Source organism: Enterococcus sp. AZ104 (assembly GCF_050546705.1).
In the GTDB taxonomy this organism is placed as follows: Bacteria; Bacillota; Bacilli; order Lactobacillales; family Enterococcaceae; genus Enterococcus; species Enterococcus faecalis.
The window spans coordinates 1,654,900-1,712,570 of sequence record NZ_CP172952.1; the positions used below are offsets into that span (position 1 = coordinate 1,654,900).

Annotated in this window: 55 protein-coding genes and 1 other RNA gene; 6 read left to right on the forward strand and 50 right to left on the reverse strand. The window is 37.4% G+C overall.

Annotated features, from left to right (window positions below; genetic code table 11):
- The first annotated feature begins 54 nt into the window (after positions 1-54).
- A complete protein-coding gene (locus IGJ37_RS08010) occupies positions 55-405 on the forward strand; it encodes an iron chaperone (RefSeq protein WP_002387299.1) in 351 nt (116 codons plus the stop codon).
- Between the two features lie 10 nt (positions 406-415).
- On the opposite strand, the gene IGJ37_RS08015 is transcribed toward IGJ37_RS08010, so the two are convergent.
- The 29 genes from IGJ37_RS08015 to IGJ37_RS08155 form a co-directional block, all read right to left on the reverse strand.
- Positions 416-766 (reverse strand): DUF2200 domain-containing protein, encoded by a 351-nt coding sequence (locus IGJ37_RS08015; RefSeq protein WP_002360043.1) that lies wholly within the window; start codon positions 764-766, stop codon positions 416-418.
- A 73-nt stretch (positions 767-839) separates the two neighbouring features.
- The gene (locus IGJ37_RS08020) at positions 840-1,844 is read right to left on the reverse strand and encodes an SIS domain-containing protein (protein WP_002357110.1); all 1,005 of its coding nucleotides are present in this window, start codon (positions 1,842-1,844) and stop codon (positions 840-842) included.
- Complete coding sequence (locus IGJ37_RS08025; RefSeq protein ID WP_174119242.1) at positions 1,838-2,914, reverse strand: SIS domain-containing protein; 1,077 nt, start codon at positions 2,912-2,914, stop codon at positions 1,838-1,840. The genes IGJ37_RS08020 and IGJ37_RS08025 overlap by 7 nt, the downstream gene beginning before the upstream one ends.
- Positions 2,915-2,924: 10 nt before the next feature.
- The gene (locus tag IGJ37_RS08030; protein WP_002384383.1) at positions 2,925-3,758 is read right to left on the reverse strand and encodes a PTS system mannose/fructose/sorbose family transporter subunit IID; all 834 of its coding nucleotides are present in this window, start codon (positions 3,756-3,758) and stop codon (positions 2,925-2,927) included.
- Positions 3,739-4,530 (reverse strand): PTS mannose/fructose/sorbose/N-acetylgalactosamine transporter subunit IIC, encoded by a 792-nt coding sequence (locus tag IGJ37_RS08035; RefSeq protein WP_002357107.1) that lies wholly within the window; start codon positions 4,528-4,530, stop codon positions 3,739-3,741. The genes IGJ37_RS08030 and IGJ37_RS08035 overlap by 20 nt, the downstream gene beginning before the upstream one ends.
- Positions 4,531-4,545: 15 nt before the next feature.
- Positions 4,546-5,016 (reverse strand): PTS sugar transporter subunit IIB, encoded by a 471-nt coding sequence (locus IGJ37_RS08040; protein ID WP_002357106.1) that lies wholly within the window; start codon positions 5,014-5,016, stop codon positions 4,546-4,548.
- 11 nt (positions 5,017-5,027) lie between these two features.
- Positions 5,028-5,447 (reverse strand): PTS sugar transporter subunit IIA, encoded by a 420-nt coding sequence (locus tag IGJ37_RS08045; protein ID WP_002389037.1) that lies wholly within the window; start codon positions 5,445-5,447, stop codon positions 5,028-5,030.
- A 71-nt stretch (positions 5,448-5,518) separates the two neighbouring features.
- Positions 5,519-8,290, reverse strand: coding sequence for a sigma 54-interacting transcriptional regulator (locus tag IGJ37_RS08050; RefSeq protein WP_002381753.1), 2,772 nt, complete (start codon positions 8,288-8,290; stop codon positions 5,519-5,521).
- Positions 8,291-8,433: 143 nt separating this feature from the next.
- Positions 8,434-8,649, reverse strand: coding sequence for a hypothetical protein (locus tag IGJ37_RS08055; protein WP_002357102.1), 216 nt, complete (start codon positions 8,647-8,649; stop codon positions 8,434-8,436).
- Positions 8,650-8,860: 211 nt separating this feature from the next.
- Positions 8,861-10,222 (reverse strand): deoxyguanosinetriphosphate triphosphohydrolase, encoded by a 1,362-nt coding sequence (locus tag IGJ37_RS08060; protein WP_002381752.1) that lies wholly within the window; start codon positions 10,220-10,222, stop codon positions 8,861-8,863.
- Positions 10,223-10,238: 16 nt separating this feature from the next.
- On the reverse strand, positions 10,239-11,063 hold the full coding sequence (locus tag IGJ37_RS08065; RefSeq protein WP_002407499.1) for a toll/interleukin-1 receptor domain-containing protein: 825 nt from the start codon (positions 11,061-11,063) through the stop codon (positions 10,239-10,241).
- A gap of 353 nt (positions 11,064-11,416) precedes the next feature.
- Positions 11,417-12,715: a phosphopyruvate hydratase gene (gene eno / locus IGJ37_RS08070; protein ID WP_002357098.1), complete on the reverse strand. Its 1,299-nt coding sequence runs from the start codon at positions 12,713-12,715 to the stop codon at positions 11,417-11,419.
- A gap of 131 nt (positions 12,716-12,846) precedes the next feature.
- On the reverse strand, positions 12,847-13,602 hold the full coding sequence (tpiA, locus tag IGJ37_RS08075; RefSeq protein ID WP_002362045.1) for a triose-phosphate isomerase: 756 nt from the start codon (positions 13,600-13,602) through the stop codon (positions 12,847-12,849).
- A gap of 48 nt (positions 13,603-13,650) precedes the next feature.
- A complete protein-coding gene (locus tag IGJ37_RS08080; RefSeq protein ID WP_002357094.1) occupies positions 13,651-14,844 on the reverse strand; it encodes a phosphoglycerate kinase in 1,194 nt (397 codons plus the stop codon).
- Positions 14,845-14,970: 126 nt separating this feature from the next.
- Positions 14,971-15,972 carry a type I glyceraldehyde-3-phosphate dehydrogenase gene (gene gap, locus IGJ37_RS08085; protein ID WP_002357093.1) on the reverse strand — a complete coding sequence of 334 codons (1,002 nt, stop codon included), beginning with the start codon at positions 15,970-15,972 and terminating at the stop codon, positions 14,971-14,973.
- Between the two features lie 39 nt (positions 15,973-16,011).
- Positions 16,012-17,049, reverse strand: a complete 1,038-nt coding sequence (locus IGJ37_RS08090) for a sugar-binding transcriptional regulator (protein ID WP_002357092.1) — start codon at positions 17,047-17,049, stop codon at positions 16,012-16,014.
- 420 nt (positions 17,050-17,469) lie between these two features.
- Entirely contained in the window at positions 17,470-18,348 is an 879-nt protein-coding gene (locus tag IGJ37_RS08095) for a YitT family protein (protein ID WP_002357090.1), read from the reverse strand.
- 142 nt (positions 18,349-18,490) lie between these two features.
- Entirely contained in the window at positions 18,491-19,060 is a 570-nt protein-coding gene (locus tag IGJ37_RS08100; protein ID WP_002365825.1) for a TIGR01440 family protein, read from the reverse strand.
- Positions 19,057-19,563, reverse strand: coding sequence for an ECF transporter S component (locus tag IGJ37_RS08105; RefSeq protein WP_002357086.1), 507 nt, complete (start codon positions 19,561-19,563; stop codon positions 19,057-19,059). Before IGJ37_RS08105 ends, IGJ37_RS08100 begins: the two co-directional genes overlap by 4 nt.
- Positions 19,547-20,383 (reverse strand): bifunctional hydroxymethylpyrimidine kinase/phosphomethylpyrimidine kinase, encoded by an 837-nt coding sequence (locus IGJ37_RS08110; RefSeq protein WP_002383128.1) that lies wholly within the window; start codon positions 20,381-20,383, stop codon positions 19,547-19,549. Before IGJ37_RS08110 ends, IGJ37_RS08105 begins: the two co-directional genes overlap by 17 nt.
- 149 nt (positions 20,384-20,532) lie before the next feature.
- Positions 20,533-22,302, reverse strand: coding sequence for an aspartate--tRNA ligase (gene aspS, locus IGJ37_RS08115; protein WP_002360034.1), 1,770 nt, complete (start codon positions 22,300-22,302; stop codon positions 20,533-20,535).
- 17 nt (positions 22,303-22,319) lie between these two features.
- A complete protein-coding gene (gene hisS, locus IGJ37_RS08120) occupies positions 22,320-23,621 on the reverse strand; it encodes a histidine--tRNA ligase (protein ID WP_002362049.1) in 1,302 nt (433 codons plus the stop codon).
- Positions 23,618-23,839: a hypothetical protein gene (locus IGJ37_RS08125; RefSeq protein WP_002383130.1), complete on the reverse strand. Its 222-nt coding sequence runs from the start codon at positions 23,837-23,839 to the stop codon at positions 23,618-23,620. The genes hisS and IGJ37_RS08125 overlap by 4 nt, the downstream gene beginning before the upstream one ends.
- A gap of 139 nt (positions 23,840-23,978) precedes the next feature.
- Positions 23,979-24,425 (reverse strand): D-aminoacyl-tRNA deacylase, encoded by a 447-nt coding sequence (gene dtd, locus IGJ37_RS08130; RefSeq protein WP_002357080.1) that lies wholly within the window; start codon positions 24,423-24,425, stop codon positions 23,979-23,981.
- Positions 24,426-24,448: 23 nt separating this feature from the next.
- Positions 24,449-26,662: a RelA/SpoT family protein gene (locus tag IGJ37_RS08135; RefSeq protein WP_002357079.1), complete on the reverse strand. Its 2,214-nt coding sequence runs from the start codon at positions 26,660-26,662 to the stop codon at positions 24,449-24,451.
- A 214-nt stretch (positions 26,663-26,876) separates the two neighbouring features.
- Positions 26,877-27,629 (reverse strand): 16S rRNA (uracil(1498)-N(3))-methyltransferase, encoded by a 753-nt coding sequence (locus IGJ37_RS08140; protein ID WP_086280254.1) that lies wholly within the window; start codon positions 27,627-27,629, stop codon positions 26,877-26,879.
- 1 nt (position 27,630) lies between these two features.
- Entirely contained in the window at positions 27,631-28,578 is a 948-nt protein-coding gene (gene prmA, locus IGJ37_RS08145; protein WP_002357075.1) for a 50S ribosomal protein L11 methyltransferase, read from the reverse strand.
- Between the two features lie 15 nt (positions 28,579-28,593).
- A complete protein-coding gene (locus IGJ37_RS08150) occupies positions 28,594-29,079 on the reverse strand; it encodes a DUF3013 family protein (protein ID WP_010825346.1) in 486 nt (161 codons plus the stop codon).
- Positions 29,036-29,713 (reverse strand): DNA-3-methyladenine glycosylase, encoded by a 678-nt coding sequence (locus tag IGJ37_RS08155; RefSeq protein ID WP_010825347.1) that lies wholly within the window; start codon positions 29,711-29,713, stop codon positions 29,036-29,038. Before IGJ37_RS08155 ends, IGJ37_RS08150 begins: the two co-directional genes overlap by 44 nt.
- Before the next feature lie 128 nt (positions 29,714-29,841).
- On the opposite strand from IGJ37_RS08155, the gene IGJ37_RS08160 reads away from it, so the two are divergent.
- From IGJ37_RS08160 to IGJ37_RS08175, 4 genes are all read left to right on the forward strand, one after another.
- Positions 29,842-31,119 (forward strand): replication-associated recombination protein A, encoded by a 1,278-nt coding sequence (locus IGJ37_RS08160; protein ID WP_002360030.1) that lies wholly within the window; start codon positions 29,842-29,844, stop codon positions 31,117-31,119.
- 72 nt (positions 31,120-31,191) lie between these two features.
- Positions 31,192-31,385, forward strand: a non-coding RNA gene (ssrS, locus tag IGJ37_RS08165) — 6S RNA.
- Between the two features lie 7 nt (positions 31,386-31,392).
- The gene (locus tag IGJ37_RS08170) at positions 31,393-31,725 is read left to right on the forward strand and encodes a hypothetical protein (protein WP_002357068.1); all 333 of its coding nucleotides are present in this window, start codon (positions 31,393-31,395) and stop codon (positions 31,723-31,725) included.
- Between the two features lie 315 nt (positions 31,726-32,040).
- The gene (locus tag IGJ37_RS08175; RefSeq protein WP_002357065.1) at positions 32,041-32,514 is read left to right on the forward strand and encodes a universal stress protein; all 474 of its coding nucleotides are present in this window, start codon (positions 32,041-32,043) and stop codon (positions 32,512-32,514) included.
- A 104-nt stretch (positions 32,515-32,618) separates the two neighbouring features.
- On the opposite strand, the gene IGJ37_RS08180 is transcribed toward IGJ37_RS08175, so the two are convergent.
- From IGJ37_RS08180 to IGJ37_RS08260, 17 genes are all read right to left on the reverse strand, one after another.
- A complete protein-coding gene (locus tag IGJ37_RS08180; RefSeq protein WP_002357064.1) occupies positions 32,619-33,806 on the reverse strand; it encodes an acetate/propionate family kinase in 1,188 nt (395 codons plus the stop codon).
- Positions 33,807-33,830: 24 nt separating this feature from the next.
- Positions 33,831-34,838: a class I SAM-dependent methyltransferase gene (locus IGJ37_RS08185; protein WP_002380426.1), complete on the reverse strand. Its 1,008-nt coding sequence runs from the start codon at positions 34,836-34,838 to the stop codon at positions 33,831-33,833.
- Positions 34,839-34,966: 128 nt separating this feature from the next.
- Positions 34,967-35,320, reverse strand: coding sequence for a competence type IV pilus minor pilin ComGG (gene comGG / locus IGJ37_RS08190; protein WP_002362054.1), 354 nt, complete (start codon positions 35,318-35,320; stop codon positions 34,967-34,969).
- Entirely contained in the window at positions 35,320-35,754 is a 435-nt protein-coding gene (gene comGF, locus IGJ37_RS08195; protein WP_002357060.1) for a competence type IV pilus minor pilin ComGF, read from the reverse strand. The genes comGG and comGF overlap by 1 nt, the downstream gene beginning before the upstream one ends.
- Entirely contained in the window at positions 35,744-36,070 is a 327-nt protein-coding gene (locus tag IGJ37_RS08200) for a type II secretion system protein (RefSeq protein ID WP_010775953.1), read from the reverse strand. Before IGJ37_RS08200 ends, comGF begins: the two co-directional genes overlap by 11 nt.
- Positions 36,036-36,482: a competence type IV pilus minor pilin ComGD gene (gene comGD / locus IGJ37_RS08205; protein ID WP_016626571.1), complete on the reverse strand. Its 447-nt coding sequence runs from the start codon at positions 36,480-36,482 to the stop codon at positions 36,036-36,038. Before comGD ends, IGJ37_RS08200 begins: the two co-directional genes overlap by 35 nt.
- The gene (comGC, locus tag IGJ37_RS08210) at positions 36,479-36,754 is read right to left on the reverse strand and encodes a competence type IV pilus major pilin ComGC (RefSeq protein WP_002356991.1); all 276 of its coding nucleotides are present in this window, start codon (positions 36,752-36,754) and stop codon (positions 36,479-36,481) included. Before comGC ends, comGD begins: the two co-directional genes overlap by 4 nt.
- Entirely contained in the window at positions 36,754-37,800 is a 1,047-nt protein-coding gene (gene comGB / locus IGJ37_RS08215; protein WP_325814865.1) for a competence type IV pilus assembly protein ComGB, read from the reverse strand. Before comGB ends, comGC begins: the two co-directional genes overlap by 1 nt.
- Entirely contained in the window at positions 37,757-38,725 is a 969-nt protein-coding gene (comGA, locus tag IGJ37_RS08220; protein WP_104659306.1) for a competence type IV pilus ATPase ComGA, read from the reverse strand. Before comGA ends, comGB begins: the two co-directional genes overlap by 44 nt.
- A 240-nt stretch (positions 38,726-38,965) precedes the next feature.
- Entirely contained in the window at positions 38,966-40,294 is a 1,329-nt protein-coding gene (locus tag IGJ37_RS08225; RefSeq protein WP_325814866.1) for an APC family permease, read from the reverse strand.
- 290 nt (positions 40,295-40,584) lie between these two features.
- On the reverse strand, positions 40,585-41,658 hold the full coding sequence (gene rlmN, locus IGJ37_RS08230) for a 23S rRNA (adenine(2503)-C(2))-methyltransferase RlmN (RefSeq protein WP_002356987.1): 1,074 nt from the start codon (positions 41,656-41,658) through the stop codon (positions 40,585-40,587).
- A gap of 124 nt (positions 41,659-41,782) precedes the next feature.
- A complete protein-coding gene (locus IGJ37_RS08235; protein ID WP_002404260.1) occupies positions 41,783-43,612 on the reverse strand; it encodes an ABC transporter permease in 1,830 nt (609 codons plus the stop codon).
- The gene (locus IGJ37_RS08240; RefSeq protein ID WP_002381711.1) at positions 43,602-44,351 is read right to left on the reverse strand and encodes an ABC transporter ATP-binding protein; all 750 of its coding nucleotides are present in this window, start codon (positions 44,349-44,351) and stop codon (positions 43,602-43,604) included. Before IGJ37_RS08240 ends, IGJ37_RS08235 begins: the two co-directional genes overlap by 11 nt.
- Positions 44,352-44,468: 117 nt before the next feature.
- Positions 44,469-45,170: a GntR family transcriptional regulator gene (locus tag IGJ37_RS08245; protein ID WP_002364244.1), complete on the reverse strand. Its 702-nt coding sequence runs from the start codon at positions 45,168-45,170 to the stop codon at positions 44,469-44,471.
- 130 nt (positions 45,171-45,300) lie between these two features.
- Positions 45,301-47,724: a DNA translocase FtsK gene (locus IGJ37_RS08250; RefSeq protein WP_002369164.1), complete on the reverse strand. Its 2,424-nt coding sequence runs from the start codon at positions 47,722-47,724 to the stop codon at positions 45,301-45,303.
- A gap of 313 nt (positions 47,725-48,037) precedes the next feature.
- Positions 48,038-49,249: an NAD(P)/FAD-dependent oxidoreductase gene (locus tag IGJ37_RS08255; RefSeq protein WP_202564882.1), complete on the reverse strand. Its 1,212-nt coding sequence runs from the start codon at positions 49,247-49,249 to the stop codon at positions 48,038-48,040.
- A gap of 28 nt (positions 49,250-49,277) precedes the next feature.
- Positions 49,278-50,183: a prenyltransferase gene (locus IGJ37_RS08260; RefSeq protein ID WP_002360016.1), complete on the reverse strand. Its 906-nt coding sequence runs from the start codon at positions 50,181-50,183 to the stop codon at positions 49,278-49,280.
- 121 nt (positions 50,184-50,304) lie between these two features.
- Between IGJ37_RS08260 and IGJ37_RS08265 the strand changes: the two genes are divergently transcribed.
- Positions 50,305-51,285 (forward strand): polyprenyl synthetase family protein, encoded by a 981-nt coding sequence (locus IGJ37_RS08265; RefSeq protein WP_002409792.1) that lies wholly within the window; start codon positions 50,305-50,307, stop codon positions 51,283-51,285.
- 79 nt (positions 51,286-51,364) lie between these two features.
- Here the strand turns inward: IGJ37_RS08265 and cydC are convergent, their stop codons facing one another.
- Genes cydC through IGJ37_RS08285 form a run of 4 tightly spaced genes read right to left on the reverse strand, consistent with a single transcriptional unit; the run spans position 51,365 to position 57,294 of the window.
- Positions 51,365-53,131, reverse strand: coding sequence for a thiol reductant ABC exporter subunit CydC (gene cydC, locus IGJ37_RS08270; protein ID WP_252671322.1), 1,767 nt, complete (start codon positions 53,129-53,131; stop codon positions 51,365-51,367).
- On the reverse strand, positions 53,128-54,861 hold the full coding sequence (gene cydD, locus IGJ37_RS08275; RefSeq protein WP_142666569.1) for a thiol reductant ABC exporter subunit CydD: 1,734 nt from the start codon (positions 54,859-54,861) through the stop codon (positions 53,128-53,130). Before cydD ends, cydC begins: the two co-directional genes overlap by 4 nt.
- A 4-nt stretch (positions 54,862-54,865) precedes the next feature.
- A complete protein-coding gene (gene cydB, locus IGJ37_RS08280) occupies positions 54,866-55,879 on the reverse strand; it encodes a cytochrome d ubiquinol oxidase subunit II (protein ID WP_002356976.1) in 1,014 nt (337 codons plus the stop codon).
- Entirely contained in the window at positions 55,876-57,294 is a 1,419-nt protein-coding gene (locus tag IGJ37_RS08285; RefSeq protein WP_002356974.1) for a cytochrome ubiquinol oxidase subunit I, read from the reverse strand. Before IGJ37_RS08285 ends, cydB begins: the two co-directional genes overlap by 4 nt.
- Positions 57,295-57,671 lie beyond the last annotated feature (377 nt).

The window sequence follows — 57,671 nt, forward strand, 5'->3', positions numbered from 1 at the left end:
TCTTCGCCTTTTATTTTTTACATAGTATACTGAAACAAACGGAGGTGTTTTTATATGACCATCATTGCAAACTATATTCGCCAGCAACCCCAACATCAAACACAGTTAACAGAAATCTACCAAGCAATTTTAGCGGTTGTTCCTCAGGAGACTACTGAAAAAATCGCTTATGGAATGCCGACCTTTTACTTAAATGGCAATTTAGTGCATTTTGCGGCGGCCAAGCAACATTTAGGTTTCTATCCTACGCCATCAGCCATCCAACGTTTCAGCAAAGAATTACGCCCTTTTAAAACCTCGAAAGGTGCCATTCAATTTCCCTACACGCAAGAGTTACCTCTTTCATTAATACAGGAAATAGTTAAATTCCGTGTACAAGAGAACATGAAAACAGGGTCTCAATGAGACCCTGTTTTCATGTTCTTAAAATTTTTTCCATCGCTTTTCCCTTGGCCAACTCGTCGATTAACTTATCTAGGTAACGGATTTTTTGCATTAAAGGATCTTCAATTTCTTCCACGCGATAGCCACAAATTACGCCTTTGATCAATTGGGCATTTTCATTAAAATTGGGTGCTTCTTCAAAAAATGTTTCCATCGTTACTTTTTGAGCCAATTGTTGTTGCAAGCCTTTTTCATCATAACCAGTTAACCAGTAAATAATTTCGTCAACCTCCGCTTGCGTTCGATTTTTACGTTCTGCTTTTTGGATGTATAGCGGGTAAACACTGGCAAAGGTCATTGTATAGATTTTCGGTTTTGTCATTGGTTTTCCTACTTTCTGAAGTATTCTCTCTTCAGTCTACCACAGGCTTGCTGGAAAAAGAGGCTATTTTGTCTTAGTAATCAAATTGACGATAATAACGACGAATCTCTAATGGGTGACAATTCAATTTTTCTACATGCGCATCAATGCGTTGCGTTACCGCATGCATTAGGAGAAATGAAATAACTCGGCCACGATATTTTTCACTAATTCCTGGAAGTTCATACGCTTTCGAATCAATAATTGTATAATTGGCACAGATTTTCGGCAATAATTTTGCTACTCGTTCTGCCAACGGTCGCTGCTCGTCTTCTCCAATAAACAACGTTACTGGCGTAGTTTCATCTACAATTTCTAGCGTTCCATGTAAGAACTCTGCTGCATGAATTGATTTTGAGCGAAGCCAACTTTGCTCTTCCCAATAGCACATTGCATAAGAATAGACCGCTCCCCATTGGTTCCCTGCGCCAATAAAATAGTGAATGCTATCATGACGATGTTTTTCCGCAAAAGCTAAGCCAAACGCATCGGCACTTTTTTCGGCTTCAGCTAAACCTGTAGGCAAATATTCTTCCAATTCTTGGTAATAATTTTCGTAATCTGTAAATTCGTTGTTTTTTTGCATTAAACGATCAGCTACCATAAAGAACTTGATTTGCTCAGTTCCTGGAGCTGGATAAGTCACCACATAATCACATAAATCTGCTAAAAGACTGTCTTTTGCATCGATAAAACCAAATAACGTTGCGCCGACCTTTTTGATTTCTTGAACGGCTTGCACCACTTCTTGTGTTGTCCCAGTAACGGAAGACAAGATGACGAATGATTTTTCTGTTAAACGTTTATTGCCTGTTGTGTAATACTCAGCAGCATGTTGAACATAGATTGGTAAATTACTTTTTCCATTCGCATAAGTAACTGCTTGCATGGCTGAAGCATAAGTACCGCCGATTCCTAAATAATAAACCGCATCAAATCCTTTCGTCCAAACTTGATCAACAACTTTTTCAACATCTGAACGCAAGGCTAAGGCACCTCGTATGTCTTTGATTTGTTGTTCTTCATTAAATTTTAACATGGCTGATTTCCCTCTTTCTTTGCTATTTTACTTTTTAGGACACAATCAAAATCATCAAAAATCCGTTGAGATAAATCAATTCCTTTACTTGTAGCTACTTGATACGCCAAATATTGAAATGGAATAACTAATAATAAAGGACTAATTTTTTCTTCGACATCACTTGCTAAACCTAACGTATTTGATGCTCTCGTTGAACCCGTTGTAATTGTGTAACATTGGCCAACATAACTGGCTAGATAATTTTTCAAGGCTTGGCTACGTGCTTGAATAGGACTTTGATTTTCAATAAAAAACAAAAGATGTGTAGTATCCGCTTCAAGATAAGGCCCATGCATATAAGCTTCGACTTCAAATCCTTGGGAAGGTAAGCGAACTGTTTCTGTAAACTTCGTCTCAAACTCTTTTGCCGTACCAATATTGGGCCCATAACCAATTGCGATAAATCGTGTCCCCTCTGTTAATTCTTTTTTCGTTTTTTGCCAAAATTGTTCGGTTTTATAAATCACCGAATCGATTTCCTGAATTGCTTTGGCAAGTTTTGCTAATTCTTCTTCAACCTCTACTTTTGTTAATTGATGCTTTTGATAGCCTAGTTTCAAACCAAATAGAAATAAATTTAAAAGTGTTGCCGTATAGCCTTTTGTGACAAAACCAACTGTTTCAAGCCCCATTTTTAAATCCATGACTTCATCCACAACCTCCGTAATCGGGCTGGTGACATCACTTGTCAAGGCCACTGTTTTTACAGACGTTTGGTTTTTAATTTTTGCAATGGCATCAATTGTCGAAGCACTTTTACCACTTTGCGAAACCGCTACGACCAGATCAAACCGATCATCCACTTTGCCATAATGAGCAAAATTGAACGGCTCTTGGATTTCCACATAAATAGGCGCCACTTCTTCAAGGTAAACTTTAGCCGCCTGACAAGCGTTATGTGACGAGCCAGTTGCTAAAATTAGACAGTGCGTGACCTTTGAAACGTCTGTATCAGTTAATTGAAATTGGTTAAGAATCTGAGTTAGAGCTGCTTGCTCCTCATTTATATAATCCAGCATCGTTTTCATATTTTGCCTCCTAAAATAGACCAATTAATGAGCCAAGAATTCCGACAATTGCCATGCCACCTAAAATCGCTAAAGGTTTTACTTCTTTTTTCAATAAATAAAAAACAAAACCAAAAGATGCAAGCGGTAATAATTTAGGCATGATATCGTCAAAGATACTTTGAACCGTGACTGCATTTTTGCCACTTCCGCTGATTGTAATCGGGATAGTTAAATCAATCATGGAGGCGGTCATAGCACCTACCACCATCAAGCCAATTATTGAAGCGCCTAATGTGAGACTTTCCATCATGCCATTTGCTTGAATCTTTTTGAGAAAACCAGTTCCTAATTTATAGCCCCAACGATTCAGTAAATAACGAACAATCACATGGGGGACGTTAAAAATGAGTAAAAATAGAATTGGCCCTAACACATTCCCTTGTAAAGCTAACGAAGTTCCAACACCTGTTGCAATCAAGCGTAAGGTTCCCCAGAAAAAGGAATCACCTAAACCAGCTAAAGGTCCCATTAACGAGGTTTTAATACTATCGATTGTTCCAACTTCAAAATTTTCGTCCAGAACATTTTCTTCTTCCATTGCAGCATTAATTCCTAAAATAAACGTCACGATATGCGGCGTGGTATTAAAGAAAGCAAGATGCCGTTTTAAAGCTGCCGCCATCTCTTCTTTTTGAGGATATAATTTCTTTAAAATAGGGATCATGGCATAGACATAAGCCATATTCATCTGACGTTCATAATTCCATGAAAATTCCATTTGAAATGAACGCCAAAAGACTTGATTAAGTTCTTTTTTTGTAATTAAGTTTTCTGTCTTAGTTTTAGAAGTCTTCGTCATCATCAATTACCTCCCCACTTGTTGTTTGTATTGTTTCATTCTTTCCTTTGGCATAATTCATGATATTCACAACAATTACTGCTGTAATGGCACCCAAAATTGCTACTCCTGTTACAGGTAACTTAAAGTAAGCCATTAAGACAAAGCCTAAAAAGAAATATGGCGCCACTTGTTTGTTAATCAGTAAGCGTGCAAGCATCGCAAATCCTAGCGCTGGAATAATTCCCGTTGCAACAGACAACCCATGTTGAATAAATTCAGGGATCAGATCAAGTAAGCCTTTAATGGTGTTGCTACCCACGGCAAATGAAATAGTTACAATGAGCGCTAGCATGAACGATAAGCCAAAGCCTGCAAGTAAATGCATGCGCTCCACCCCTTTATATGCTCCTTCTTCAGCATACTGATCAGCTTTTTGACTCATGATTGGGATGAGCAAACCCAAATAAATATTTTTAAGAATCAACGTTAACGTTGCGATTGGCAAGCCTAAGACTAAGGCTGTTTCTGTTCCTGCGCCAGCAGTAATAGCAAACGCTGTACCAAGAATCCCACCAGTCACTACATCAGGTGGGATTGATGCGCCCACTGAAAAAGAACCGATGAAAGCTAACTCTAAGGTCGCGCCCATGATTACGCCCGTTTTAACATCACCTAATACAATTCCGACAAATAAACCGGTTACAATTGGTCTTGAAAGCAACGAGGTTCCTAAAGCATATTCCGACTGCGCAATAAAAGCGATGCAACCTAAAAGAATCGCTTGTCCTATCATTTGTATTTCTCCTTTCTACAAGACATTTAATGCTGCTACTTTTTTGTCATTTGGGACTTGTCGAATTTCAACTTCACAACCATTTGCGACCAATTCTTTAACCATTTTTTCTTCATCCGGCGTAATATTAATTGCTTTAGAAATGTTTCGAGTATTTTCCCTTACTTTCATCCCTCCTAAGTTAATTTCTTTTATTTCTGGATAAGCAGTAGCCAATCGATAAGCATCTTCCACACTCTCAACTACAATAAAAAGTTTGTATTTTTCTGTAACACCACTTTTTAGTGCGGCAATCGCATCTTCAATCGTTTTAATGACCAGTTTTACTCCTGCTGGCTTAGCTAGCTTAATGGTTGTTTTTCGAATATCATTTTTAGGTACGTCATCATTTGCGATTAAAATACAATCGGCGCCTAAGCCTTGGGTCCATGAAAAAGCCACTTGACCATGTAACAAGCGATGATCGACTCTTAACAATTTAATCATTTCATTTCCTCCTAAAATTCTTCTTCTAAAATTTCTTTACTAGATAACTCGTTACAATAACAAAGACTTTCTTGTCCGTTTTCAACGGCGCGTTTTACTAAATCAACTAATGAATCAACAGTATTTATTTGGGTATATATTTCAATTAACGTTGCTAAATTTAATCCTGAAATTAAATGCATTGCTTGTTTCCCCACATAATTAAAGAATTCGTTATTCACGCTTCCGCCAAATAGGTCTGTAATCACAATTAATTCATTTTGTTGATTGTTCTTTAAAATGTCTTTGACCGTCTTGGCTAAATCATAAGGTTGTTCCATATAAGCGCAAAGACATTCCACATTCTTTGTTTCACCACAAATTAAAGCTAATGATGTCTGAATCCCTGCAGCGAAATTACCATGTGTTGCCAGAATAATTTTACGTTCCATTTTCTTCACCTCACTTACTTCTTTATATAGCAAAAAGAGTGCCAAAAAAGTGGCACTCCCTCCTTTTTATTTTAAAAATCGCTTTCTGCGTTGTTAAACTCCGTTTTTCCAAACAACACATCATAGACATAAAAAAGCTCCGATTCAGGTATATTGACACTATAAACTTTTTCAATGACACTAAACGCCTCTTTTAACTCTTGCAAGACCGTTCTTTGACACTGCTTTAATTGTTCGGCGCCATTATAATTTTCAATAGGTTCATTCCGGATTAATCGTTCAATTAAACAACTGACATGGACATATACCGCCAATTTACGATCATTTTGAATCGTTTGTTGCCACCGCTCTTCTAATTGAATTAAAAAGACTTCTACTTGTCGAATAATTTTTTCTGTATCTAAAATCGTCACTGATTGAATGACCCGATCTAATGAAAAGTTACGAATCAACTCATGATTTACATAGGACAGCATATCTTTAGTTAATTCTCTCTTTGTCCATTCTAAAAGGGTCGTAATTCCTTTTCCTGCAATCAACTCTTCTAAAGAGATATACGGGAGGTCATTTGAAGACGGGTTGTTTGTACCGATGATGCCGACAATCTCATATTCTGGGAAACTTTCTTTGATCGACTCTGCATTACGTAATTGATTATATTCACAAGGAATAATCTTTAATTGTGCTTCCGCAGGTAAACTTTTTTCAAGTAAATCTCTAATTTTAACGGCTGTACCAATTCCGGTACTACACGTTGTTAAAATGACACGTTCCGTTTTATTTTCAGGTAATATGATTTCCCATTCATTTGGATGAACCGTTAACGCTTTTTGGGGCAATTCTTCAAAAGAAACTTCGTCTTTAATGGCTTCTCCTATAGACAGAGCCAAGCTTGTTGTCACATTATTCATTAATAAAAAAGGACCTTCTTCTTCTGCCGGAAAATACTGATAAATTTCTTTCAATGAACCCATATCAAAAAGAATTACTAAACCATTCCTCGTTTCTTGACGTTCCATATAGTGAATTAAGTGTTCGGAAATTTTTTTGGGAGTAACATCTAACGGCATGTCAAACGATTGAAAAATTGGCACATTTAACAGCCGATTTGCAACATTCGCAATACTACTTGCTGTGGCATATCCGTGGGCAACAATCACCGCTTTCGGATAGTGACTTTCCTTTACTGAACCCGAATAGTGAAGATAAATGGTGACAATAATTCGATCCATCTGGGATAGTTCAATATCTAATGAACGTTTCACTAAAGTTAACAGTTGTTCAGCGTAGCCATAACTAGTTGCTAATTTAGTTTGAACTTCTGTTAAAAGTTCGTCAATGACTGTTGTAGGTTCTTTTTCTGGAAACCAATCAATACATCTTCGTTGAAACAGATAGGTGCTTAATGCATAGACTAAACTGCCATTAAACCGAATTTGATAAGACGATTCAATCGTTTCCAATAATTGACGGATATTTTGCGTAATAAACAATAGCATTTCGTGATTTTTCTCTCGCTTCTTTTCAAATAATAAATCATCGAATAAGCGTTCAATTTCTTTCGAGATGTCGTTATTGGCAGTGGAAAGATGATGATGGTGAGAGACATAAAGACGAAGGATTCGTTCATAACTCTGGATAATTCTTCTTTGCGCAAGCTCTGTTTCCTCTAACAAACTAACCAGATTTGTTTGCCCATCTAAACGAATAGGCAATTCATTTTCATCAGGAGCTAGTCTGATCGATTGATCCAGAAATTCTTTCGGTAGATCGTGCAAAGTGATTGGAATAACATGTTTGTCAAGATTGACGGCAAAGCTGCGTGCAGTAATAATTTTTATATTATTTCTTAATTCACCTACATTGCCTACATAATGGTGATTTTCTAAAAGTTGGATAACTTGTGGCGTGATAGTAACTGCTTTTTGAATAGCTTGCTGTTCCTCATAAAATGCTCGCATAATTAATTGTTTTCTTTCCGCTTGAGTGCGTTCAGCAAGACTTGGGATTTTAATTTGAATAGGAATTCGTCTTAAAAATGTCGTTAAAAAGGTGCTAGAAATTTCTTCAGTTGTGGCAAAGCACAACCGACACGTAACAGGAATGGGCCGATTGGTTTCACCCATCCGATAAATGATACCCTGATCTAAAAATGTAAACAACTTTTCCTGCCCTTCAGGACTCAAACGATGAACTTCATCTAAAAATAAAACGCCCCCTTCTGCACTTTGAAAGGCTCCAATTTTATCGGAATCTGCTCCCGTAAAAGCGCCTTTAAGATGCCCAAATAATTGACTAGTTAAAAGCTCTGGATTGTTGGCATATTGCGCACAATTAACTGTCACAAAAGGTGCTGAATCGTCAAGTAGTTCTTTTGAAAGACAAAACTGATAATATAAGGATGCTAAAAAACTTTTACCCGTACCACTTTCACCTGTAATTAAGACAGGCAATCCACCGTCAGGATAAAGCGCTGCCATTTTTAATTGTTCGATGGTCTGAGCTAAACTACCGCGATAACCAATGACCGACTGAAAAAAATCACTTTTGCGATCAAAAGCAGGCTGTTCATCGATCATTTCTTGGAAACTTTGATAAACAGTTCTTTTTAAAAGATAGTTTTGTTGTTGAAACGCTTCTTTATGAAAAAAGTAAACTGGTCGTGTATTGATCTTAACTAGAATCCCTTCTTCGTTTAACTGATTTAAATAGTGACTAGCTGTATTTCGTTTGATAGAAAATGTCGTTGCAATATTGCTTGCTGTGAAAATTTCACTGACTAAAGATGGTTCAAAAAAAGCTGTTTGATTGCGTAAATAATCAACAATTTGCATTTTTAACATAAAATCACCTCTCATTTATCATAACGTACCTAAAAAAAACGTCAATATTCAAAATTTCTTTTGTTATTTTTCTTTATATAAGGAGCCCATTTTTTATGTTATTTAATCACAGGAACCTGATTCTATCATTGCAGAATAGGCTTTCATTCAGTATACTGTAAATAGAGGAACAAGAAACGAATTGGATAATTAGGCACTGAAAGAACGCACCACCGTTCTGAATGTTTCGAAACACACAACAGGTTATCGAAATGGCCATTGGAGAAAAATTCCTTTTTCTCCGAGGTTAGCGATTGTGACATGTTGCAATCGTTTTTTGTCCTTAAAATGTTGAGAAAAAGAAAAAAGGCACTTTGCATGTCAGCACCACCTGACAAACAAAGCCCTTCATAGACAGCACAACCTATCTATTCCAGTTGCCTTTTTTGCTAGTTACACTAGCTAATTTTAGTGTACCCGATTTTCAGTGAAATTACTAGCATCTTTAAAATTTTTACTGAAACGATCAGCCTGTGCAATGAACTAGTTTTCTTCAGCGGCGGCAACCGCTGAGAAGCTTTTTCTCAAATTTTAAGTGAATAATGTATCATAAACTTTTTTGGCATATCCATCCGTCATATTACATACAAAGTCCACCGCCATTTTCAAACGATAATAGTCTTTTTCTGCTTCTGTAGCGTTCTTTGCTTCTCTTCTATACAACGCTTTCGCGCTTTCCGAAATATTATTAAAGATTCGCTCCTCATACTTATTCATGGAAACTTTTTCATATTTCAGTACGACTGGAACAAATTCATCTAGTAAACGATTGATGATATTGAAGCCCAATACCTCTTGATCCAAAATTGTTTTTGTTTGAAAAACATAGACTCTAGAAAAGTTTTTTAATGCCTGAAAGCATTTCACTTCATCACAATCTTCAATGATAATTTCATTTTGATAGATACCACTCATAATTAAGTCATAATGATTAGCAAAATTTTTCGCTACGCTTTGACAAACAGCCCTTTGTGTCTTTCTCAAAAATTCTTGTAAGGTAGCTTCTTCTGTTTTATCTTTTTCTAACATTAAAAATTTTTTTGTTCCTGTTTGCGCATCAACAAACTGCTTTAAATCTTGATAGCTGTATAAACCATAATTATAGGCATCTTCGATATCTGAAAAAGTATAGGCGATATCATCTGAAGCTTCTAACAAAAAGACTAATGGGTGTCGCTTATTTTGTGTTCCTGTCGCAAATTTAATGGCGTTAAACACTTGTTTTTCCGAGTAAAAATAGCCAACTTTTTTAGACAAAAGCTGTTGCTTATTTAATTGATCTGAAGATGCCGTATATTTGATAACTGTGTCTAATGTCGTGGCGGTTAGTTTCATTCCTGCTTTAGAAGTCCCATTATCATGATGCAGTTTTGTTAAAAGTCGGATGGTTTGAGCGTTGCCTTCAAAGTTAAGAAAATCATTTTGTTGTTGCTCCGAAAAATCAGACCAACAAGCATACAAAGGACCATTTTTTTCAAACCAAATACGAATGGCTTCTTCTCCAAAATGTCCAAAAGGGGGATTGCCGATATCATGGATTAATGCAGCTGTTTCTAACAACCGATAGCATTCTGATAATTCCATAACCTCAATGTTTCGTTCGTTCAACTGTGAAATAACTAATCTAAGTATATCCCTGCTATGCATTGCCACTTCTAAGCTATGTGTTAAACGTGTTCTTACAAAATCATTACGTTCTAAAGGAAAAACTTGTGTTTTATCTTGTAAGCGTCTAAATGCATCACTTTTAATTACTCTACGATAGTCACTATCAAAAGATTTACGAAGTTCTGTGGCTAAATCAACTTGCTTATTTAACCAGTCATTTTGATATTGTTTACCATTATCAGAAATACGATATGTACCAACCAACTGACGCCAATTCATTTTCATTTATTACCTCCTCCAATTACTCTACCTTCTCTAAATAAGAGACGTAAATATTTTTACATTTACCAATATCACTAAATTCCCGATTGTTATACGCCTTATCCTTTTTCAATTTAAACCGCACTTTTTCGCCTTCTTGAAAAGTTCCCCACGTAAGAAAAAAGAATAGCCAATGGCTTTCATCCTCTGATAGCGTGTCTAAACCTAAACTTTTAGGCTCAATTAAGCTAGGTAATTTAAAACAGTCATAGACCCCTTTTGCTGTGCCATACACAGGACGATGAGTGCTAAGAATCGTTTCAAAATATCCCTTTTCATCAGGTTTTAAATAACTTGCTTGCCGAATCAGTTGTGTCAGTTTATTTTGGAATGGCTGAATATTTTTCTCAACGTTTAGTTCAAAATCTGGCTCAGCTTGTACATCTGTGTCATGAGATAACTTTTTTAATAAGCAGTTGATTTCATTAGTACTTGTCTTGTCATTAAACGCAATCGCCAAACGCTCACTACTGATAACACCTTTCATATCTTTCATAGAAAAATTATTTAATGCAATTGGATAGTGTTTATCTGATAGCATCCAAGAAGCACCCATTTCGTTTAAACATGGAATACTCTTATAATAATGATCAGATAAAAAATACAGCATGACAGGTTGATTGGTTAGCTCCCTTTTAATCGTGTCAAAAATTAATTCTCCTGGCTGTACACCTGTTTCAATAGTGGAACTATAAAAAATATCCTGTGTTCGAAACCCAAACTTTTTCAATAATTGGATAAACGCATCCACATATTCTTGATCCTTTGAACTATGACTAATAAAAATCTTTTTCCCGTTGCTCAATACTCAACATCCTCCAAGTTAAATTTGTGTTTTCATTTTTTTGTGAAATTCTATACTATTTCTTTAAGCGTACAGCGTTATCTGAAATCAGTCAATACTAAAATTATAAAATAACAATTATTTTGTTTTATTAAATTTTTATATAATGTTGTTTTGTTAATGTTTTGTTATTTTTAAACAAGTGATTATAGAGCGATGTACGGTTGAAGTTATTTCTAATCTATTTTTTTCAATATTTTTATAAATATAAAAAAACACGCCTTTCTTTGCAGAAAGGCGTGTTTTTACGTCCGAGTATAAGGAGAATTGGTTCATTAACCAATTGTCCCTTTAAGCGTTATTCATTAAATGAATTATTTGTTTTTTAAGTTGTAGAAAGATTTTAAGCCTTTGTATTCAGCTACATCGCCTAATTGATCTTCAATACGTAATAATTGGTTGTATTTAGCAATACGGTCAGTACGGCTTAATGAACCAGTTTTGATTTGGCCAGCGTTTGTTGCAACAGCGATATCAGAGATTGTTGAATCTTCTGTTTCACCAGAACGGTGAGATACAACTGCAGTGTAGCCAGCTTCTTTAGCCATTTCGATTGCTTCAAATGTTTCAGTTAAAGTACCGATTTGGTTAACTTTGATTAGGATTGAGTTAGCGATACCTTTTTCGATACCTTCAGCTAATTTAGTTGTGTTTGTTACGAATAAATCGTCACCAACTAATTGAACTTTATCGCCTAATACTTCAGTTAATTTTTTGAATCCGTCCCAGTCGTTTTCGTCTAAGCCGTCTTCGATTGAAATGATTGGGTATTTAGAAACTAATTCTTCGTAGAACGCGATCATTTCTTCAGTTGTTTTTTCGCCTTCGCCTGAGTCAGCTAAAACGTAAACGCCTTTTTCTTTATCGTAGAATTCTGAAGAAGCAGCATCCATAGCAAGAACAACGTCTTTACCAGGAACATAGCCAGCTTTTTCGATAGCTTCGATGATTACTTCGAAACCTTCTTCGTTTGAACCTAAGTTAGGAGCGAAACCACCTTCGTCACCTACTGAAGTAGCTAAGCCGCGACCTTTTAAGATTGAAGCTAATGCGTGGAATACTTCTGCACCCATACGTAAAGCTTCTTTGAATGTAGGCGCACCTACAGGCATGATCATGAATTCTTGGAAGTCAATACTGTTGTCAGCATGTGATCCACCATTGATGATGTTCATCATTGGAGTTGGTAATACTTTTGTATTGAATCCGCCTAAGTAATGATATAAAGGCACTTCTAGGTAATCAGCAGCAGCACGAGCTACGGCGATAGACACACCAAGAATAGCGTTAGCACCTAATTTACCTTTGTTAGGAGTTCCATCTAAATCGATCATTGCTTTATCGATAGCCATTTGATCGCGTACATCGTAACCGATGATTGCTTCAGCAATGATGTTGTTTACGTTATCTACAGCTTTAGTAACACCTTTACCTAAGTAACGAGCTTTGTCGCCATCACGTAATTCAACTGCTTCGTATTCACCAGTTGAAGCTCCTGAAGGAACCATTCCACGGCCGAAAGCTCCGCTTTCAGTGTAAACTTCTACTTCGATTGTTGGGTTACCGCGTGAGTCTAAGACTTCGCGTGCGTAAATATCAGTAATAATTGACATGTTTTGTCTCTCCTTTGAGTTTGTATTTATACTAAGGGGATTCCCTCATGTATGATTGTAGTTAATTCTCGCAAACTATGCAAACATTTTTTTGCAAAAGTCATTGAGAAAACGTTACCGTTAGTGATTTCTTATTTTACAGCATCTAATAAAGCTAGGAATGAGTCTGCTTCTAAGCTTGCGCCGCCGACTAAAGCACCGTCAACGTTTTCTTTTGCCATATATTCAGCGATGTTTTCTGGTTTAACAGAACCACCGTATTGAATACGAACAGCTTCAGAAACTTCTTTGCCGTATAATTTTTCAACTGTTGAACGAACAACACCACAGATTTCATCTGCAATATTAGCATCTGCAGATTTACCAGTTCCGATTGCCCAGATTGGTTCGTAAGCGATAACCATTGAAGCAACTTGTTCGTTTGATAAACCAACTAAGCCGTTAGTGATTTGACCTTCGATCCATTCCGCTGTTTTACCAGCTTCATACGTTTCTAAAGTTTCACCACAACAGAAGATTGGTGTCATACCATTTGCAAAGATTGCTTTGGCTTTTTTATTGATATCTTCATCTGTTTCGTGGAAATATTCGCGACGTTCAGAGTGTCCGATAATCACATAGTTTACACCTAAATCTGCAATTGCAGCTGGTGAGTTTTCACCAGTGAAGGCACCAGCGTTTTCCCAGTAGCAGTTTTGTGCAGCTAATTTCACTTCAGAATCTTTTAGGTTCCAAGCTAAAGGAGCTAAGAATAATGCTGGAGATCCAATCACAGCGTCAACAACGTCGTTTGATGGAACAGCATTTTTTACTGCTTCTGCAAAGCTTTGTGCTTCGCTTAAAGTTTTGTTCATTTTCCAGTTACCAGCGATAATTGGTTTGCGCATGAAAAGCACATCCTTTTCTTTTTTTAAAAATATTGTCTTTTAAACTGATTATTTATCGTTAATAGAAGCTAAACCTGGTAAAGTTTTGCCTTCTAATAATTCTAAACTTGCTCCGCCACCTGTTGAGATGTGAGAGAATTTGTTTTCGTAGCCTAATTGAATTGCTGCAGCAGCAGAGTCCCCGCCACCGATGATTGTTGTTGCGTCTTCTAAATTAGCAATCGCTTCACAAACACCAATTGTTCCTTTGGCAAAGTTACTCATTTCAAATACGCCCATTGGTCCATTCCAAACAACTGTTTTCGCACCTTGTAATTCGTTAGCGAATAATTCAATTGTTTTTTCACCAATATCCAAGCCTTCTTCATCATCTGGGATTTCAGTTGAAGGAACCGTGTGGAAAGGAGCGTCATTGCTGAACTCTTTAGAGACAACTGTATCAACCGGTAAAACTAATTTGTCGCCAGCTTTTTCCATTAAGCTTTTCGCTAAGTCCACTTTATCTTCTTCAAGTAAAGATAAACCAACACTATAGCCTTGTGCTTTCATGAATGTGTAAGCCATACCGCCACCGATTAAAATTTTATCGGCTTTTTCAATTAGGTTTTCAATGACAGCGATTTTGTCAGAAACTTTTGCGCCACCCAAGATTGCTACGAATGGACGTTTTGGATTTTCAACAGCTTCGCCGATGAATTTAATTTCTTTTTCCATTAAGAAACCAGCAACTGTTGGGATACCAGTTGAAGCAATTCCAACGTTTGAGGCATGTGCACGGTGTGCAGTACCAAAAGCATCATTGACAAATACATCGCCTAAAGAAGCCCAGTATTTACCCAATTCAGCGTCATTGCCGCTTTCTTTTTTGCCGTCAACATCTTCAAAACGAGTGTTTTCAAATACTAAAACGTCGCCGTCTTTCATATTGTTAACAGCGTCTTCTAATTCTTTACCACGTGTTTCTGGAACAAAAGTAACTGGTTGACCAAGTAATTCGCTTAAACGTTCAGCCACTGGTTTTAATGATTTGCCAGCTTTGTCTTCTTCTGTTTTTACACGACCTAAATGAGAGAAAAGAATTGCTTTTCCGCCATTTTCAATCACGTATTTGATTGTTGGTAAAGCCGCTACGATACGATTATCGTTTGTGATCACGCCATCTTTTAACGGAACGTTAAAGTCAACACGGACAAGGACTTTTTTGTCTTTTAAATCTACATCTTTAATTGTCTTTTTAGCCATGAGTAGACCTCCTGTATTGTCAATTTTAGGATTTTTCTTTTTTAAAAAAAGAAAGCGGAGAAGCGCGTTGCTTCCCCGCTTATTATTTCACAATTGTTCAAATTTCACTAATGATAAGAATGAATCTTATAAGTTAGCGAAGTATTCTAAAGTACGAACTAATTGAGCAGTGTATGACATTTCGTTGTCATACCAAGCAACAGTTTTAACTAATTGTTTGTCGCCAACTGTCATAACTTTTGTTTGAGTTGCATCGAATAATGAACCGTAAGTCATACCTACGATATCAGAAGAAACGATTTCGTCTGTGTTATAACCATAAGATTCGTTAGCAGCTTTTTCCATTACTGCATTCACTTCATCAACAGTAACTTCTTTGTCTAATACAGTAACTAATTCAGTTAATGAACCAGTAGCTACAGGAACACGTTGAGCAGCGCCATCTAATTTACCGTTCAATTCTGGGATTACTAAGCCGATTGCTTTAGCAGCACCAGTTGAGTTAGGTACGATGTTTGCAGCAGCAGCGCGCGCACGACGGAAGTCGCCTTTAGGATGTGGTCCGTCTAATGTCATTTGGTCACCTGTGTAAGCGTGGATAGTTGTCATTAAACCTTCAACAACACCAAAGTTGTCATGTAAAGCTTTAGCCATTGGAGCTAAGCAGTTTGTAGTACAAGAAGCGCCTGAAATTACAGTTTCTTCTCCAGTTAATGTTTCATGGTTTGTGTTGTAAACGATTGTTGGTACATCGTTACCACCAGGAGCTGAAATAACTACACGTTTTGCACCAGCAGTTAAATGTTTTTCAGCAGCTTCTTTAGAAGTAAAGAAACCAGTACATTCTAAAACGATGTCTACGCCTAATTCGCCCCATGGTAATTCTTCAGGGTTACGGTTAGCTAAAACTTTGATTTCTTTGCCGTTAACGTTGAATGAACCTTCGTGAACTTCAACTGTACCGTTGAAACGGCCTTGAGTTGTGTCATATTTTAACAAGTGTGCTAACATTTTAGCATCTGTTAAGTCGTTGATTGCAACTACTTCGATTCCTTCTACATCTTGGATACGACGGAAAGCTAAGCGTCCGATACGTCCAAATCCATTAATACCTACTTTAACTGTCATTAAAGATTTCCTCCTTATGAAAATCAAAAATTTTTTATTTTAAAGGGTTACCCCTTTTAAAATCTCGTTTGCAGCAGCTTCATCTGTGATGAGCCACGTTTGTTTTGGTGCATTTTTCATATATGCGCGAATGGCTTTGGCTTTCGTTTTGCCGCCCGCAATCGCGACGACATAGGGAATTTCTTGTAAGTTTTTTAATTGAAGGCCAATTCGTGGGATTTTATAGACCACTTTTCCTTCTTCATCAAAGAAATAACCAAACGATTCTGCCACGGCATTTTTTTGTTTGAGCATAACCATTTCGTCATCAGACATTTTTCGGCGTGCCGCCATGTGCAACGCTCGACCAATACTGTGCACCACACAGTTGGCATGACTAATTAACGTAAGAACTTCTTGAATCGAGGGTTCTTGTAATAAACTATTATACGTTTCACGACTCAATTGTTCTGGGACATATAACGCCCGGTAGTTACCACCCGTTTTGTTGGCCATTACAGCACTAATTGAATTGGCTTGGACAGAAACTGCTTCACCAATCCCTCCTCTGGCTGGAACAAACAAATTATGACGTTTTTCAGTTTCTAGTGATCCCATATTTTCGGCCACCATGGCCATTGTTGTCCCACCCATAACCGCAATTGTATTCTCACCATTTGGTAAGAGTAAATTCAGCGTATTGGTTAAGACATCTCCAAAGTCCGAAAGAACTTTCTTTTGGATATCACTATCTCCTGCAACAACGATACAACGTTGAATGCCAAAGTACTGTGTCATTTCTTTTTCGATTTGGTGCATGCCAAGCAATTGATTCATGACTAATTCTAAGCCTTGGTAGACTTCCAAACCGCGTTCTGTTAATGTCATTCCGCTTTTTGAAGGTTCAATCAGGTTGAGTTGCTTTAAAACATCTGTTTCTGTACGCAAGACTCGCTCTGTAATTCCCATCGTTTCTGATAAACTTCTACGTCCAATAGGTTGCATCCAATAAATATTGCGAAGAATTTGGAATCTTTCTTGTAATACATCGAGCATATCTGGAGCAACTGCTTCAATCATTTTAAATTCTTTTAACATGATGCGCTCCTTTTGTGGGTCGAAATATGTCCAAGTAAGACTGAAAACGACCTATGAACTTTAAAAAAATAGAATTGATGTTCGTTTTTCCTACTATTTATTCATAACAGTATTAAAAGTACTTATCAATTACACACTTAGTGTACCAGTTTTTTTGGGTCTTTTCAATAAAAATGATTCTTTTTTCATCGTTTTCTTTCAAATCCAAACAAAGCATTCGTTTGTGAGAAACAATAGCGACTTATTTCCGAATAATCAGATCTACTTAAACCAAAAGCAAAGGAATTCACGAACGTCTTTCAATTAACTTCTTGTTTAAATGGGAATTTCAGGTCCTCACACAAAGCATTTTTTTACTTATTTTTCAAAAAAAGCAACGAAAGAATAGACACAGCCCTTCTCTCGTTGCTTCATATCCTTTTATTTGTAGTCTTCTTCGTAAAAACGTCCCAAAATTTTAACATTATCTGAGATGCTGACAAAGGCATTCGGATCACTTTCTTTCATGGCTGCTTCTAAACTTGGCAACTCAAAGCGTGTCACAATAGTTAGCAAAACAGTTTGGCGGTCGTGGCGATATGCCCCTTCCGCTTCATGAATAATTGTAATACCGCGGCGCATTTTCTTTTGAATCTCATCCACGACTCGATCTGGGTTTTTGGTGACAATCATAACTTGCATTTTCTTTTGCTTAGTATAAACGGCATCTGTGACCTTCCCACTTACAAAAATTGATAACGCACTGTAGAACATGTACTGCCAGCCAAATAAATAACCTGCAACGAAGACAATTAGTGCGTTAAAATAAATTGAAATCGAGCCAACGGAACGCCCCGTTTTTTTCCGAATGGTAATGCTTAGAATATCTAATCCCCCAGAAGAAACCCCGTTTTTTAAGACAAAACCAATTCCTGATCCAGAAATCGCCCCACCAAAAATAGCACAGATAATTGGATCTTGGGTCATCACCGTTTGCGGAACAATATGCATAAATAATGAAGTTAAAGTCACGGTAATGAAAGTAAAAATTGTAAACTTCTTACCTATTTTTTTCCACGCAATAAAGAATAACGGCACGTTTAAAAGATACAATGTAATGGAGACAGGCACATTAAAACCGACAATTTTTGTTGAGAGGGTTGTTAAAATTTGTGCCAAGCCTGTTAAGCCACTGGAATAAATATTTCCTGGTTGATAGAAAAAGTTCATGGCAATTGATGCAAGAATAGCATAGACAATCGACACAGAAAATTTTGTTGTATAGTCATGAACTGGCAGTCCGTCATAAATTTTTTTCATAAATAATAGCCTCGTTTCAGGTTTTCAATAAATTACATTTCTTTTCATATTATACGTGGTTTACCGAGAGAAAAAAAGAGATTCCTATAATAATTACGGAAGATTCATCAAATGTTTATAGAAATGAAAAAAGAACGAAATCTTAACGATTTCGTTCTTGGGTTGTTTCATAATGGGCTCTTGGTCCACCAATATATTTAGGACGAGAATATAATGCTGTAACATGGGCCGCACCTAACGTTCGAATGCTCAAGCGAAGAGGAACTTGCACATGTTTTACATGCATACCGATAGATGTATCGCCAATGTCAATCCCTGCTTGAGCAACAATATGTTCAACTTCCACAGGTTCATCAAATTTTTCAAAGGCAGCCACTGAACAAGAACCGCCAGCATGTAATTGTGGTACTACCGAGACAATTTCAAAGCCTTTTTCTTCAGCCACACGACGTTCCATCGCTAAAGCACGATTAATATGTTCGCATCCTTGGACAGCCAAAGAGATGCCTTTTTTATCTAATTGTTCAATTAAGGTTGAGACAATCCATTGTCCTACTTCGGCACTGGAATTTTTACCAATGACGCCACCTACTACCTCGCTAGTGGTACAACCTAAAACAAATAGGTCCCCTTTTTGTAAATTTCCTGCTGTAATGACTTCTTCTGTAATTGTCACTAACTGTTCTTTTAACATTTTTTCATCGATAGTCATTTGTTCATCCTTCTTTCTTCTAAACGACCATTTTTTGGTAACACACGTTTTAATGTTTGACTAAGAGGCAATGCTACAATCACCCCAAATAAGGATTGAATGATATTCCCTGGTAATGAGGCAATCCCCGCACCCACGCCGTAAAGCCAGCTAGTCGCTAAAGCATACCCGCTAATCATGAGGAGACTGGCTAAAAGTAATCCTAGCGTTTGCATCTTTTTATTTTTATTAAAGAAGTGCCCTGCTAACCAACCTTGTCCGCCATGAATCAATAACGAAAAAACGAACCATTGTGGATAGCCTGACAATAAATCAATTAAACCACCGCTTAAAGCTCCGACTGTCAAGCCACCAATCGGACCAAAAAGTAAACTAGCAATGTAAATCCCTGCATCCGCCAATGTAACAAAGCCATTTGTTGCTGGGACGGGGATAATAAAGACCATTGACACAGCCACTGTTAAAGCGGTAATTACTGCATATAGACTAATTTTTCTTGTCATTATCCGCCACACCTCCTGCTAGTAATCCTTCATGCCACACACTTCCAAAAGCTGCATTTAGCTGGACCCCAGAAACAATGGCTTCATGAACGTATGTTTTTGCTAAATCAACTGCTTCAATTAACGGATATCCTTTAACTAAATTCGCACCAATTGCAGAGGCAAAGGAACAACCAGCGCCATCAATGGTGTGGGCCATTACTTTTTCTTTGACCAATTGAATATGTTGTTGTCCATCATAAAAAAAGTCACGTGCTTCTTGACCAAGCCAACGATTACCACCTTTAATCACCACCGTTGCCGCTCCTAAAGAGTTTAACTCTTCCGCCGCTTGTTGGACTTCTTCGACGGTTGTTAATTTTCTGCCAATGAGTAATTCTGCTTCTTTTAAATTAGGCGTTATAATCGTTGCGAATGGAAAAAGTTTTTCAATCAATAACTGCATGTATCTTTTTTCATAAACTGAAGTCGTTTCTTTAAAAGCCAAGACAGGATCCAACACCACCGGCAGACCTGCGTGCTTTTTCAAAAAGGTTACAATTTGTAACATACTTTCTTCACTGTGAATCAAGCCAATCTTGATGCCGTCTAAACTCCCGGCAGGTATGGAAGCGAGTTGCTCTTTCACCAAAGAAGTCTCCAGGTCATGAATCTGAAAATGATTCTTGGGGGCTGTAGCAAGGCAAGTTAAAGTTGATAAGCCAAAGACTTGATGATTTTCAAACGTTTTTAAATCTGTTTGAATCCCGCCACCTGAAAAAGGATCGGAACCGCCAATTGTTAAAATTATTTTTGTCATTTGTTTCGCTCCTTTATACACTCAGTTATCATACAAAGTTTTCTAAAAAGAAAAAACAGCCAATTGGCAGATTTTTAGCTCAGCCACTTTTTATTTTGTTATCCTTTTCCTTCCCAAAGAAAGAGTGACCTCATCCGTCAATGAAGTCACTCTTTCTTTGGATTTAACACTTATTCGTCAATGGCTGTTACATCAATGTTTAATTCAAACAATTGTAATGGAGAAACTAAACTTGGTGCGTTGTTCATTGGGTCAATTGCTTTCCCGTTTTTAGGGAAGGCAATCACTTCACGAATATTTTCTTCCCCAGCCAATAGCATTGCTAAGCGGTCTAGCCCTAAAGCAATCCCTCCATGTGGCGGGAAGCCGTAATCTAATGCGTCTAGCAAGAAACCAAATTGGTCTTGTGCTTCTTCTTTTGTAAAACCTAACGTTTCAAACATTTTTTCTTGTAATTCTCGTGTATGGATCCGTAATGAGCCGCCACCTAATTCGTAGCCGTTTAAGACAACATCGTAAGCTTCAGCATACACAGAGGCTGGGTCTGTTGCTAAGCGGGCCACATCCTCTGCTTTTGGTTGTGTAAATGGATGATGAGCAGAAACATAGCGGCCAGCTTCTTCATCATATTCAAACAACGGCCAATCCACAATCCATAAGAAATTGAATTTCGATTCATCAATTAAACCTAATTCTTTACCTAAACGTGTACGTACCGCACCTAAAGCAGCGGCTACGATTTCAGGTTTATCGGCACCAAACATTAAAATATCACCGACTTCTGCATTGGTAGCAGCAATTAATTCATCACTAACTTCTGTTAAGAATTTAGCAATCGGTCCTTTTAAGCCATCTTCTTCAACTTTTAACCAAGCTAAGCCTTTTGCGCCAAATTGACTCACATACTTCCCTAAGTTATCCATATCTTTACGAGAATACTTATCTGCGGCGCCTTTTGCATTCAAAGCCTTCACATGTCCACCATTTTCCAACGCTGCTTGGAAAACTTTGAAGTCTACGTCTTTCACTACATCTGCAACATCAATTAATTCCATAGCAAAACGAGTGTCGGGTTTATCGCTACCATAGCGTGCCATTGCTTCGTCATAGCTCATTCGTGGAAACGGAACAGAAATCTCAATTCCTTTTGTCTCTTTCATCACTTCAGCCAACATATTTTCTGTATATGTTTGAATTTCTTCTGGTGTTAAAAAGGTCGTTTCGATATCGATTTGTGTAAATTCTGGTTGACGGTCGCCTCGTAAATCTTCATCACGGAAACAGCGAACGATTTGGTAATAGCGATCGAAGCCTGCCCCCATTAATAATTGTTTAAAGAGTTGTGGTGATTGTGGTAAAGCATAAAAATGACCGGCATGGACACGAGAAGGAACCAAATAATCGCGAGCGCCTTCTGGTGTTGATTTGCCTAAATAAGGAGTTTCAATGTCTAAAAAGTCATGATTATCTAAATAGTGACGGATTGTTTTCGTTACTTGGTGACGTAATTTAATGTTGTTTGTCATTGATGGACGACGTAAATCTAAATAACGATATTTCATGCGCAATTCGTCATTAACGTTATTGTCATCTTCAATGGTAAATGGCGTTGTTTTCGCAGTATTTAAAATCGTAATGTCAGTCGCCATCACTTCAAACTCGCCAGTTTTCATTTTGGGATTAATCGCTTCTTTATCACGATAAACGACTTGACCTTTAACTTCGATGACGTATTCACTACGACATTTATCAGCAATTTCCCATGCTTCTTTTGACTTTTCTGGGTTAAAGACCACTTGGACGATTCCTTCACGGTCACGTAAATCAATAAAGATAACGCCTCCTAAGTCACGACGTTTTTGAACCCATCCTTTTAATACAACTTCTTTTTCAATAAATTCGGCAGATACATTGCCGCAATAGGTTGTGCGTTTTGCCATTTCTCAATCTCTCCTTTTTATTCTTCAATCATTTTTGTCATCATTTCGTCATACACTTCATCAAATGAATCATGAATAGCACTTAACGGGAAGGCTTTTTCTTCGCGTGTTGCCATTGATTTTACGTTGACAATGCCTTCATTCAATTCATTTTCACCGATTGTTAAAACTAATTTTGCTTGTAATTTATCGGCCGTTTTAAATTGCGCTTTTGGTTTGCGATTCATGTAATCACGATCAGCTGAGAAACCAAAGTTACGAATGCTTTGAACAAGTTGCAAAGCTGCGACGTTGGTTTCTGAACCAATGCCAACCACATATGCGTCTAATTCAGATAACGCTGGAATCACAACTTCTTCAGCTTCCATTGTTAACAACACTCGCTCAATGCCCATACCAAAACCAAAACCTGGTGTGTCTGGGCCGCCTAATTCTTCAACTAAACCATTGTATCGGCCCCCTGCACAAATAGTTGATTGCGCACCCATTTTAGGCGCTTCACTCATAATTTCAAAAATTGTGTGTGTGTAATAATCCAGCCCGCGAACCATATTACTATCAATTTCATAAGGAATTTCTAGTAAATCTAACATATCAGTTACTGCTTCAAAATGTGCTTTAGATGGTTCATTTAAATAATCTAAAATGGAGGGCGCTTCTGCGACAATCACCTTGTCTTTTTTATCTTTGCTGTCTAACACCCGCAATGGATTTTCGTGTAAGCGACGTTGTGAATCCTCGCTTAATTCTGCCATATGGGGCTCTAAATAATCGATTAATGCTTGACGGTACGTAGCACGTGTTTCTTTATCCCCCAAGGAATTAATAACTAATTTGATTTGTTGGATGCCTAATTGTTTGAAGAAGTCCAAAGCCATAGCCATGATTTCAACATCCAATGCTGGGTTTTCACTACCAAATGCTTCCACACCAATTTGATGGAATTGACGCAAACGACCAGCTTGTGGGCGTTCATAGCGGAACATCGGCCCCATGTAATAGGTTTTATATGGTTTCGTATATTCCGGACCATATAATTTATTTTCAACGAAGGCCCGAACAATTGGCGCTGTCCCCTCAGGACGTAGCGTCACGTGACGGTCTCCTTTATCATAAAAATCATACATTTCTTTTGAAACAATATCTGTAGTATCGCCAACACTGCGAGATATTACTTCATAATGTTCAAAAATCGGGGTTCTGATTTCTTGGTATTGATAATCTTTAAAAATCAAACGAGCTGTTTCTTCCACAAATTGCCATTTTTCAGAAGTTCCTGGCAAAATATCGTTTGTTCCTTTTGGTTTTTGATAACTCATTGTCTTTCTCTCCTTCTATCATTCCACAAAAATGTGTGCGCCATTTTCTTTTTTCTAAAAATGAAAAAAGCCCTTGTATGTTGAACATACAAGGGCGTAAAAGTCTCTTTTACACGGTACCACCTAGTTTTGAAAGATTTTACTCTTTCCTCAACGATTAACGCTCGTAACGGGACGGCTTTTCTTCCGTCCATCTCCAGAATGTCTTTCACTTTCACTGTTGAAGTTGCTCTCAGCCACGGCAACTCTCTCTTCGCAGACAGATGAAACTTACTCGTTCCTTCGTAGATTTTTAATATTATCTATAAACTACTAAAGTTCTCTTAGAAAGTCAAGGGGTTCCGACAGGAAAATCAATTATTTTTCTCGTGTATCAATCACAATGGTTACTGGACCATCATTGGTCAACGACACTTGCATATCCGCGCCAAATTCTCCTGTGGCTACCGCTATTCCTTCTGCTTCTAATTGTTGATTAAATAATTCATACAAAGGAATCGCCACATCTGGACGAGCCGCTTCAATAAAACTGGGACGATTGCCTTTTTTAGTTTTTGCATAGAGGGTAAATTGAGAGATACTTAGAATTGATCCTTCAATCTCTTGAATGCTGCGATTCATTTTTCCTTCGTCATCTTCAAAAACACGTAATTTACTAATTTTGCCAACAACATAAGCCACATCTTCTGGCGTGTCTTCTTGATGGATGCCCACCAGCACCATGAAGCCTTGTTTGATTTGTCCCACTATCTGCTCTTCTATCGCAACTTGTGCTTGACTGACTCTTTGAATAACTACTTTCATCTTTTTTGCCTCACTTTTAACACTTACCCATTGGTTCGACGAACACTATAAACATCTGGTACACTTTTAATTTTGTCAACGATGGTTTTTAAATGAGAAAGGTTTTGAATTTTCACAGTGACATGAATCTGGGCCATCTTATCTTTGGATGGACGAGCTTCAACGCCAACTAAATTTTTTGTCATCGAACTAATGACTTGTAAAACATCACTCAGTAAGCCACTACGATCATAGCCGTAAATCTCCAAATCGGCAGCGTATTCTTTGCGACTGTGCTCGGTATCTTCCCACTCAACTTCAATTAGACGTTGTGCTAGTTCTTCTTGATGTTGTACGTTAGGACAGTCCGCACGATGAATTGAAACGCCACGTCCTTTGGTAATGTAACCAACGATTTCATCACCAGGCACTGGATTACAACAGCGGCTTAAACGAATCAATAGGTTGTCCACCCCTTGAATCACGATGCCGCCTTCATGACGAACTTTCATTTTTTCTGATTCTTTTTTAGCTGGCTGATTTAACAACTCTTCTGCTTCTTGACGTTGGCGTTCCAACTCTTGTTCGCGGCGTTCTTTTTCTGTTAAACGATTGCACACTACTTGCGCACTTACTTCGCCATAACCTACTGCCGCAAATAAATCATCTTCCGTTTGAAATTTGAATTTATCTAGCACTTCCGCCATTTTATTCTTCGTTAAAAATTCTTTTGGTGTAAAGCCGATTTCTGTCATGTATTTAATGACAGCATCATGCCCTTTAATAATATTATCTTCACGGTCTTGTTCTTTAAAGAAACGTTTGATTTTATTTTTAGCTTTACTTGTTTTAACCATTTTCAACCAGTCGCGACTAGGTCCGAAAGAATTCGGTGATGTTAGGACTTCAATAATATCCCCATTTTTTAGGACATAGTCTAACTGTACCATTTTGCCGTTGACCTTCGCACCGGTTGTTTTATTCCCAATTTCAGTATGAATGCTGTAGGCAAAATCTAGTGGTCCGGAGCCTTTTGGCAGTTCGGTTACATCTCCGCTTGGCGTAAAGACATAGACTTTGTCGCTAAAAATGTCTTCTTTCACACCTTGCATAAATTCAGAAGCATCATAGCTTTCATCTTGTAATTCAATAATTTCATGGAACCAATCGACTTGCTTCGTCAGTTCATCTGTTTCAATTTTTTCCGCTTTGCCTTCTTTATAGGCCCAGTGAGCCGCCACCCCAAATTCGGCGATTTGGTGCATCTCATGGGTCCGAATTTGGACCTCTACTGGATTCCCTTTTGGTCCAATAACTGTCGTATGGATAGATTGATACATATTCGCTTTTGGCATAGCAATATAATCTTTAAAGCGACCTGGCATTGGTGTCCAACGTGTATGAATCGCCCCTAACACGGCATAGCAATCTTTAATGGAATCGACAATAACACGAATGGCTAATAAGTCATAGATTTCATTAAACTGTTTCTTTTGGTCCTTCATTTTACGATAGATTGAATAAATATGTTTTGGTCGACCATATATTTCTGCGTAAATTTCTAAATCTTCCGTAGCTAAACGAATATCTTCGACTGCTTCTGCCACATAAGCTTCACGTTCATCACGTTTACTTTGCATCAAATTAACAATTCGATAGTATTGGTTGGGGTTAATATAACGTAAGGCCGTATCTTCTAATTCCCATTTAATTCGACTAATCCCTAAGCGATGTGCTAAAGGCGCATAAATTTCTAAAGTTTCTTGCGCAATCCGTCGTTGCTTATCTTCACGTAAATGTTTTAATGTGCGCATATTGTGCAAACGATCGGCTAGTTTCACCATAATGACCCGTAAATCTTGCGCCATTGCCAATAACATTTTCCGATGGTTTTCGGCTAATTGTTCTTCATGAGATTTATATTTAATTTTTCCTAGTTTCGTCACGCCATCGACTAACATTGCGATGTCTTCGCCAAATTCTTCTTTTAAATCGTCCAGTGTTACGTCCGTATCTTCGACAACATCATGTAAAAATCCTGTTGCTACAGTATGGGGATCCATATGTAATTCAGCCAGAATGCCTGCCACTTGAATCGGATGGATGATGTAAGGTTCACCTGATTGTCGGACTTGACCTTCGTGTGCTTTTTCAGCATAAGTTAATGCTTTTTGAACCAACTCAACATGTTCTGGTCCCATATAGGTACTTACAATTTTGATGACCGCTGGGCCTGTCAGTATTTCTTCTTTTGGCATGGTATTCACTCCTCTATGAAGGTGACCTTTGGATAAAGAACACTTCGTTCACGTTTTATCTATTTTAATAAAAAAGAAAAGTACCACTTGAAACAGTAGCACTTTCAACAACTCTATTATACTAAATTTCCCTTAAATTTCAATCACTGTCGCTTTTTTACTCTCTCTTTATTCAAAGAGAATGCCTACAAGAATTTTACAGGCGGGCTTTCGTTTAATTTAAAAGTTCCATTTGGTAGCTAACCGCACTTAAAAGATACAACGGTGCTGTTTCTGCTCGTAAAATTCTCGGACCCAACCCGCAAAGTTTCGCCCCAGCCTGCAGAAATTGTTCAATTTCTTGCGGTGCAAAGCCACCTTCAGGTCCAAAGAGCACACACAAACGTGCGCCTGGCTGGCAAGTGGATAATACTTGTGCTAATTGACTTTTTTCTCCTTGTTTTGCTGATTCTTCATACGCAACCAAGACTGTGTCATATGAGTCAAATTGCGCAATGATTTCTTGTGTTTTTTCCACCAAAGAAACATTTGGTGTCTGCTGCCGATGCGATTGCTCCGCCGCTTCTGTGGCAATTTTTTGTAATCTTTTTTCTTTGGCTGCTCTTTTTTTGTGGTCCCATTTGACAACGGAAGTTTTCGCAGGAAAGCCGATAAACTGATTGCCACCTAGCTCCGTGCCTTTTTGAACAATCCATTCTAACTTGTCCCCTTTTGGTAACCCACACGCAATCGTCACTTCAATTGGCAATTCTTTGTCCATTTCTTCTTTACTAATTTCTTTAAAGTAAACAGATGTTGAATCAATTTCCACAATCTCAGCTAAAATGGCAGTTTTATTTTGAAATACTAAATAACAACGATCATTCGGCGTCATTCGCATAACTCGCACAATATGATGATAGTTTTCATCTGCGACTTTATACAAATCTTTTTCTTGATAATCTTCTTTCATGAAATACCGTTGCATTTTACTCTTCCTCTGGTTTCTTCAAGATAATCGCATACCAATCGCCTTGATTAAAGAGTTGGTCCACCACAAACCCGACTTTCGTTAGTGCTTCTAAAACCATTGCTTTTTTATCTTCAATAATTCCAGAAATAATGAAGGTACCGTCTTGTTTTAGCAAACGCCAAGCATCTTCAATCATTAACACAATAATATCTGCCAAAATATTTGCGACGATTACATCAGCAGAATGGTCAATCCCTTTTAGTAAATCATTGGCTGACACATGAACATCGGCCGCAATGGGATTTAAATCCATATTTTCTTTTGCCGCTGCAACTGCTACTTCATCTAAATCATATGCGTAGACGTCTTTAGCCCCTAAATAGCGACTTGCAATACTCAAAACACCAGAACCCGTTCCTACATCTAGAACTGTTTCGCCACCACGTAAAACAGTTTCTAAAGCTTGCAAGGTTAAACGAGTCGTTGGATGCGTGCCTGTACCGAAAGCCATGCCCGGATCCAATGTGATAATTTTTTCTGCTTCATCTTGTGCGTGATAGGCTTCCCAACTTGGCACAATCGTTAAGAATCGTGTGACACGGACAGGATGATAATATTTTTTCCAAGCAGTTGCCCAGTCGCTTTCTGCTACTTCACTAATTGTCATTTCGTTTTTACCAATGGATAAGCCGTACTCAGGCAAGCGTAAAATATTTTCTTTCATAAATGGTAAAATTTCTGGTAAGAAGGTTGTTTCAGGAAAATAAGCCATCACAATCGCCCCTTCTTTAATGTGGGTGAATTGCTCTTTATCTAAAATTTCCCCATACAGATCACTTTCAAAATTTTCAATGTCCAACGCATCTTCAATGGCCACACCACTTGCGCCAGCTTCCATCATAATGTTTGAAATTGCTTCAACTGCTTCGCTAGCCGTTTCTACTTTTACTTCTGTCCACTTCATGTTCTCACCTCTAAATTAATAACTTGGATACGCAATCCATTGTTCTTTTTCTGTTTCTGCCATTTTTTTAATCATCGCTTCAAAATCTGCTGGCTCCCAATGCAATTCAAAAACTTCTGCTGTTTCATCTGATAAAAAGTCTAACAAATCACTTTGCCCTTCATCTAAAACCACTTTTAAATAGTGAATGAATCCGTCTAAAACTGCTTTGCGTAGTCCTTTCTTTCCTTCATAAGGAATTGTGACTAAATAATCTTCATCATCAACGACTGACTTTTGCGGATTGTAAAATAACAAGCCATCTTCAAATTCAATAAATGCTTCTTCTGAAAGCGTACCATCAACATCATCAATTGCCACTTGCTCATTGTTTTCTGCATATAAACGAACAATAACTTCGATGGTATGGTTTTTACGATCCCAATCAAGTCCTACTTCGTAATCTGCTAAGTGTTTTTCAAGTTGTTCCTCTAAGTATGTGAGCATTGTTGTTTTTTTCATTTTCTTCATCCTTCCAGCCAAAATCTATTTGGTCTACTGCTGTTCTTTTTTGTTTAGAAATATATGGATTGCCAGCCACGACGTATCTTAAAGGCAACTCTGTCCAACGACCTTTATTGGGAATTCCAATTCGTGGTAGTGCCTCAATTTTTTTCGGGAATTTTCGTTTTTCTGGCACGAGCCGTAACGAACTAGAAAAAATCGACTGCCCATATAATTGCTTATCAATTCCTAAGGCTGCAACTAATTTACCTGGTCCATTGGTCAATTCCACGCCTTGACGTCCTTGGCGATTTTCAATCATTTTGTCGACACCTTCAACAGGTTCAATCGCGCGGATCATCACCCCTTGTGGTTTGCCTTGTTCTTGTGTCACCATATTTAAAATTAAATGCGTGTGCATAGTATATAAATAAATCGTGCCTGGTTTGTCATACATGGCTTGTAAGCGTGGCGTTTTTCTCAAGCCAAAGCTATGGGCCGCCTCATCATCAGGACCTAAATAAGCTTCTGCATCCACAATGTACCCACCTAAAACGCCTGTTGCTGTTTCGTGCTCTAAATACATCCCTAACAAGTATTGTGCCACTTCTTCAGTTGTTTTTGTGTTAAAGATATTTATCGTTTCTTTCATTTCTTTCACCACTCCCTATCATACACGAAACCTTCCGCTATATCCATCTAAAACCCAAAAAACCACCAAAAAGCGAATGTACGTTCTTTATGTTATAATAAGATGATTATGAAAAAGGAGGTCCTTTTATGCAACAACCTTTAGCCTATCGAATGCGACCTCGTCACTTAGACGAAGTAGTTGGTCAACAACATTTAGTCGGCCCTGGTAAAATTATTCGTCGGATGGTCGAAGCCAAAATGCTTTCATCGATGATTCTTTATGGGCCGCCTGGTACTGGTAAAACCAGTATTGCCAGCGCAATCGCTGGTTCAACAAATTATGCCTTTCGCATGTTGAACGCGGCCACAGACACCAAAAAAGATTTACAAATCGTTGCTGAAGAAGCCAAAATGAGTGGCACAGTGATTTTACTGCTTGATGAAATTCACCGATTAGATAAAACAAAACAAGATTTTTTGCTCCCTCATTTAGAAAACGGACGAATTATTATGATTGGAGCCACTACCGAAAATCCATATATCACAATTAATCCTGCGATTCGTAGTCGTACGCAAATCTTTGAAGTAAAGCCCTTAACGGAAACAGACATTCAGCAAGCGATTCAAGAAGCCTTAACCGATAGCACACGTGGCTTAGGCGATTATCCTGTCCACTTAGAAGAAAAAGCATTACAACATTTGACACGCGCAACGAACGGTGACTTACGTAGTGCGCTAAATGGACTAGAATTAGCTGTTAAATCAACACCAAAAAATGAACAAGGCGAAATTAAGATCACCTTACCGATTATTGAAGAGTGCGTGCAACGAAAAGCCTTAACGCATGATAAAGATGGCGATGCCCATTATGACGTGATTTCCGCTTTCCAAAAGTCGATTCGAGGAAGCGATGTAGATGCTGCACTTCATTATTTGGGTCGCTTAGTTGAAGCAGGTGATTTACCGATTATTTGTCGTCGTTTAATGGTTATTGCTTACGAGGATATCGGTCTTGGGAATCCTGCGGCCGCCGCTCGGACAGTCACCGCTGTTCAAGCCGCCGAAAAGCTAGGGTTTCCAGAAGCTAGAATTCCTCTAGCCAGTGTCGTCATTGATTTATGTTTATCGCCAAAATCAAATTCTGCAGTCACAGCGATTGATGCTGCTTTGGCAGATATTCGACAAGGCTCTGTGGGAGACGTTCCTGATCATTTACGTGATGCCCACTATGCTGGAGCCAAAGAATTAAACCGTGGTATTGGTTATCAATACCCACATAATTTTGAAAACGGTTGGGTCAATCAGCAATACTTACCTGACAAATTAAAAGAGGCACGTTATTACGAACCGATTGATATTGGTAAATATGAACAAGCCTTACATCAGCAACTCAAGCGTATCCAAGAATGGAAACAGAAAAAATAACAAAATAATACGCTTTCAAAAAAAGAAACAATCTCGTTGCCGATTTTGAGAGAGTATGCTATTATAAAGATGGTAAATCTGTGATGTACGCGTTGTCCTTTCACTGTGTTGACCGAACATTTTTATTGATATCTAGGGATCCTGCTTGTATCAAAGTTGGTAACATGCCTTTTCTTTTGGTAGTTCAATACTGCGATCGAGGAACCCACCTGCTTATCTTGCGGGTTCAATACTCTAGGACGATTACCGGCATCGACGGATTTTACCATTTTTATGAAGATTTCTAAACAATTTGCTCTGGCAAGTTGTTTTTTTTTGGAGGACAAGATGATTCGTATACTCGTACTATTACTCGCCGTTGTCACAGGCGTAGCCAGTTATTATTTGATGAAGAAAAGTGCAGCTTTTTTACCACTCTTAAAAAAAGAAACTGCAACAGAAAGTCAACAGTTTATCGAACGTTTTGGGCGTTATTACTTGATTATCGCCATTCTAGGTGTTCTAGCGGCTATTTTTAATCGCCCGTTATTGTCAATTGGTTTTATCTTTTTTGTTTTATTACTTTCAACGTTGTTTAGTTTAACTTTTGCAAAAAAAATGTCATAAAAGACGATGAATTTAAAGAGGTCGGGACAGAAGTGTTTAACTCCGAGAAATAAGAAGGAATTTCCGAAAATTGTTCTTTAATTTTTGGAGAATTTCGGCTTATTTCCGAAGGAGTTGCTTCTGTTTCCGCCGTTTATCAATTTTTAAGCCTGGGACAAAAATCCAAAGTGATTTTTGTCCCAGGTTCTTTTTTTACAAAAAAATGCCAATATTCAGAAAAAAAGAAGCGGTTTCAGTTTCTTTTTTTCTTTGTTTGTTTTACAATTATTATAGAAACAATTAATGATTTTTTTTACGCTGAAAGGAGCGGTTATTATGTTACAACAATATCAAAAAATTATGATAGCAATCGATGGTTCTGACGAAGCAGACTTAGCCTTTAAAAAAGCGGTCAACGTCGCTAAACGAAACGATGCTGAATTACTATTAGCACATGTTGTTGATACGCGCTCTTTCCAATCAGTGTCCTCTTTTGATGGTGCGCTAGCAGAAGAAGCAATGTCAATGGCAAAAGAAACCTTAGACACCTACCAACAACAAGCGGTGGATATGGGACAAACAAAAGTCTCTAGCGTTCTAGCCTATGGTTCTCCTAAGAACATTATTGCCAAAGAATTACCAAAAGAATACAACATTGATTTAATTATGTTAGGAGCAACTGGATTAAATGCCGTTGAGCGTTTATTTATTGGCTCTGTCTCTGAATCAGTTATCCGTAACGCTAGTTGCGATGTTCTCGTTGTACGGACGGATTTAGACAACAAATTACCAAAAAATGAAGAAAAATAAAAAGAAACTGAGCCAACTATCACTTTTGATAGTTGGCTCAGTTTTTTCTTATTTACCTATTAAGCACACCTTGTGAGAGCATCTCACAAGGTGTGTTCGTTTAATTATTTTAGACGTTCTACGTCACGGGCAATCATTAACTCTTCATCAGTTGGTACTAATAGAAGCTTGATTTTTGAATCATCAGTTGAGATAACTGCTTCTTCACCGTGTACATTATTTTTGTCATCATCGATTTCACAACCAAACCAAGTCATGCCATCAATAATATCTTTACGAACGCCAACTGCATTTTCACCGATTCCAGCAGTAAAGACAATCGCATCAACGCCATTCATAACAGTGACATAGCTACCAATGTATTTACGAATACGATCGATAAAAATGTTGTATGCTGTTTGAACTTCAGGTTTATCTAAGTTTGATTGAATATCGCGCATGTCGCTTGATAAACCATTTGTTAAACCTAATAAACCAGATTTTTTGTTTAAAATATCAACCATGTCTTGTACATCAGTCAAGCCAAGTTTTGTCATTAAATAAGGCAATAGTGACGCATCAACATCCCCTGAACGAGTCCCCATTGTAACGCCAGCAAGAGGAGTGAAGCCCATTGATGTATCGACTGATTTACCACCATCAACTGCAGTGATTGAAGCACCATTTCCTAAGTGACAAGTGATAATTTTCAAGTCTTCAATTGGACGACCTAACATTTCTGCAGCACGTTGAGAGACATAACGATGACTTGTTCCATGTGCCCCATATTTACGTGCAGCAAATTTTTCATAGTATTCACGCGGTACACTATATAAATAGTTGTGTTCTGGCATTGTTGTGTGGAACGACGTATCAAAGACTGCCACGCTAATGATTTCTGGTAAGATATGTTTAAATGCTTTAATCCCCATCGCATTCGCTGGGTTGTGTAAAGGTGCTAATTCAGATAAAGCTTCAATTTTTTCTAATACTTCGTCTGTAATAACAACAGAATCTTTAAATTCTTCTCCACCAGCAACTACACGGTGACCAACACCAGTAATTTCATCATAAGAACCTAAAATGTTTAAGTCGATTAATTGGTCTAGTAACATTTTTACTGCCACTTCATGGTTATCAATATCAACAATTACTTCATATTTTTGTCCTTCACCATATTTAATTGTGAAGATAGAATCTTTTAAGCCAATACGTTCAACGATTCCTTTAGCGATCACTTCTTCATTTGGCATTTGGTATAATTGCCATTTTAAACTTGAACTACCTGCATTAATTGCAATTGTTTTAGACATAATTTTCTCCTCTTCGTTACTATTTTATTTTAAATTTGAAGATTTCCAAGCTTCAAATTGTTTAAAGAACTCCGTTACTTTATTGATATCTTTCAAAGAGGCAAGTTTTGCTAACAAAACTTCCTTCACTTGCTCAGCATCTGCACCTTTGTTTTGAACAAGCAAGATACTTTTACGTGATTGTTCTGACTTAAACAATTCATCAGGTAACTGTATCATTCCTTGTAAATAGACATTTTTTGTCAACCAATTTTTAAAGAATTCACTTTGCTCAGTCTCTAAAATATTGGTCGGGATTAAGAATAAGCCAAACCCTGCTGGCTTCACGTATTTCATGGCTTGTTCCATTAATAAATGATGCGCATAACTATGGCCTTCCTCCGCAGCAGCAGCAAATCCCTTTGCTCGCTCATCATTTGGATAATAGCCAATCGGCAAGTCACTTAATGCTAAATCAACTGGATCCAATAACAAATCTTGCAATCCGTCTTGATGGAACAACTGAATATTGGCTTGTGACCAAGCATTGTTCACAGAAGATACTGCCAAAAGTGTTTCATCGATATCCACACCATAACCAGAAACTTTGTAACCAGCTGTTTCAAGGTTCAGCAGAACCGTTAACAGTAAATTTCCCATTCCTGAAGCAGGATCTAAAATTTTTAATGGCTCTGATTTATTTGTTAATTGTTCTACTAAATAAACAAACAAAAAGCCAATACCGTCTGGCGTCAATTGATGATTTGCTTGAAGCTGCTCTTTTCTCGTTCCTTTTAACAAAAGTAATTGGGACAAGCGTCGCACATCTTCAGGAGCTAAATCAATTTTTTTAATCGTATGATACAGCGTTTCTAATTGTTTCACTGTCTCTGGATTAGGTACTCCGTCAAGTACTCGTACTTGAAAATCATCTAAAATATTTTCACCATTTTCAATATACGCATCTAAAAAAGAAGTATCCAATGACTGTTGCAATAACTGGATTGCTTGTTCCATTGGCTCGAAAGCCTCTTCAATTTTTTCTGGGAACAAATTAGCACCTCTATTCTATTCAAAATGTAACAACTTCCATACCTGTTTTATTTTAACGAAAAAAGAAAGAATAATCAATGCCTTTACTGTCTTTCTTCTAAAATCTAATAATTTGTAGAAAAACAACGCTATTCCAGCATTGTTTCCGCTTTTTTTTGATGAGAAACTCTCTCTTGATATTGGTATTTTCGACCAGATTTGTTTAATAAAACAGTTATTCTTAATTGTTCATTTTTATATGTATAATCGAGGGTTACTTGCTCGTACATGAGCTTTTCTTCTGTTTTTAACTTTCGTCTATTTTGTTTAACATCTGCAAGAAATAAATGAAGGATACTTTTCCCTGCATAGTATTCCTGGGTAGCTTGCGTAAATTTTTGTGTTAACTGACGTTCTTCTAGTAACTGAAGGGCGAGAAAACTCATCAAATAAACAAAGGCCATGGCCGTGAACAATAAGTTTCCTGAATATTTTTGCCTCATTAAAATTCTCCCTTTATCGGAAAAAAACTATCAAATGTTTTTCCAGAAGTAAAAGTAACTTCCAAAGTAAACGATTGTCCTTCATTTTTAAACTGTCCATTTTTGATACCAATTAACAGCGGTTGATAGCCTTTACCATTGACTCGCTTAATAATTTTATCTTCTTTGATTTGAATTGAAATAGTCTTGTTTGTTTCTGAGTCGAGGAAAGAAATCTCTTGAGCAGAGCCTGTTTGGAAAACGAGCTTTTGACATTCTTTTTCTAATTGAATTAAAAAAATATGCCAGGATTTCGAATCATTGTTTTTCAAATATTGATTTCCGATAAAACTTTGTTGAATCATCAACTGAAACAATTGACACATACAACTTAAAACGACTAGTGCCACTAAACACTCTAACATTGTAAAACCCGCATATTTTTTATTGACCAATCAAAATCGCTCCTCTTGAATCTGTGACTTTTAGTATCCTTCTTCCCTCGTTCTCCATCAAAGAAAATCGGTAAGTTTCTCCTTGATATATCCGCTCTTTGAAACGTAAATCACCCGTCTGCTCTAAAAATAAAATTGCTTCGTATCCTAGACGAGTGCGCGTTAATTCTTGCTCCCGTTGATAATTTTGCTGAATTAATTGTGTAATAGTCAGGGAGAATATCCCTGCTACCACACATACAATACTAAAACTAACGAGACTCTCTAATAAAATAAAACCGCTATAAATAGTTAATTTTCTTCGTATATTTGCCACTCCCCATCTGAAATTGTAAAATAAGTTGCTGTTTCTTTTCAGTCCAAGTAAAAATATATTTCACTAAACGGCCATTGTTCCCTGACGAATGAAGAAAACTGAGTTTACTTGGGCCACTCACTGTCATTTTTTCAGGTACAGCTAGCGAAGTCCTTCGAGCTGGTTGGTTCAATTTATCAGGAAATGAAAAGCTTTGTTGTTCTTCAAAAAACCAAACTTCTTGTGTTTCCTCTAAAACAATTGCTTGCTGTTGCGCAAAACGAAGTTGTTTTTCTACCGTAGCAAGAAACTGTTCAATTTTTAATGTTTCTTGCCAGCGGTGAATAGCGAGTGTTGGGAGCATAGTCATAAAGCAAACAATCGTTAAACTAGCAAGTGTTTCCATTAATGTGAATCCTGCTGACTTGTTCATTGCTTTTCTGCTGTATATTTATCTAACTGCTCTTTAGTAATGTAGCCTTCGTTGACTAATTCATTTAAAGAAGGCGTCTTATTTTTTTCTAGTGTGTAGAGCTCGATTTGTGATTCTACAATTTTTACGATTGCTTCATTGCCTTTTTTATCAACTGTTTCTTTATGTTTCGCTAAGTTAGGAACAAAAAGTAAAATCAATACGGAAATAATCAATAAGACAATCAACATTTCTAATAATGTAAACCCTGCGTATTTTTGTTTCTTTTTCATTATAAAACTCCTTCCATATTGCCATAAATAGGCAGCAACATTGCCCCATAGACACCGATAATTAAACAAGCAATTATGATAAAAATAAATGGTTGAACAAGGGTAATGACTCGTTCAATTTTTTTGAAAAAACCTTGGAAACAGACATTACTATAAACCATCAACTCCTTGCCTAATTTTCCTTTTACTTCCCCTTGTTGAATCATTAAACCCAATGCTTTCGTAAAAAAAGGATAAGCAGCTAATTGTCTATGTAAGGTTTCACCAACTAGCAGTCCTTCACTAATTGCTCCAGCTAATTCTTTCATTAAGGGGTAATTGGTTGTATGGCGCATCAAATCGATGACCTCTTTCATTTCTAATCCTTGTGCAAGCAACTTCCCCCATTCTAGTGCAAAAAAAGCACTGACGTATTCCCGATAAAGGCCACGGATAATTGGCAGTTTCAGATATACGAAGGCCCGCTGAATAGCAGACTGATGCTTCAAATAACGGTTTAAAATGAAGAAACTAAATGAGAGGACAAAAACTAAGGTAACCAGAATGTATGGACTGTAAACAATCAGAAGAATCCCAATATTTTTAGAATAACTATTGGCATCATTTTCCATTAATTGGGGCAATAAAAATTGCCGAATACCAACAATGACGAGAATCAAAAAAGCAATCAGGAGCAGCGGATAACTAATTATTTTATAGAACTGTTGCCGATATTTTTCCGTTTGAAAAAAATGTTCGGAAATCGCTTGTAGTGTCCCTACCAAATCCCCGTGTGCAGTAGCAAACGACAATTGTGCCGAGACCATTGTTGAAAATCCTAATTCTTCGACTAAAGCTTGTAAGGCAATGCCTGAGGAAAAGCCTTCAACTAAAAAAGTTATACTGCGCTGAGGTAAGGCGTTTGATTTTTTCATGAAGGAAAAACTTTCTTGTATATTAAAACCATTTGCAAGCAAATCCGCTAATAGTTTCAGAAAAAGCTGCTGTTGTTTTTTCGTTAATTTATTCGATGGCTTGAAAATACGTTTTTTCTGTAATAAACCCATACGCCCACGCCTTTCTTAGATTCTTTTGCCAACTACTCTTTATAACGGCTTCCTTAAAGAAGAAATAATCATAAAGAATTCCCGCTACTTGTTCCTTATTAATCGTGGTTGTCAAAATCTGTTGATAAATGATACCTTGCAAGCATTCAGCCAATTCATGCTCTGGGCCACCTAATTCTATCAAACGCCGTTGCACCCCCAATAAGTTACGGGCATGAATTGTCGCAAAAATAGTATGACCCGTTAAGGCGGCTCGAATAACTGCTTGAGCCGTCTCGCCATCACGAATTTCACCAATAATCAAAATATCAGGATGATGGCGTAAGCAAACTTTTATCAAGGCTTCGTACGTTAACTGAATTTTTTCATTTGTTTGCAACTGTAAAAAATGCTTTTCCTCAATTTCAACAGGATCCTCAATCGCTATCACTTGTTGTTCGCCACTTCTTTGTTTAGCCACACGATACATGGTTGTTGTTTTCCCAGAACCAACTGGCCCACTGAATAAATAAAGTCCTCGTTTCTGACAAGATGCTTCAATTTCATTCAGCTGGTGGGGAAAGAAAAAATGTTCAGCTTGTTCACCAAATCGGTGCAAAAAACGAATTACCAAGCTCTCTCGATTCTGAAAATCTCCCACAGATGATAAACGCAAGCGTTGCTTCGTCTCGCCAATTAGATAAGTTGTCGCGCCTAATTGTGCTTTTCGTCTTTCTCCGACATCCATGCCGCCTATAAATTTAAAGTGGAAAATTAACTTTTCGCCTATTTCTGCGGAAACTTGTGTGTAAAGTGTCCGTTGCATCCCTGTCCGAAAAGAGATAGCTATTTCGGTATCATTGGGTAAAAAATAAACGTCTTGCGCCCCATGAAGGACGCCCCATTCAATTAATTGATGGGCTAATTTTTTTACATTTTCAGTCATTCATTTCCTCCTCTCACTAATAAACTACGCATTTATTTTATGATTTCAGCAAAAAAAAGAACCTTCACCAATAAGATGAAGGTTCTTTTTTTGAAGTTTGCGCTGTCCATCTATCTTCCCCAAAATAGTGGAACTCCTAGACACTTAGTATTATACTAAAAAAATCTTGCGTTTAGTTTTCAAAAATTTCTCTGAATCACAAAATTTTTGAGAAAAACTATGATAATCCGATTGGATCGTTTACGTTTTTGGCTTCGTTTTTTGTTTATTAACTAAATAAACTGGAATTCCTAAAAGCGTAATCCCTATACCAATCAATGCTAGAATAGGCTGTGTAATACTCGTTGTAACCAAGATGAAGATACCACCTAGACTTGCGATAATTGGAATAATTGGATAGCCAGGAACTTTATACGGTCGTTTTAATTCAGGTTCTCGTTTTCTTAAAATAAAAACAGCTAAGAAAATTAATAGATTAAACAGCCACATAACAAAAACTAACATATCCGTCAATAAATCGAAGGTTCCGAAAAACATCATGATAATGGCTACAGCTAACTGGAAAATTCCAGCAACGTAAGGAACAACAAAGCGTTTAGACAACTTTTGAAACTGACGACTAAAAGGCATCAGATTATCTAAGGCTAAGGCATAAGGAATCCGAATCCCTGTCATTGTGTAGCCGTTTAACGCACCATATACAGAGATTAAAATCCCAATAGTTACGATTTTGCCGCCAATTGGTCCAAAAATAGCCACAGAAGCATCCGAAGCTGCATTCAAATTCCCAGCGATTTGCTCAATTGGTAATGTTTTTAGAAACACAAAATTAATTAAGCCATAAATTAAAGTAATCAATAACAAACCAAAAATAATGGCTTTAGGCAAGTCTCTTTCTGGTCGCTTCATTTCACCAGCCACGTTACCCACACCTAGCCAGCCATCATAAGCAAACATGGTGGCAACTAAGGCGCCACTAAAAGCAACTAAAAAGCCAGTATTTGCTGTTGTTTCAATGGGAAAAAGCGAAACAGCTACTTGTCCTGGAGTAAATAACCCCACTAAAGAAATCAAGGCAATTGGAATCAGTTTTACCACCAATGTTGTTGATTGGACCAAAGAAGCAATTTTTGTTCCTAATAAATTAATTATCGTGATACTGGTTCCCGCAAGAATGGCAATTGGAATCAATAAATTTGCCGATAAATGAAACAAATTGATTAGTTGTGTACTAAAAATAATGGATAATGCCGAAATGTTGGCAGGATAATAAATGATACTTTGTGCCCACCCTAAAAGAAAACCAGCTAATTTACCATATGTATATTCAATATACTTCACTGCGCCACCTGTTTCAGGGATTGCTGTAGCAAGTTCGGCGCTGGTTAATCCTGCACAAATGGTTAAGGCACCACCTAACACCCAAGCAAAAATAGCTAAACTAGCTGACTGTGCGTGTCCAACGACACTCGCAACTTTAAAGAAAACACCAGCGCCAATCACCGTACCCATTACCGTGGATAACGCACCAAACGTTGTTATCTCTCTTTTTAATTGCTTTTTCTCCATAGACTCCCTCATTTCATTTAAACTAAACAAGCGTAACAAAATTTCCACTTTTTTGAAAAGATAACGAAAATAATAGCTGTTTTCATGAAAAATTCTGTAACGATCTCTTTTCAGTATAGCTATTTCTTTTAGAATTTCAAGTTTGAAAACCACAAAAAGAAAATTTGTCATAAAAGTTTTAGAGCATTCATCTTTTGTTTATAAACAAGAATTGAAAAACCGACGATTTTTTATTAAATAAACGAAAAATCGAATCAAAAAGAAACCTTTCTGATCCGATTTTAACTACGTTATTGGTTTTTGACTTTTTCTTTTTTCATTTGTTTGCTGCGTAATTGTCCGCAAGCCGCATCAATATCTGTTCCGTGTTCTTTACGAATAACACAATTGATGCCATTCTTTTTGAGTACATCATAAAATTTTAAAACCGCTTCTTTAGAGCTTCTGCTATATTGATCGTGTTCACTCACTGGGTTATACGGAATCAGATTAACATAAGAAAGTTTTTTCTTATTCCGTAGTAAATCTGCTAATTGTTGAGCATGTTCTGGTCGGTCGTTCACTTGACTCAACATAATATATTCAAATGTAACACGTCGGTTGGTTTTTTCAATGTATTCATCAATTGCTGCCATTAATTTTTCAATTGGAAAACTACGATTAATCCGCATAATTGATGTACGGACTTCGTTGTTAGGAGCATGTAATGAGATTGCTAAGTTTACTTGTAGTCCACTGTCTGCAAATTCACGAATTTTTGGCACTAAACCACTTGTTGAAACTGTAATATGGCGGGCACCAATAGCCAAGCCTTTATCATCATTAATCGTTCGTAAAAAGTTCATGACATTGGCGTAATTATCAAATGGTTCACCAATTCCCATCACAACGACATGGCTAACACGTTCATCCAACCCACGTTCATCGAAATAATGTTGCACCCACATAATTTGGGCAACAATCTCGCCAGCAGTTAAATCTCTTTGTTTTTTTAATAGCCCACTAGCACAAAATGTACACCCAATATTGCAGCCAACTTGAGTGGTCACACAAACAGATAATCCATATTCTTGACGCATCAAGACTGTTTCAATCATATTTTTATCTGGTAATTCAAATAAATATTTCACGGTACCATCTTGCGCTTCTTGCACAATGACTTGTTTTAATGGATTTAATGAAAAATTTTCTTCTAATAAAGTCATCAACGATTTAGAAATGTTCGACATTTCACTAAATGAAGCAACACGTTTTGTATACAACCATTCCCACACTTGTGTTGCGCGAAATTTCTTCTCGCCATGGGCTAAAAACCAGTCCACAAGCTGTTCTCTCGTCAGTCCATAAATGGATTCTTTCTGCATTTCTTTTCCTCATTTCTGCTATTACATTCGCTTCATAACTATAACGTATTCTCACTTTGAATGCAATATCACGAAGAACATCAAAAAAAATCGTTAAGCATGCACGCTTAACGATTTTTTATAATTAATCTTTCACTAAGTGATAAACTTTTTTGAAGTAGAACGTTCTAGCAATTAAATAGTAAACGACCTGAATCAATAAGAAAACGCCTAAAACTTGCCAGCCAGCTAATTGCATTGGCTGATCTAACACGGCATACATTGCTTTCAAAGCAACAGCTCCATGAATAAATGAAACAACAATCGGTGTAAAGAATAAAATACCTACTTGTTGGTAAATCATTTTCTTCAATTCTTTTTTCGTCAAGCCAAGTTTGTAAATCATCTTGAATTTTTCAACATCCGTATTCATATCACTATATAAACGGAAGTATAAGAAACTACCCGCCGAAACAAAGAACACGATACCGATAAATAGTCCGACAAAAAGAACTGGCGTATAAAATTGCGTAATGCCTGCAACTGTAGCCGCGGTTCCTAGTAACATTGGGTATTTTTCACCAATAATATTTTCAGCATCAATTAAGGTTTCTTTATCTGTGCCTTCTTTTGGTTGCCAAATTGTTTCTGTTTCCTCTTTGATTCCATCTGTTGAGGTACTATCTGGGATAACAACCACACCGCCAAAAGTCGGTAATACATTGGTTTCTTCTGTTTTATCAATGTTTAAAACTTGATCATTTGCCAATTGAACAGATTTGACATCTACTGATGCAGCAGAAGGAGCATCTTTTTGTGATAAATTAACTACTTTCTCACCTGTTAAAGTTGGTTCATCTATAAATTTTGCGAGTTTATTATATTCAGATGTTTTGATTAATTGGATACCGGCACTTGTTTTGTACATTGTGTAATCAATCTGATCAAACTGAATATTTTTTTCTTGGAATGTTTTTGTCGCAAATTGTTTCATTTCTTGATTTTCTGGGTTGGTCGAATCAGACAATGTCAGTTCGTACGGTACAGAACTTATTCCTTTAAAAATCATCTCATTCACGCCGTATAACGTTCCAATGGCAGCAAAAGCAACCGTTGATATCACCGAAACCAAGAAGAACGAACGTGCATTATCTTTCATGCGGAATGCTAAATCTGATAAAACGACCATATTGGTTTTTTTCCAAAAGATTTTTGGTTTCCGTTTTAAACGTTCAATGACAGAAACACTCAATTGGTCAAATAAGAATTTTGTCCCTAAAATAACTAAGAAAATTACTGGGAACATCACCATTAAAACTAACTGTCCCTTAGCAACTAAAGCAATTCCGTAACCGACAACTAAAAGCAACACGGCTAAGAAAGATTTAACTTTAGAGCTTTTGATTTCACCTTTACCCATTTCTCCTGCTTTTAATAGCTCTTGAAGTGTCGCTTTTGGCAAGCGGAATTGAATAAAGAAAGAAATTACTAAGAACAAGACCGCAAATGAAATGACAGTAATGATAAACGGCATCACTGGCAAATAAAAACCTAAACCTAGATGCATCAATAAATTGCTAATCCATAAAATAAACTGTGAAAATCCAACACCTAAAATGCTACCAAAAATTGTAGCAAAGAAACCAATCACTAAGTTTTCAATAAAAATCATTTTCTTTAACTGTTTTGGACTCATCCCTTGAATCATCAAGGTTCCAAACTCTTTTTTCCGAGATTGGATAAAGACATCCATCGAGTATAAAACGAATAAGAAAGAGAAACCATAGATTATAATTGCCGCAGCCGTCATTCCCATTTGTGCTTTAGGATTTAAACCATTAGCTAAGGCTGGGTGAAAGACAAAACCAGTGAACGTAAAAAAGATCATCACAGAAAACATTGTACTTAGGAAATAAGCCAAGTATAAATGCTTATTTCGAATCGTGTTTCTTATAACAAACTGATTAAAATTCATTATCGACACCTTCAATCTCAGCCAGTTTCACCATGATTAAATCGTAGAACTCTTTTTGATTGCCATTTTGGACAATTTCATCAATTAATTCACCATCTTTAATAAAGACGATGCGCTTGCAATAACTTGCGGCTAGCGGATCATGGGTCACCATTAAAATAGTCGCCGCTTCTTCTTCATTTAATTGTTGTAACAAGCCCATCACATCCTTAGATGATTTCGTATCTAAGTTTCCTGTTGGTTCATCAGCCAATAATAATTGTGGATGATGAATCATTGCCCGAGCAACGGCGACCCGTTGTGCTTGTCCACCAGAAATTTCTGCAATTCGTTTTTTCAACAGATGATTGATACCTAAACGCTCACTTAATTCTGCTAATTGTCGTTTCATTACAGAGACTTTTTCTCCATCAAGTGTCAATGGCAAAATAATATTTTCTTCAACAGTTAATGTTGGCATTAAATTAAAGCTTTGAAAAACAAATCCTAATTCTGTACGACGGAATTTAGCAATTTGTTCTTGATTCAAATTGTTTGGATTTTTTCCATTTAAAAGTATTTCACCGTCTGTTGGACTATCGATTGTTGCCAATAAATTTAAAAGTGTACTTTTCCCACTTCCAGAAGGTCCCATAATACCAATAAATTCACCATCTTGGACAGTTAAATTAATCCCTTTTAAGGCTTCATATTTAATTTCGTTTCCGTAAACTTTTTTTAAATTTTGTACTTCTAACATATTTTCCACTCCTATTCTTCTCACTCATTTAGTGTATCGAAAACGAAAAAAAACGACAATAGAAAAGAATAACAATGAACTTACATTACTGTAAGTGCACTGTTATTCTTTTAAAAGTTATGCTTCATATTCAATCACATAAGGATGAATCTTCGTATTATAAATAGCTTCTGAATATTCTACGCAACGACCTGTTGGGCTTAACGAACGCCGAATTCTTTTTAAGCCCGTTGTTTCAGTTGTTTGCAACATCTTTTGCTCTGCTTCTGTCAAAGTTGCAACTTCAAAACGGTCTTCAAATTTATAAATTTCAATGGCATGTCGATCCATCAAACGATACAAGGATTCTTCTTTGTATTCAGTCAATGATACGTCTTTCATGGCAGCTGGCAAATAGTAATTAAAATAAATATAGGGTTGTTCATCGATTAGATATAACCGTGAAAGGTGAACCACTTCTTCTCCTAAAAATTGATAAGCCGGCATCTCTTTTGACAACGTCAAGTTTTCAACTTGTAAAACTTTTTTAGTTACTTTCTGACCTGATTCATTCAAAAATTCAGTGAATGTCCCTGCTTTTGATAGTTTATTATAGGGACGATTGCTTAACACAGTTGTACCCCGGCCACTTTTTTTCTCAACAAATTCTTCCGTTGCTAACATTTCGATTGCCCGCCGAATCGTAATTTTACTAACGTTAAACAGCTCTTCCAATTCTGTTTCTGTTGGTAAAAACGTTCCTACTGGATACTTGCCACTCAAAATATCTTCTTTAATCTGATCTGCTACTTCTAAATAAAGCACGCTCTTTCTTCTCATGATACGCTCCCTCCCAACCGCACTATTCCTTTCTATTTTACCAGAAAATGATGATTATAACATGATGCTTTGCTGAAATTATAAAAAAAGAACAAAAATAGATAAACTTATCTATTTTTGTTCTTTTTGTTTATTGTTCTGGCGTCTCAGGTGCTGCCTCTTCTGATTCCGCTTGTAGAAAGACTTTTCTTGGTTTGCTACCTTCTGATGGTCCAATAACTCCGTGTGCTTCCAATTCATCTACTAAGCGAGCCGCACGATTATAGCCAATTCTAAAACGTCTTTGTAGCAATGAAATACTAGCTGTTTGCATTTCAACCACCAAGTTTTTCGCTTCTTCAAACAACTCATCTTGAGGAGCTTCGCCACCGCCTGAAGTGGTCGGTTCATCTGTTGGCATCATGCTTTCTTGATATTCAGCTTCTTGTTGGTCCGTTACAAACGCAACCACTCGTTCGACTTCTTGATCAGAGATAAAGGCCCCTTGGATACGAATTGGTTTATTTTCTCCCATTGGTAAGAAGAGCATATCGCCTCGACCTAATAGTTTCTCCGCCCCGTTGGTATCAATAATGGTACGCGAGTCTGTCCCACTTGAGACCGCAAAAGCCATTCGAGAAGGGACATTTGCTTTGATGATTCCTGTAATGACATCCACACTTGGCCGTTGTGTCGCTAAAATCATATGAATGCCCGCCGCCCGTGCCATTTGGGCTAAGCGGATAATCGCATCTTCTACTTCATTACTTGCCACCATCATTAAATCAGCTAACTCATCAACAATGACAACAATAAATGGCAGAATCGGACGATTTTCGCCATCTTCCGCATTTTTCTGTTGAATTAGTTGATTGTAACCAGTAATATTTCGGACGCCTGTTGCTGCAAATTTTTCATAACGAAATTCCATTTCTTGAACTACTTTTTGTAGGGCTTGTGCTGCTTTTCTCGGATTAGTAACCACTGGCGTTAATAAATGAGGAATCCCGTTATACACATTCAATTCCACCATTTTCGGGTCAATCATCATTAATTTTACTTCATGGGGTTTCGCTTGCATCAAAATACCTGTGATGATGCCATTGATAGCAACCGATTTCCCACTCCCTGTCGATCCCGCAATTAATAAATGCGGCATTTTTGATAGATCCGCAGTTTGAACCATCCCTGAAATATCTCGACCTAAAGGTACTTCTAGTAGTTTATCTGGATGACTTGGTTGTGCCTCAACAATATCTCTAAAGGATACTGTACTAATTGCACTATTAGGAACTTCAATCCCGATTAGTGATTTCCCAGGAATCGGGGCCTCCATACGAACATCTTTGGCCGCAAGCGCTAAAGCAATGTCATCCGTCAAGTTAACAATTTTGCTAACTTTTACCCCAACAGCGGGTTGAACTTCAAATTTTGTGACAGATGGTCCTAAACTAGCTTTGACTACTTTAGCATCAACACCAAAACTCTTGAAGGTTTGTTCTAAGACGCCAATATTTTTTTCGATTTTTTCATATTCACCACTTTGATCCGTTGCTTGAATTGTATCTAACAAATCAGTTGGTGGTAGTTGATAATCACGATCTTCCGCTTCTTCAGAAATTTCAAATTCGAGAACACCAGCTTCATCTGCCGCCTCTTCTTCCTGCTCTCGTTGCGGTTTTGTTGCTGCAATTGGTGGTACAGGCATCGCCTGATTTTGCTGTTGAAACGAATCAATTTGAACAGGCGTTGGTGCAGCCGGTTCTTCCACCATTGGTTGGTGGGTTTCAACAGGTGTTTTTGTTAAGCGCTCGGCTGCCGCTTGTTCCATACGTTCCCGCTCTTGTAATTTTTGTTGGGCAGCGGCTTCAATTTTTGCTTGGCGTTCTGCAGCTTTGGCTTCTTTCTTCGCTGCTCGCTTCGCCTCTTTTTCTTCTTGTCGCGCCTGTGATTTTGCCGAAACATGACTTAGGCGATCTTGAATACTTTGGAAATGATCAACAATTTGCTGAAAATCCCACATACTCATCAAGAAAATACCCGCTAACAGTAGCAAGGTGGCAATTAAATAGCTACCAAATTGTGCCACCAAAAAGTACGTTCCTTGATAAAGCAGTGCGCCAATCATACCGCCCCCTACGTTTTGCGTCACTTGGTTAGCTTTTAGATCGCTTTGCAAAAATTCCCAAGTGTTACCTAAAATATCTGGTTGACTGCCACTAACATTTCGAAACATAAAGGCATGGAAAAATAACAAAACACTAATATAAATCAGAACAGCCCCAAAAATAGGGCGCCCTCTTTTTAACGGAAAATCTTTCCCATAAATCATGACTAATAAGCCATACAGGATTAGTAAAATCGCTGCAAATGGAAAGGTATTACCTACAACTAAGCGTAAACAATTCGCTAATAACGTGCCTAAAAACCCTAAGCGAAAGAGTCCAAAGACACCGAATAAAATAAAAATCAGGCCAAGAAACATATAATTTAAACGTTCTTGTTGTTGCTGTTGTTTTTTGGTCTTTTTCTTTGTCGTACTTTTTTTCTTATTTGTTGCTCTTTTTTGTGCCATTTAACTTCCCTCTTTCCATCACTTCTCATTATACATAAAAATGGAATCGAACAAAAGTGCCCACCTCATTTTACTTGAAAAATCATGGAAATTTTTTTAAAACTTTCATTTAAGAAAAATGAGCGTGGGACAAAAATCACTTTGGATTTTTGCTCCACGCTCAAAAACTGATAAACGGCGGGAACAGAACCAACTCCTTCGGAAATAAGCCGAAATTCTCCAAAAATTAAAGAGCAATTTTCGGAAATTTCTTCTTATTTCTCGGAGCTAAACGGTTCTGTCCCGACCTCATTATTTCTTATTTTGCTGATTCTTAATGGTATAAGTCGAAACGACCTTTAGCCATCATTTCTTTGGTACCACCTGTTTCAAAGAGCGCTTTGTTCATGATAATTTTTTTCATGAATGAAGCTGGGTATCCTTTAATGTCTGTTTTACCAACAATTCCTAAAGCACGTGTATTTCCGACAGAACAAACAGAACCTTGTGATTTAAAGCTGAAAGGTTTAGTTGCTTCCCCTTTCAATTGTGCTTGAATATTTTTAGCAGCATGCGCCCCCATTTTCAAGGCGATTTGTGCTGTCGTTGGGTAAGGTCGATTAGTTTCTGTATCCATAACTGCTGAGCAGTCACCAATAATATAGACGTTGCCATGGTTCGCATCTGTTAAATCTGGTTGAACCATGACACGACCACGACGAGCTTCAAATCCAGAATCGCCTACAACGTGGCTTCCACTAACACCCGTTGTCCAAATAATTGTTTTAGCAGAAAGTTCTGCCAAGTCGCCTGCTTCGTTATCTTGATAAACAACTGCGCCTGGTTTGATTTCTTTAATCGGTTTACCTAATAATAAATGAATAGCTGAATCTTTTAATAATTGCACACCATAGTTCGCAAGTTTTTCGTTAAACATCGGCAATAGGCGAGTAACTGCTTCGACACAATAAATTTGGATTTGATCTGCTGAGACACCTGCGATTTCAGCAAATTTTGGTTTGTTTTCAACAAGAGAACCTAATAATTCAATCCCTGTAAAGCCTGCTCCGCAGACAACAATTTTTAAGAATTCTTCGTTTTGAGTTGCTTTGTATTGACGCATTTGTTCTTGGATATGTTCATACACGTTTAAAGCCGTTTTCACATCTACCATTTGTAGAGCATGTTCTTGCACACCAGGGATACCAAATGATTCTGATTCAAACCCAAGAGAAACAACTAAGTAATCATAATTGATTGTTTGGCCATCTTCTAAAGCAACTGTTTGTGTTGCAGCATCAATTGTTTTAACTGTTCCTTGGATAAAGGTGGTCATTTTTTCATTGACAACATCCATAATATTGTATGTGATTTTTTCAGCTGGTTGTGTTCCAGCAGCAACTTCATGCAAGTCCGTTGCTTCGTAGTGATAGTTATTACGATCCACTAAAGTAATTTCGACGTCTTTGGCGCCTTTTTGTAATTCGCGTAATGTTTTTAGGCCTGCGTAACCAGCACCTAAAATAACAACATGTTTCTTATTCATTTTGATTCCCTTCCACTCTATAAAAAATTTACAGCCACCACAAACCTATGGCAAAAAATAGCACTTGTGCAGTTGCTCCCACAGCTAAGATCTTCACAGCACAAACAAATGTTTTACTCTTCACTTGTTCCTTCAGTAAGGCTTGGGTTTGTTTCCGTACAAAAGGTAAAGTTAAAAGCATGAGTAACATTGTTGGCGGGGTTAATCCTAAACCGACAGCTAACAAAATGGCTAACATTGCTATTGTATTTAATCCGACGAATAATTTCAAAGAACTTGCTTTGCCAAGGTAATGAACTAATGTATATCTCTTGTTATTTTCATCTTCCTCTAAGTCACAGATATTATTTGCTAACATTAAGTTAGCAATGTAACAAGTGTTAGGTAAAGCGACTAAGAAAATCCCCCATAAGTTAGCTGCTGACCAATTGAAAACTTCAAACGTATTAATGTAGACACAAATAAGGGTAATCATGAACCCCATTGTAAATCCTGAGAAAACTTCCCCTAATGGTAGACTGGACAAAGGTTTCGGTCCTGATGAATAAAAAATACCAATTAAGTAACAATAAAGACCCATAATTAATAACGGCCAGCCGACAATAAATGACAACCCAATCCCCATTAAAGCAGAAACGAGAATCATCCAAAAAATCATTTTGCGTATTAATGGCAAAGATAAATTTTCTCGACCGATAATATTCGTTTTTTCCTTATAATCATGAACTTCTGTGGCATGATGGTAATCATTATAATTATCTAAAATATCGACCGCCATATTAAAAATAAACATCGCAATGAAAAAAATTAAAACATAACCAACATGGAGCCGCCCATATTGATACCAACTAAAACAAATTCCTAACAAAAATGGCAAAACACTCGCTGTTTTTGCTTTTAATTCTACTAATTCAAAAAATATTTCTCGATTCAAACTATCCCTCCGCTACTTTTTTACAAACTTTGTTACTTTTAAAACTTAATTACTGTATTTCTGTCGCCAATTCGTATACAATCAAATAGTATTGAACCACTGAAAGGATCGTAGTATATTTATGAACACATTTTGGAAGTCGTTTCCTGACGTTGAACGTTCTTTAACGGAAACATGTGAATTAATTGAACAAACGTTGCATACACGCAACGAAGACATTGAAGAAGCCTTAGTATCTTTGGCTCGTTCTGGCGGCAAATTATTACGCCCCGCTTTTTTCTTTCTTTTTGCTCAACTGGGTGATGAAGAAAAACAAGAGAAACAACAACTATTAAAAATAGCTGCATCTTTGGAAATCCTACATATGGCTACGTTGATTCACGATGACATTATTGACGATTCTCCATTGCGCCGAGGCGCTGTGACTATTCAATCACAATATGGTAAAGACGTGGCTGTTTACACAGGTGATTTACTATTCACTGAATTCTTTACTTTGATTGCAGATGCCATGAATGGCTCTGAATTTATGAAAATCAATGCACAAGGAATGAAACGGTTATTACTTGGTGAACTCGATCAAATGAGTCATCGATTTGACCGCCGCATGTCGATTCCAGCTTATTTAAGAAGTGTCAACGGCAAAACAGCCGAACTTTTTTCACTAAGCTGTCTTGAAGGGGCCTATTTCGGTCATAGTTCAAAAGAAGTCCAACGTTTAGCTAAACGAATTGGCCGTCATATTGGCATTGCTTTTCAAGTCTATGACGATATTTTAGATTATACTGCCGACACGGAAACCTTGAAAAAGCCCGCTTTAGAAGACTTGTCACAAGGTGTTTATACGTTACCTCTTCTCTTCGCTTATCAAGCAGCACCTGACGTATTCAGCCCTTATTTGGATAAAGGACGTGCCATTACCTTAGAAGAGGCAGCTGAAGTTGCGGCGCTAGTCAATGACTATCATGGCGTTACAGAAGCACAAGCTTTTGCTAAAAAAGTAACCAACAAAGCAATCACTGATATTCAACAATTGCCTGATGGCACAGCAAAAGAAACCTTACTTTCCTTAACTGAGCTCTTATTACATCGTTCATTTTAAACGTTTTATGGAAGAATTGCCATTAATTGAAATAGAAAAACGACTGATTGTTTGCTTTAATCAACAACCAGTCGTTTTTTTATTCCTCGAAAGAACTAATGCCACGATCAATTCGGTAAAGTTTTTGATAATGCGCATTGGTTGCAAGTAATTCTTCTGGCGTACCACTCATCTCTAATTGGCCATCTTCAATAAAGATCACTTGATCCATCAAAGTTACGCCTTGCAAATGGTGGGTAATCCAGATGACGGTTTTATCTTTTAATGCCTCAAAAAAGGTTTCCAGCAATTGCTGTTCTGTAATTGGATCTAAACCAGTAGTTGGTTCGTCTAATAACACAATCGGTGTATCTTGCAAAAGAATCCGCGCTAGCGCCAAGCGATGTCGTTCGCCACCAGAAAAACGCAAACCTGCTTCATCCACCATTGTTTGTAAACCTTCTGGTAATTGGGCAACCATTTCTTTTAAGCCAACTTTTTCTAAAACCGCCCAAACTTCTGCTTCGCTTGCTTCTTCTCTACCAATCCGAATATTATTTAAAATGGTTGTTCGAAATAGGTACGGTGCTTGATGCATAACCCCAATATATTCAGTCATCGTCTCACCAAATGCCTCAGTTGGGATATTTCCTAAAAGGATTTCTCCCGAAGTAGGCCGTAAATCACCACGAATGAGCGAAGCCAACGTACTCTTTCCGGAACCACTGCGTCCTAAAATCGCTAATTTTTGTTTTTCAGGAATTGTTAACGATAAGTCATTTAATACCTTTTTCTCTTGATTTTCATATGCAAAAGACAAATGTTCTATCGATAAACTGGTGCCATTTGGCTGAACAGGCGCTTCTGTTGAGTCATCTTCCCCTTCAGGAAGCTCATTAAAACGACGAATGGAATCCTTATAAATCGTTGTTTCCTGTGCTGCAGCAGGTAGCGGAGCAAAGGCATCAATTAACGGAAAAACGGTTAAAACAAAGGCACCAATCCAATTGGCTGCGCCCCCATGATTACCTGGAAACCGTACACTAGTCCAAGCTAAGACAGCAATCGCAATCACACCAAACAGAAGTTGTAAAACAAAGTCTCGGCCACGGTCAAATTGCTTCATTTTTTCATCTAATGCACGAACGTTTGCTTCATCTGTTTCATAACGAGCAACGAATTCAGAGCCTCGTTGACTAAATACCCAATCAGACACACCTAGAATATTGTCGGTTAGTGTTTGATATAACTCATTTTTGGCATATTTATGTTTTTCTTGACGCGCACCATTCACTAGAACTGAAACAAGTGGCAATAGAAAAACAACCACTCCTAACATCAGTAACATGCATAAAGCAAACCACCAAGAAAAGAAACCTAATGCAATCACTAAAAAGATATACAAAATCCAAGCAATAACGGTTGGGAAAATCGTTCGTAAATACAAGTTTTGGATATGATTAATATCCTCTGAAAGCAAACCTAAGATATCCCCAGTGCGATATTTTGTCTTAAAGAAAATCGCATCTTTTTCTAGCACATTATAAAGTTTCAAGCGCAGATCAGAGGTCATTTTTAACACCCAGTTATGACTCGTTAGACGCTCCACATAACGAAAAACAGGACGGCCAATCCCGAATGCTCTTGTTAAAACAATGGGAATATAAATTAATAAAATATTCTCTGGTAAGGAAGCCGCACGACTGATTAAGTAACCAGACGTAAACATTAATGCCCCTGCGCTAAAGAACGTCAAGAAGCCTAAAAGTAAGGCAAAATACAAGGTTTTTTTATAGCGTTTTAAGAAAGGACGAACCCATTGATCGTTTTTCCAAACGTCTTTCGTTGTCGGCTGTTTTTCCATCATTGGCGTCCTCCTCTCATTTGCTTCATTAATTGAACATAGTAGCCATCTTTTTCAATCAACTCTGCTAGCGTTCCTTGTTCCACTAATTGACCTTTTTCCATCACTAAAATGTAATCCATTTCTTCCATCCAATGAAGACGATGTGTCGCAAAGAAGACGAGATGATTGTTCATTAATGGCAACATGCGCTCTTTCATTTCAACTTCTGTTTCAATATCCAAATGCGCTGTCGGCTCATCAAACAGCAAGACGTGGCGTTTTTGATCAACAAAGGCGCGGGCCAACGCTACTCGTTGCGCTTGTCCCCCACTTAACATTCGACCACTTTCCCCAATCAAGGTATGAATTCCTTCGGGAAGGTCTCTAACTAGCTCTTCTAAGCCAACTAACTGAATCGCTTGCTGAATCGCCTCATCTGTTGCTTCAGGTGTATAAAAGCGAATATTGTTTGCCAAAGTATCTTGGAAAATATATGGTGCTTGCGGAATATAAAGGATTTGTTTTTGCCAGTCTTTTTGTAAAAAATGTGGAATCGTTTGGCCATTTATCGCCAATTGACTCGTTTCTTCTGTTGGCAATAAAAAGCCACTTAATAAATTAATTAACGTTGACTTACCAGAACCACTCGCCCCAATAATTCCAATCTTTTTGCGACCATCAACAGAGAATTGCAACGATTGAATCGCTTCTTGCGTTGCATCTTCATAGGAAAAATTTAACGCGGTGACTGACAACTGACTTTCTTGATGCCAATCATCTAACGTGAGCACATCGGTCTGTTCTGCTTCTGGCAATGCTAATACCGCTTGGATCGCTTGAAAAGAGTTTTTTCCATCTAAGGTTGCGTGATAATCACTTGAAAAATCACGAATCGGTAAAAAGAACTCGGGTGCTAAAATTAAAGTAACCAAGGCAGGAAATAATAAAATCGTGCCGTTTAATAAACTTAATCCAAGGAAAACTGCCACAACAGCTACCGATAATGTCGTAAAAAAGTCTAACGCAAAGGTTGATAAAATAGCAATTTTCAATGTACTCATGGTCGCTTTTCTGAATCGTTCACTTGTATGATAAATACTCCCAGCATATTTTTTACTCAACCCAAACAGTTTCAGTGTGTCAATTCCTCGCAAGGAATCAATAAAATGATTGGAAAGCATTTGAAACGCCGCATATTGCTTGTCCGCTTTACTTTGTGCTGCATAACCTAACACAATCATAAAAATAATAATAATCGGAAAAACAATCAGCAATGTTACGCCTGAACGAATATCTTGTGTAAAAACAAAGGCCAAAATAATCCAAGGAATAATCATCATATTCATCATTTTTGTCAAAATCAATTGTAAATAATTTTCGGTTTGACTGATGCCTTCTAAAGCCATGGTAACCATATTTCCAGTCCCATTTTTTTGAACAACATTTGGCCCCAAACGGAAAATTTTGGTTAATAATTGTTCGCGTAATTCTTTCGAGCGTTCATAACTAAATGTATCGAGCATTCTCTCACGAAAATACGTAATAACATGTCGACCAAGATAAAAAATAAAAAAGAGTAAAATACTCTGTAGTTGTTGGTTAAGATGCCCGCCACTCCAAAGGCCGACAATGGCTTTTGAAAGAAAAAAAGCTTGCCCAATTATAAAGACTGCTTGCAGGAAAGAAAAACCTGCAAGCAAGACAAGAATTTTTTTGATTTTAGGCATCTGTAAGATGTCTTTATCAATCATAGATTTAATACCCCTCTGGTACGGCTGTCTGTGAAATACGTTTTCTGAAAATATAATAGGACCAAGCAGTATAAGCTAACACGAATGGTAAAATGCTTAAAGAAATCCACGTCATAATTTTTAGTGTATATGGTGTGCTTGTTGCATCTTTAATCAACAAATCAAAACCTTCACTACCAATCATAACACGTGGGAACAAGCCACTGAACAAGAGAGCAACTAGTACAACTAATGTTAAACCACTCGCTAGAAAAGCTAACATCTCTTTGCGTTTAAACACCCCAACATTAGCAATGACCGTTAAGACCACAATTGCTAACGTTAAAATTAAAGTGACCGCAAAGTTCTTTTCATAAAAGTCCGTTTTGAAGTACATCAACACTGCAAAAACAACTAAACCGACATATAAAACGCCGTATAAGATTTCTGCATAATTTCGAGCACGTTCACGAATTGGGCCTTCTGTTTTTAAAGCAATATAGTTCATGCCGTGTAAGTAGCAAAGTAATGTTAAGGCTACTCCACCAACAATTGAAAACAGATTAAAATAATCCGTAAATTGCGCATGCATATTGCCGTTTGCATCTAAAGGCATTCCTTGGACTAAGCTGATAAACAAAATACCAAAGAAGAACGGTACAAGGAAACTACCAATTGATAGCGTCCAGTTCCACATCCGACGACGTTTACCTTCCGGCATGTTGTGGCGGAATTCAAAGGAAACTCCGCGAATAATTAAGCCAAATAAAATCGTAAATAGAATTAAATAGTAGCCACTAAATAATGAAGCATACCAATATGGGAAAGAGGCAAACATTGCGCCGCCCGCTGTTAATAGCCAAACTTCGTTTCCGTCCCAGACAGGTCCAATTGTTGCAACGACTTGATCTTTTTCGTCGTCATTGTGTGCCAACGTTTGAACGGCCATTCCAACACCAAAGTCAAATCCTTCTAAGAAGAAGAAACCTGAGAACAAGACGCCGATAAGGACAAACCATAATAATTGTAGTGTACTCATTCGCCAAATACCCCCTTATCAAATGGATCCAACGCTGGTTCATTTTCTTTCGCTAATTTTTTCGCTTCATAGTCCGGTCCTTTACGTAATTCTAAAATGACCAAGTAAACCATGACACTACCTAAACCAGCAAATAATAAGAAATAAATGACATTTGACGTAATTAATGAAGCAACCGATACATTTGGTGAAACACTTTGTTCAATCGTAAATAATCCATAGACAGTCCACGGATAACGACCTAATTCAGTGACTAACCAACCTGTTGTATTGGCAAGGAATGGTGCGAACGTACATAAAGCAACAATCCACAGCATCCATTTCTTCTCGTACAGCGATGGTTTTTTCTTCCTTGTAAAGAATAGTCCTAAGGCAGCAACCAATAACATTAAGGCACCAAAACCAGCCATGATACGGAAGCTCCAGAATAAAGTGTTAACTGGTGGATAATAATTTTTATCATCCCCATATTTTTCTACCAAACGCTTGTTGACTGTATCCATTCCATCAACCGAACCTGATAATTTGTTATACGATAAAATACTTAGCATATACGGAATATCGATACCAAAAACTTGTTTATGTTCCCGTTCATCTGCCCAAGCAATCAATGTCCAAGCAGCAGGATCATCAGAGTCTTCATAGGCCCCTTCCATCGCCGCAAATTTCATTGGTTGTCCTTCAATTAGAGCTTTCATTTGCAAGTCGCCAGCTAATAAAACGCCGATTGAACCGAACAAAGTAACCCATAAGCCAATGCGCATAGATGCTTTGTGGAATGAAATATCCCGTTTTTTCAACAATTGGAAAGCAGCCATACCAGCTACTGCCATGCCGCCCAATGTAAAGGCGCCCATGATAACGTGTGAAAATTCATACCAAACTTTTGGATTGCTGATGACAGCTACAAAGTCCACCATTTCAGCACGGCCATTATTGATGACATAACCTACTGGATGTTGCATAAAACTATTGGCAACTAGAATCCAGAAAGCAGACATCATTGAACCGAATACGACTAACCAGATAAAGGTTACGTGAACTTTCGGATTCATTTTATCCCAAGTGAAGATCCATAAACCTAAGAATGTTGACTCTAAGAAGAAAGCTAAGAGCGCTTCTACCGCCAACGGTGCCCCAAAAATATCTCCGACGAATCGAGAATAATCAGACCAGTTCATCCCAAACTGAAATTCTTGAATAATCCCGGTTACAACCCCAACAGCGAAGCTTAATAGGAATATATTTCCCCAAAACTTGGCCATTTTACGATAACGTTCCTCTTTTTTCACAACGTACATTGTTTCCATAATTGCTACAACAAGTGCTAATCCTATTGAAAACGGTACGAAGAAAAAGTGGAAAACTGTTGTCATCGCAAATTGGATTCTCGCCAATGTTACAATATCAAACATATTATTTCCTCCCTGATTTGCCTCCACACAAAGAAACAAGCTTACCTGAATTGTTCATTTCCATTAGCGATGACTCCTTTTATCTACGAAACTAAAAGAAAATTCAAGTGAACTTTTCCAAAAAGTGTGAAAATGCATGTAATATAGAATAATTCCAATCTAAGTATACAACTTTCTGAGGCAGAAACCAAACAATACAGAAGCATTTCTCACAATTTTTTTAGGTGCTCCCAAGATTTCTTCCCTTTCTTCTATCAATAAAAAAAGCCCTTCCTAAAAAAAGGAAGAACTAATCTCAATCTATCAACATTTTGACTTATCACTTGATTAGTTTTCGAAAATCGAAGCAGCTCGTCTTTGATGATAAAAATTCTAAT

Bases quoted from the DNA above. Each gene is read 5' to 3' on its own strand.
- IGJ37_RS08010 (WP_002387299.1), top strand. From the start codon at position 55: ATGACCATCATTGCAAACTATATTCGCCAGCAACCCCAACATCAAACA.
- IGJ37_RS08015 (WP_002360043.1), bottom strand. From the start codon at position 766: ATGACAAAACCGAAAATCTATACAATGACCTTTGCCAGTGTTTACCCG.
- IGJ37_RS08020 (WP_002357110.1), bottom strand. From the start codon at position 1,844: ATGTTAAAATTTAATGAAGAACAACAAATCAAAGACATACGAGGTGCC.
- IGJ37_RS08025 (WP_174119242.1), bottom strand. From the start codon at position 2,914: ATGAAAACGATGCTGGATTATATAAATGAGGAGCAAGCAGCTCTAACT.
- IGJ37_RS08030 (WP_002384383.1), bottom strand. From the start codon at position 3,758: ATGATGACGAAGACTTCTAAAACTAAGACAGAAAACTTAATTACAAAA.
- IGJ37_RS08035 (WP_002357107.1), bottom strand. From the start codon at position 4,530: ATGATAGGACAAGCGATTCTTTTAGGTTGCATCGCTTTTATTGCGCAG.
- IGJ37_RS08040 (WP_002357106.1), bottom strand. From the start codon at position 5,016: ATGATTAAATTGTTAAGAGTCGATCATCGCTTGTTACATGGTCAAGTG.
- IGJ37_RS08045 (WP_002389037.1), bottom strand. From the start codon at position 5,447: ATGGAACGTAAAATTATTCTGGCAACACATGGTAATTTCGCTGCAGGG.
- IGJ37_RS08050 (WP_002381753.1), bottom strand. From the start codon at position 8,290: ATGTTAAAAATGCAAATTGTTGATTATTTACGCAATCAAACAGCTTTT.
- IGJ37_RS08055 (WP_002357102.1), bottom strand. From the start codon at position 8,649: ATGCAAAGTGCCTTTTTTCTTTTTCTCAACATTTTAAGGACAAAAAAC.
- IGJ37_RS08060 (WP_002381752.1), bottom strand. From the start codon at position 10,222: ATGAAAATGAATTGGCGTCAGTTGGTTGGTACATATCGTATTTCTGAT.
- eno (WP_002357098.1), bottom strand. From the start codon at position 12,715: ATGTCAATTATTACTGATATTTACGCACGCGAAGTCTTAGACTCACGC.
- tpiA (WP_002362045.1), bottom strand. From the start codon at position 13,602: ATGCGCAAACCAATTATCGCTGGTAACTGGAAAATGAACAAAACTTTA.
- IGJ37_RS08080 (WP_002357094.1), bottom strand. From the start codon at position 14,844: ATGGCTAAAAAGACAATTAAAGATGTAGATTTAAAAGACAAAAAAGTC.
- gap (WP_002357093.1), bottom strand. From the start codon at position 15,972: ATGACAGTTAAAGTAGGTATTAATGGATTTGGACGTATCGGACGCTTA.
- IGJ37_RS08090 (WP_002357092.1), bottom strand. From the start codon at position 17,049: ATGTTAAAAGAATTTAAAATGATTGAAGCAGTTGCTCCAGATATGCTC.
- IGJ37_RS08095 (WP_002357090.1), bottom strand. From the start codon at position 18,348: ATGAAAAAAATTTATGACGGACTGCCAGTTCATGACTATACAACAAAA.
- IGJ37_RS08100 (WP_002365825.1), bottom strand. From the start codon at position 19,060: ATGACTATCGATGAAAAAATGTTAAAAGAACAGTTAGTGACAATTACA.
- IGJ37_RS08105 (WP_002357086.1), bottom strand. From the start codon at position 19,563: ATGACAAGAAAAATTAGTCTATATGCAGTAATTACCGCTTTAACAGTG.
- aspS (WP_002360034.1), bottom strand. From the start codon at position 22,302: ATGGCAAAACGCACAACCTATTGCGGCAATGTATCTGCCGAATTTATT.
- hisS (WP_002362049.1), bottom strand. From the start codon at position 23,621: ATGAGTTATCAAAAACCAAAAGGAACAAACGATATTTTGCCAGGAACT.
- dtd (WP_002357080.1), bottom strand. From the start codon at position 24,425: ATGAAAGTAGTTATTCAAAGAGTCAGTCAAGCACAAGTTGCGATAGAA.
- IGJ37_RS08135 (WP_002357079.1), bottom strand. From the start codon at position 26,662: ATGCCAAAAGAAGAAATACTGACAGGCCCAGCGGTCATCAAAATTGTA.
- IGJ37_RS08140 (WP_086280254.1), bottom strand. From the start codon at position 27,629: ATGCAACGGTATTTCATGAAAGAAGATTATCAAGAAAAAGATTTGTAT.
- prmA (WP_002357075.1), bottom strand. From the start codon at position 28,578: ATGAAGTGGACAGAAGTAAAAGTAGAAACGGCTAGCGAAGCAGTTGAA.
- IGJ37_RS08150 (WP_010825346.1), bottom strand. From the start codon at position 29,079: ATGAAAAAAACAACAATGCTCACATACTTAGAGGAACAACTTGAAAAA.
- IGJ37_RS08155 (WP_010825347.1), bottom strand. From the start codon at position 29,713: ATGAAAGAAACGATAAATATCTTTAACACAAAAACAACTGAAGAAGTG.
- IGJ37_RS08160 (WP_002360030.1), top strand. From the start codon at position 29,842: ATGCAACAACCTTTAGCCTATCGAATGCGACCTCGTCACTTAGACGAA.
- IGJ37_RS08170 (WP_002357068.1), top strand. From the start codon at position 31,393: ATGAAGATTTCTAAACAATTTGCTCTGGCAAGTTGTTTTTTTTTGGAG.
- IGJ37_RS08175 (WP_002357065.1), top strand. From the start codon at position 32,041: ATGTTACAACAATATCAAAAAATTATGATAGCAATCGATGGTTCTGAC.
- IGJ37_RS08180 (WP_002357064.1), bottom strand. From the start codon at position 33,806: ATGTCTAAAACAATTGCAATTAATGCAGGTAGTTCAAGTTTAAAATGG.
- comGG (WP_002362054.1), bottom strand. From the start codon at position 35,320: ATGAGGCAAAAATATTCAGGAAACTTATTGTTCACGGCCATGGCCTTT.
- comGD (WP_016626571.1), bottom strand. From the start codon at position 36,482: ATGAACAAGTCAGCAGGATTCACATTAATGGAAACACTTGCTAGTTTA.
- comGC (WP_002356991.1), bottom strand. From the start codon at position 36,754: ATGAAAAAGAAACAAAAATACGCAGGGTTTACATTATTAGAAATGTTG.
- comGB (WP_325814865.1), bottom strand. From the start codon at position 37,800: ATGGGTTTATTACAGAAAAAACGTATTTTCAAGCCATCGAATAAATTA.
- comGA (WP_104659306.1), bottom strand. From the start codon at position 38,725: ATGACTGAAAATGTAAAAAAATTAGCCCATCAATTAATTGAATGGGGC.
- IGJ37_RS08225 (WP_325814866.1), bottom strand. From the start codon at position 40,294: ATGGAGAAAAAGCAATTAAAAAGAGAGATAACAACGTTTGGTGCGTTA.
- rlmN (WP_002356987.1), bottom strand. From the start codon at position 41,658: ATGCAGAAAGAATCCATTTATGGACTGACGAGAGAACAGCTTGTGGAC.
- IGJ37_RS08235 (WP_002404260.1), bottom strand. From the start codon at position 43,612: ATGAATTTTAATCAGTTTGTTATAAGAAACACGATTCGAAATAAGCAT.
- IGJ37_RS08240 (WP_002381711.1), bottom strand. From the start codon at position 44,351: ATGTTAGAAGTACAAAATTTAAAAAAAGTTTACGGAAACGAAATTAAA.
- IGJ37_RS08245 (WP_002364244.1), bottom strand. From the start codon at position 45,170: ATGAGAAGAAAGAGCGTGCTTTATTTAGAAGTAGCAGATCAGATTAAA.
- IGJ37_RS08250 (WP_002369164.1), bottom strand. From the start codon at position 47,724: ATGGCACAAAAAAGAGCAACAAATAAGAAAAAAAGTACGACAAAGAAA.
- IGJ37_RS08255 (WP_202564882.1), bottom strand. From the start codon at position 49,249: ATGAATAAGAAACATGTTGTTATTTTAGGTGCTGGTTACGCAGGCCTA.
- IGJ37_RS08265 (WP_002409792.1), top strand. From the start codon at position 50,305: ATGAACACATTTTGGAAGTCGTTTCCTGACGTTGAACGTTCTTTAACG.
- cydC (WP_252671322.1), bottom strand. From the start codon at position 53,131: ATGATGGAAAAACAGCCGACAACGAAAGACGTTTGGAAAAACGATCAA.
- cydD (WP_142666569.1), bottom strand. From the start codon at position 54,861: ATGATTGATAAAGACATCTTACAGATGCCTAAAATCAAAAAAATTCTT.
- cydB (WP_002356976.1), bottom strand. From the start codon at position 55,879: ATGAGTACACTACAATTATTATGGTTTGTCCTTATCGGCGTCTTGTTC.
- IGJ37_RS08285 (WP_002356974.1), bottom strand. From the start codon at position 57,294: ATGTTTGATATTGTAACATTGGCGAGAATCCAATTTGCGATGACAACA.